Below are 56,835 nucleotides of genomic sequence, written 5' to 3'. Positions count from 1 at the left end.
ATATCATTGCTGCATATCGCCCACTGCTAGAAGCAATTGATCTCACTTACCCGCAGTATTTGGCATTGTTAGTGCTGTGGGAAAAGCAGGAGCAAAGTGTTTCGCAGTTGGGAGAACACTTGGATCTAGATAGTGGGACATTGACTCCACTACTCAAAAGATTAGAACAAAAAGGTCTGGTAAATAGAAAACGGAGCTTGGCGGACGAGCGTATCGTGTTGATTTCCCTGACAGAATCAGGGTCACTACTACGAACCAAGGCGGCAAACATTCCCCCCACATTATTAAAGTCGCTATCCGTGTCGGCCGAAGAATTGGAAAACCTTCAACGTATCATATGTAAAATTCGTAAAAACATTCATAAAATTTAAGACAATGAAAGAACTGTATCGCATTGGTGCGACCGTTACTGGAGGTAGAAACGGCCACGTAAAAAGTGAAAATGGTGTATTAGACATCGATGTACGAGTACCAAAAGCAATGGGCGGTGGCAGTGATGATTATGCCAACCCAGAAATGTTGTTTGCTGCAGGCTACGCTGCATGTTTTGATAGTGCCGTTAATTACCTAATTAAGCAGGACAAAATCTCAACGGGCGAAACTTCTGTAGAAGCAGTTGTAGGTATTGGACAAATAGAAGGTGGTGGCTTTGCATTAACTGCCGAACTGAAAGTCAACATTCCAGGCGTATCCATCGAAGAAGCGCAAGCAATCGTAGAAAAGGCACATGCAACCTGTCCATACTCCAATGCTACGCGAAATAATATCGATGTGAAACTCACCGTTACAAATAACGACTAGCTTACATGGACAGCATAGCAAGCATATTGACGGCCTTAGTAGCTATCGAACATATCTATATAATGTGGATGGAGATGTTTGCTTGGGAGACCGTCGGTAAGAAAACCTTTGGAAAATCACTGCCAGCAGAATTGTTTAAACCGACAAAGGGACTAGCAGCCAATCAAGGTTTATATAACGGATTCTTGGCAGCCGGTTTGGGTTGGAGTTTCTTCATCTCTGATCCAATTTGGTCATCCAACATACGGTTATTCTTTCTAGGCTGCGTGATCATAGCTGCCCTGTATGGTGCAGCTACAGCATCGAAAAGTATATTGATAAAACAAGGCATTCCAGCTATGCTAGCTATGGCTGCAGTACTTGCTAGCCGATTTCTATTGTCATAATACGACGCGAAAAAAATAGTGAGTGCAAATATTATAACGAATAAAATAAATAAACAATGTCATTAATAGAAGATTTGAACTGGCGACACGCCTGTAAAGCATATGATCCCACTAAAAAAGTAAGTCAAGAGGATCTAGAAAAAATACTAGAAGCAGCGAGACTAGCGCCGACCTCATCGGGTTTGCAGCCTTTTAAAGTGATTGTGCTAAAAGATTCGGAGCTTCGTGAGCAAATTGCGCCTACCGCGCTAAACGCAGATTGCGTACGAGAGTGCTCACACATCTTGGTATTCGCTGCATGGGACAGATATACGGCAGAGCGTATCGATACGGTGTATGACCTTACGACAGATGTACGCGATCTTCCAAGAGGCCGATTTGTAAATTATACGGATAAGCTAAAAGAGATGTATTTAGACGAAGCCGCTGATGCTAATTTCGCACACATTGCTAGACAAACGTATATTGCTTTGGGATTAGCTTTGGCACAAGCAGCCGAACTGAAGATTGATAGCACACCGGCAGAAGGTTTTGATAACGCAGCAGTAGATCGTGTATTAGGATTGCAGGAATTGGGTCTGAGAAGTGTGAGCTTGATGTACATTGGCTACGCCGACAAAGAACGCGATTGGCTAGCACCGATGAAGAAAGTGCGGCAGCCATTAGAAGAGTTTGTCGTTGAGATGTAAACACAAAAAAGGTCGTTACCCTATTCGGATAACGACCTTTTTGTAATGTCTTGATGACTACAACTTGATTTCTTCTTCTTTTGCGTTGAAGAAATGAAATTCAGTCAAATAATACGAAGCCACGGGTTTGACTTTAATCCATTTACCGTACTTCAGCAACCACTTTACACGCCTAGAGATCCATCCTTTTTTGATGTATGCATCAATGTAAGGATGCACAAAAAGGGAAATGCTTTTCTCATTTTGTTCTTGCAGGATGAAGCTCAAATTACTTTCGATATCATCTAACAGCACAATACTTGATCGGATCTCTCCCGTACCATCACACGCCGGACATTTCTCGCTGGTCACCACACTCATTTCTGGTCTAACCCGTTGACGAGTGATTTGTACCAAACCGAATTTGCTCGGTGGCAAGATGGTATGTCGGGCACGATCACCAGCCATACATTCCTTCAAGAATACATACAAATCCTTGCGATTAGTCGCTTTGTGCATGTCGATAAAATCGATGACTACAATACCGCCCATATCGCGCAAACGAAGCTGCCGCGCAATTTCTTTGGCCGCTTCCTTGTTTACTAGGAGTGCATTATCTTCTTGGTTCTCTTTGCTGGCAATGCGGTTTCCGCTGTTTACATCAATCACGTGCAACGCTTCGGTATGCTCGATTACGAGATAAGCGCCACCGTGTAGGTTTACCGTTCTACCAAAAGATGCTTTGATCTGCTTCTCTACACCATAGTGTTCGAAGATAGGCTCTTTACTTTTATAGAACTTCACGATTCGCTCCAGATCCGGCGAGATCTCCTGTACATAGGATTTTACCTCGTCATAGATTCCAGAGTCGCTCACGTAAATATGACTGAATTCGTCGGTCAATATATCACGGAGAATGGTGGAGGCACGATCCATTTCGCCCAACACTTTTTGTGCAGGCTCTACATCTTTCAGGCGCTTGGTAAACCGTTCCCATTTAGAAATCAAATCCTGCAGATCTTTCTGTAGCTCTTCTACACCTTTTCCTTCGGAAACGGTGCGGATGATAACCCCAAAATTTGGTGGTTTTATGCTTTCGACAATCTTCTTTAGGCGGTTACGCTCGGCGTTACCTTTGATTCGCTTGGAGATGGAAACAGAACTGGAGAAAGGGACAAGGACCGCAAAACGGCCTGCGATAGATAAATCCGAACTCAGGCGAGGGCCTTTGGTCGAAATAGGTTCTTTGGCTATCTGCACAGGAATGAGTGTATTCTTGGACAATATGTCCGAGATCTTCCCTGCCTTATCGATATCTTTCTCGAGTTTTAAACTACTGAGCAGTTTCTCTTGATAACTGCCGTTCTTTACTATTCGGGATAGCTTGAGTAGTGACTGAACTTGTGGCCCAAGGTCGAGGTAATGCAGGAATGCGTCTTTTTCGTATCCTACGTCTACGAATGCCGCATTGAGCCCTGGCATAATTTTTTTTATACGACCGAGGTAAATATCACCCACCGCATAGTGGTTATCCACTTTTTCGGTGTTCAGTTCTACCAACTGCTTGTCTTGTAGTAAAGCAATAGTCACCCCCTTTTCGGGAGTTGAATCGATGATTAATTCCTTTACCAACAGCTATTTCAATTATGGACAGACACAGACTCGCTCCGTATCCTTTCTTGGTCCAATAAAACAAAATTGTTTAATTAAAAACGGACAATTCTCTCACGCCATTTTGAAGTGAGAGAATTGTTCCACGATGACAATAAATGTCTCTCTCCCGTAAACAGAGAGATCAACTTATTTCTTCTTATGTCTGTTTTTTCTTAAACGTTTTTTGCGTTTGTGAGTAGCCATTTTGTGTCTTTTTCTTTTCTTTCCGCTTGGCATAGCTTTAATGTTTTTAAATGATTATAAAATAATATGTTAATTACTTGCTCAACTCCTCGATTCTACGTTCGATGAATTGGGAGAGGGTCGGATCTGCAGCCATTTCCTTGCTTTTTTGAAAAGCGGCAATAGCTTCATTTTTCAACCCAATATTTTCATAGCTTGTTGCTAGATAAAAATACGATTCTGCATCGGGTTTGATCTCGATGACGGTAAGAAAGCGTTCTACAGCGCGGTCAAATTGTCTTGACTGCATAGAAAACAAACCTAATGTTTTGTTGGCCTCTAGGTTTTTTGGATCGATCGCAACAACTTCTCGCAATATAGCAATTCCTGCCATAGGATTGTTGGTTCCTGTTACCATAGTAGCGCCTAGTCCGGTTTTTGCAGCTAAGCTACTCCCATCCAAATCTACAGCTTGTTGGTACGAATCCATGGCAAGACGGTTTAGCTCTCTCGCTAAGACGGTATCTTGCAAATTAGTATACGCTTTGCGATAAGCATCACCTGCCTGCAACCAGTATTCGAATTTCGGATTGGTTTTGGCCATCTCTTCATAAACGAATCCCTGCGGCGCAAATTTGGCTAGATCATCCCATTTTTGAGCAATCTGTTCCAAAATGGCAAGGCGATCTTCAGCTTCACTACCCGCTAATTGTCCTTCCAATTTGCTAATCTCATCGGCCAATGTGGGGTTCATGCCTTGCTTAGACATGGCAGATACATCTTCCATGGTAAACATACGCATGGCGCCACCGCTGCTTGCCGTTTCCTCGGCCTGAGGTTCTGTCACTAAACCTTTGATAGGCTGTGCCAATAGCAGTCCCATTATGAGAACTACTCCTAGCACAACCGCTATCTGTATTTGTTTAGTCTTTTTCAAGTTTGATTACTTCTTGTTGCCGCTTTTTACTTTCTCTACAAACACTTTGGCAGGCTTGAAGCTTGGAACAAAATGCTCGGGGATAATGATTGCAGTATTTTTAGAAATGTTACGCGCGGTTTTCTCAGCTCTTTTCTTCACTACGAAACTGCCAAAACCTCTTACGTACACGTTCTCGCCACCTACCATGGCTCCTTTTACTACCTTAAAGAATGCTTCTACTGTTTCCTGAACATCTACTTTCTCCAAACCTGTCTTGTTTGAGATTTCTGCGATGATTTCTGCTTTAGTCATATTGTGCTTATATACTGAATTTTCATTACAACCCCTAGGCGCACAGCACTTTGGGGACGCAAAGGTATCGCTTTATATTGATGTTTAAAAATAAATATCGATTTTTAGCCAATTGGGGCATATAATCCCGTCATCGTGATATTCATAACAAAACTTCAACTCCTTAAAAAAGGAATCGCAAAGATAAAATTTTATATCTGTAAATCAAACAGTTGTTTCACTTATCAGACGGTTTTATTTCCTCTAAAAACACGCGTGTGCTATCTTTGAGGACTCCGATTATTAATACAAAATAGTGAACTTAAAATCCAAGGGGTTGAAATACGTAACAAGCTCTTCGATAAGTTCATCACCATACTTCACATACAACGTGGCAAAATTCTCTGATCGTTCTTGCAATCCACCTCCTGGAAATAGACGATCCTTCACCCGCTCAATCTGAATTAGACCATCCTGATGATTTCTTTTGTCTGCTTTCAACAGCTTTTTCTCTAAGCTATTAATTGCCTTCTTCAGCCTAGCTTTTACAGCCTCGGTACTTGGTCCAAGACTGGGATCAATCTTATGCGTACGCAGCTTCATCTTGCCGAAAATCGCATTGAGCTCCATCCACTCATCTCGCAATGTCAGACGATGCTTGGTATAGCGCCGCACATAATCATTCTTCAACACATCTAAGGGTTTGAAGATACTCTTCAACGTCAGGTCTAGGCGAAAGATCTTGCCGACCACCGAATCATCAGTAATAATCGCTGAATTGCGCGGCACTAAGATGGGAAATGGGATTTGATACTGATCAAAATTGCCTTTTAGCTGTAACCAATATACGATCTCAGCACCACCGCCGATATACGCCAGATTTGGCAAGATAAGTTCCTGATAGAGCGGACGCATAACTACATTAGGACTAAATCGCTCCGGATGGGATGCGATTTCTTGCCGCAACTCTACCTCGCTGAAATAGCGCTGCTGATGCAAAACTTCAAACCGACCATCTGCCGTACGCACGATGCGTTCGCGGTATTCATCCGTTAAGTAAAAGAAATTGATCTCTCGTGCATTCACCTGCGTTGCAAAGCCTTCTTTATTAAGCTCAGCAGAAGTTGCTTCGATCGCTTGGAAACTATTCTCCGACAGGATATCTTGTTCGATAATCGGAGCAAACACCTGTTTCAATGCCGGCCTGTCGGCATCCACAATCAGCAAACCGTATTCTTTAAATAATTCGTGCACTAAAGTGCGCGTGGCATCGGCTAATGATCGGTTTTTCAGATAAGCATTCTCTACTAATTGCGCCAAATCTTGGGAATAACCGGATAGACCTAACATGCCGATATACTCTCGCACGGTAGCCGCTATATCTGCGGTAGACATTCGGCCAGTAGCCGAAATAGCTGGTGTATCCCAACTTACTTTTTTTCCGTGTACACGCGTATGGTTGATCTCCGCAAAATCATGATCTTCCGTCGCCATCCAATACACCGGTACAAAATGCTTATCAGGATACGCTTTTTTTAGATCTCTCGCCAACCTAATGGCTGATACGATCTTGAAAATAAAATAAAGCGGTCCGGTGAAGATATTGAGTTGATGACCGGTCACGACTGTGAATGTCTGTGCATCGCCTAAGGCAGCAATTTGCTGAGCAACCAAAGGAGCGGTTTCTAACAAACCTGCATATTGAAGCTGCAGTTGCTCTACTAACAGCTTGCGAGTAGCTTTGGGGAAAGAAGATTTTTCAGCAATCTGTTTATCGAAGTTTTCTATCGTTGGTCGATAACCATAAAATGGTGCCAATTTAGGGTCGCCATCGAGGTAAGCCAATAATGTTTGCGAAAAACTGTTGGTATCTTTATAATCGATGTATGTGGCTTTCATTCTCTTACCCTAAATTTAATCTGCACAAAAGTAGTGCTTTTAGCAGCTAATCGGCATGGCCAGACAAGATTTGACAAATAAATGAACCCCGCGAAAATATTCGACGGCCGAGAATTATTTAACGATAGTACCGTACAAATCGAAATCTTCGGCACGATCGATCTTCACCTGTACAAAGTCGCCGACACGAGCATAATCTGTCGTAGCATTTACGAGCACCTCATTATCTACCTCAGGCGAATCGTATTCGGTACGGCCTACAAAATAATCGCCGTCTTTCTTATCAATCAATACGCGGTATTCTTTGCCTACTTTTTCTTGATTTTTGTCGAATGAAATACCTTGCTGGATTTCCATAATCTGCTCCACGCGGTATTCCTTTACTTCTTCTGGCACATCGTCTACCAAGGTATGCGCATGTGTTTTTTCTTCGTGCGAATAGGTAAAACAACCTAAACGATCGAATTGTGTATCCTCTACCCAACGCGACATTTCTTCAAAATCTGCTTCGGTCTCGCCCGGATAGCCACAGATTAATGTCGTACGCAAAGCGATATCAGGCACTTTGTCCCGAATCTTGTTGACAAGATCGATGGTTTTCTGCTTGTCAATACCGCGGCGCATGGATTTCAACATATTATCCGTAATGTGTTGCAACGGCATATCTAGGTAATTACAGATATTGCTACGCTCATTCATCACATCCAGAATGTCCATCGGAAAACCAGACGGATACGCATATTGCATGCGAACCCAATCGATGCCTTCCACATCGGAAAGATGACGCATCAAATCCGACAAATTGCGTTTGCCATAAATATCTAGCCCATAATAGGTAAGATCTTGTGCGATCAATATCAATTCTTTCGTACCATTAGAAGCCAAGAATTTGGCTTCTTTTACTAAATCGTCAATGGATTTGGACACGTGCTTACCACGCATTAGTGGAATCGCACAGAATGAACATGGACGATTACAACCTTCGGCAATCTTGAAATAAGAGAAATGCGAAGGTGTCGTAAGCAAGCGTTCGCCGACCAATTCGTGTCTATAATCTGCTCCAATGCTCGATAACAAGTCTGGCAAATCGTTGGTACCGAAGTACGCATCAACATTGCTGATTTCGGCTTGCAGTTCTGGTTTATAGCGCTCCGAAAGACATCCGGTCACGATCACCTTATTGACTTTTCCTTGGTCTTTGAGTTCGGAGAACTGAAGAATGGTATCGATCGATTCTTGTTTCGCGTTATCAATAAATCCACAGGTATTGATCACCACGATATCATCCGCTTGAATGTTGGAAGATTCGTGTACCACATCAATGCGATTGCCTTTCAACTGTCCCATCAACACTTCACTGTCGTGGATGTTTTTTGAACAGCCCAGCGTTACAACGTTCACACGTGGCTTACGCACTGCTACGGCTACCTTTTTCTCTTTCGTTCTCATACTATCTCTTTCCGATGCTCAGCCAATGATCTTTTGGTAGATCTCGCGCCGGCATATGCTTATGTTGGGTAAAACTCTCTGCTATTTAAATAAAGAGTCTACAAAATCTTTTTTCTGAAATAATTGCAGGTCACCGATTTTTTCGCCTACTCCGATGTATTTTACCGGAATCTTGAACTGATCGGATATTCCAATAACGACACCACCTTTGGCGGTACCATCTAGCTTCGTCAATGCTAACGCATTCACATCTGTTGCTTCGGTAAATTGCTTACATTGCTCAATGGCATTCTGCCCTGTCGAGGCATCTAACACCAACAAGATCTCGTGTGGTGCATCGGGCACGACCTTTTGCATCACGTTTTTAATCTTGGTAAGCTCGTTCATCAAGCCAACTTTGTTGTGCAAACGACCTGCAGTATCTATTATCGCGACATCATCGCCATTGGCCACCGCAGATTTGACGGTATCAAAAGCAACCGATGCCGGATCGGAACCCATGGGCTGTGCCACGACACGCACACCGACACGTTCGCCCCAAAGCTTGATCTGATCCACAGCAGCAGCACGAAAAGTATCGGCTGCACCAAGCACGACTTTGTTGCCGGCTTCTTTTAGCTGATGCGCCAACTTACCGATCGTTGTTGTTTTACCAACACCGTTCACACCTACTACCATAATCACATATGGTTTATGATCGCCGTATTCTAATCGCTCGAAATCGTCGCTATTGTTTTCCGCAAGCAAAGATTGGATTTCATCGCGTAGCAACCCATGCAGATCATCCGTACTCACATATTTGTCTTTAGCTACACGCTTCTGAATACGATCTACAATCTTCAAGGTGGTCGTAACGCCGACATCAGAGGTAACTAGCACCTCCTCTAGATTATCCAGCACATCATCATCGATGGTCGATTTTCCAACAACAGCCTTGGTGATTTTGGAAAGGAAACCATCTTTGGTTTTCTCCAATCCTTTATCAAGCGCCTCGTGGGCTTCCGGCGTTTCTTGTTTTTTCTTAAAAAAATCGAATAATCCCATGCTAAAATCTATTTACTAAAGGTGCAATATCACTGTCATTCTGGATCTTCCGCTGCGCGAAAGAAAGCCAAATATACTAAAAAAGCCCTTTTGGCAATGACCAAAACGGCTTTGAATCTTTGATAAGGATGATCTTAAAAAAGAAAGATACAATGCTTATTTAGAAGATGCAGAGATAACCTCTTTCACTTTGTCATTGTGTACCATACTTTCTTTGAAAGTATAAGCGCCTGTTTTTGCAGACTTAGCGGTAAGGATTACTTTTGTAAACTCTTTACCACCACCTTTTTGTAATGATGCAACTGCCTTCTTTGCCATGGTATGTTATATTTTATGCGATGATCTCCGCGTGCCTAAGCCATTACGAAGAATATCACAGATTGCTTACTTAATTTCTTTGTGAACCGTTACTTTTCTCAATACTGGGTTGAATTTTTTCAATTCTAAACGCTCCGTAGTGTTTTTCTTGTTCTTTGTAGTGATATAACGAGACATTCCTGGAAGACCAGTTTCTTTGTGCTCTGTACACTCTAGAATAACTTGTACTCTATTTCCCTTTTTAGCCATTTTCTTATGCTTTATTTAGACCCTCACGGGCTTGTAATTTCTAATAAATATTGACTTCTGATACAACAGGCTGTATAGTAGTAACTACTAAACGTATCCTTTTTTGATGAATTTTTCGATAACGGCAGTGATACCGTTTTTGTTAATCGTTTTGATCGCAGCAGTAGATACTTTCAACGTAATCCAACGATCTTCTTCTGGAATGTAGAAGCGTTTAGTTTGTAAGTTCGGGTAGAATTTTCTTTTGGTCTTAACGTTTGAGTGAGAAACGTTATTCCCTTTCAATGCTGCTTTGCCTGTTAAATCACAAATTCTTGACATGATATCTGATTTTTAATGTTGTATTTTGTTCAATACTCTCTTTTCAAAGAGTTTGCAAATATCTAAATTTCTTTTGGGATATGCAATATGACTGCACAATATTTTTTTCAAAAATAGGGAACTTACCTGTCTTAGCACAGGTTTTGGCACACAATGTGTGTTATAACAGATGTCCTTGTATAGCACTTTCTCACAGGGAAAGACGATTGTGGTATACAGATTTCTCACAAAAGAACGTATTTTGCGGACAGATTGGATGAAATGGACTTTAAATAGTTTTCAACAATTCACAACATGAACAAGTATTTACTGCGCGGCTTTGGCTTATTGATCATCGGTGCCATCACCACAATCTATAGTTTAAATTTGATGCAAGCAGAAAGCAGCATCTATAAATTAATCATGCCGATAGGTGTATTGTGCTTTGGAGGAGGAGTTATCCTGACTATGTACAGCGTCTTCCGCAAGATTGACCGTAGCACATTGCAACGTTATCGCCGCGATCAGCAAAGTTTAAAATAATGAATAGTGCATGATTATTCGCACCCAAGGTATTGCTCTAAAACTAACAAACTATTCGGAAAACAGCATTGTAGCTCAAATCTTTACCAGAGATCACGGCCTGCAATCCTATTTGATCCAAGGAGCTAAAAAACCGAAGGCGAAAATCCCTTTAGCCATCTTGCAACCTTTCCACCTGTTGGATTTGCAGGTATATCACAAAGAGCACAACCAACTGCAACGGATAAAAGAGGCGCAGCAATATCCCGTTTTACGCGATATTCCGCTCAACATCGTCAAGAGCGCCATTGCGATGTTCCTCAACGAAGTACTTTACAAAGTACTTCGCCATCAAAACCCTGATCCTTTCGTCTTTCACTACATAGCCGATTCCATCCAGTGGCTAGATCAAGCGGCTACAAAACTGGGCAACTTCCATCTATTATTTCTGATCGGTTTGAGCAGACATTTAGGATTTTACCCTATACATTCATCAAAGCCTTATCTCGATCTCGCGGAAGGCGTGTTTACGAATAGTCTGCCAGCACACGCGCATTTCATTGCCGAGCCAAATACTTCTACTTTTCGATTGCTCATGCACAGCAGTTACGAATCGATGCATCAAGTGATCCTGTCTAAAGAAGATCGTCGGTATCTGCTGGAGAAGATACTAGATCTGTACCGACTACACACCGAAAACTTTGGCGAGGTACGATCCTTGATCGTATTGGAAGAAATATTCGCGTAATAGCACTCAATAGATAACATACAAAAAGCCCGATATCACGTGATATCGGGCTTTCTGACACAATAAATATATTTAATATCTAATCGTAGTCTTAAATAAGTTTTACATTTACCGCGTTAAGGCCTTTACGTCCTTGCTCTACTTCGTAAGATACGTGGTCGTTCTCACGAACTTTGTCTACCAAACCTGACACGTGAACGAAAATTTCGCTCTCGCCAGAATTTGGAATAATGAAACCGAAACCTTTAGTTTCATTGAAAAATTTTACTGTTCCTTCTTGCATTTTGTATTAAAATTATTGTTCCATAAAGATATTGAATATAATCAATAATTTGGAATTATTTTTAACCCACTTTAAACTAAAAGAAAAAACTTTGGTCTTTCTTGTAACAATTGAACAGTTTTTGACGTACATTATTTTAAAAGACAACAACATGAAAAAATTCATCTACCTTATGGCCATAATCGGCCTTGTATCGGCAAGTAATGCACAAACTATGACTGGAGACAATGCACGTAGAGTATCTACAAAAGGCTACGCCGAAAAAGAAGTAACACCAGATATTATTTATTTATCCGTATCGCTTCGCGAATATTTAGTAGACGGAAATGCACGTAAAAAAGTAACAATTGAAACGTTGGAGAAGCAATTGTTTGATGCTGCGCTAAAAAATGGCGTTAAACAAGAAGATCTGACGATCCAAAATATCTACAGCTACAACAACGAAACAAAAAAGAATAAAAACCCCGAATTATTGCAAGCACGTCAGTACCGCATCAAAGTAACGGACTTATCCAAATTGAACACACTATTTGATGAGGTAGATAGCCGCGGTATGCAGAGTACTTCCATCAGTGAGTACGATCATTCACAAAAACGTCAAATCGAGCGTGACCTCAAAACAGAAGCAGTAAAAGATGCTCGCACGAATGCCGAAGTACTAGCCTCTGCGGATGGCCAGGCGATTGGTAAAGCATTATTGATCAACGACAATAGCTCATTTAGCTGGAACGATATTATGCCAGTCGGTCGTGTGTATGCCATGAGTGCGAAATCTGCTGACATGATGGAAGGCGCCGAGGAAGCTAGCAACATAAATATCAGTATTCGCCCGATCAAGTTGATTGCGAATGTCGATGCTGTTTTTGAATTAAATGGCAAATAAATAAGATGAGTAAAACACGCATCTTTGCATTGGTCGGAATAGTCGTGCTTATCGCGGCTTTTCTGACCAATCCTAGTCAAGAAAGACACGAGGAAGTGTTGCGCGCCAAAGCAAAAGAACTCCTCACCTCACAACTCGATTATAAACATGAAGATGCGATGCAATTGGGCATGATGCTTTTTGGAGATCGGGTAATCGACGAATTTTTAGTCAATAATGTTCATATCAAGAACTATTATTTGTTTTCGTTAATCGAAATCAGTTGGCAAGCTGACGCTCAAGTAGTTGGCGGAGGCGCTTTTGGAATGGTCTGGCTGAGTCCGAAGATTGATGAAGAAGCCGACAAGATTATTCGCATACTCAAAGACTTATAATGCATTTAGATATTCTTTACGAGGATGAATACCTCATTGCGGTCAATAAACCACACGGATTATTAGTACATCGATCGCCCATCGCCAGCGATGCGAGTGAGTTCGCGCTACAAATATTGCGACAGCAGATCGGCAAAATGGTACATCCTGCACATCGTTTAGATCGGAAAACGAGCGGCGTGTTGCTCTTTAGCTTGAATCGGGAGATGGATGGCGTGATACAGCCCATGTTTGCCAATCGGCAAATAAGCAAAAAGTATGTAGCCGTGTTACGCGGTCATGCTCCTGCGGAAGGCACAATAGATTACGCCTTGAAAAAGGAAAACGGCATGATGCAAGAGGCCATAACACACTACAAAACATTAGCCCTAGCAGAAATAGATCTGCCTTTTGGCAAGCATCCTACTTCGCGCTATAGCTTGGTCGAAGCACAGCCAGAAACCGGCAGAATGCATCAGTTACGTCGTCATTTTGCCCATATTTTGCACCCGATCATTGGCGATCGCCCACACGGATGCAACAAGCAGAATAAATTGTGGAAAGAAACTTTTGAAATGGATACCATGATGTTGCATGCCTCTTCTCTCTCTTTCATACATCCCGTGCACAACACAAGAGTAAACATAGACGCTCCTATTCAACCCGAATTTGCACGTGTAATAGACATTTTAGGGATTCACTCTGATTTGGTACCTGTGCCTAGCTTAGCACCAGCGTTGGATGTGTAGTATTTTACCGCATCAATCTTTCTCGGCTTACACGTATTTTATGTATTTTTGGGCGACTTTGAACGAAGAACTTTTATGACTAAAAACACGGCATTAACCAATCATCATATTTCCTTAGGTGCCAAGATGGTACCTTTCGCTGGCTTCGATATGCCGGTGCAATATTCGGGCATCAACGACGAACACGAAACGGTGCGCACCAAAGTAGGTATGTTCGATGTGAGCCACATGGGCGAATTCATCTTAAAAGGTGATCACGCGCTAGAATTAATCCAAAAAATATCATCGAATGATGCTGCCAAGCTTTATGATGGCAAGGTGCAGTACGGCTATATCCCGAATGAAACAGGCGGTGTAGTCGATGATTTTTTGACCTACCGTATCGATGAGAAAACGTATTTGTTAGTGGTAAATGCTTCGAACATCGACAAAGATTGGGATTGGATCTCGCGCTATAATACCTATGATGTAGACATGAAAAACATCTCGGACGAGACTTCTCTATTTGCGGTACAAGGACCAAAAGCGACTGATGCGTTGCAATCCTTGACCGATATCGACTTGGCTCCGATGGAATATTACACGTTTGCAAAAGGCACTTTTGCTGGTGTGGATAATGTATTGGTTTCTGCGACGGGATATACAGGTGCTGGCGGTTTTGAAATCTATGTAGCGAATGAACATGCACAACAAGTGTGGGATGCGATCATGGAAGCAGGTGCAGCATATGGCATCAAGCCAATTGGATTAGGCGCGCGCGATACCTTGCGTTTGGAAATGGGTTTCTGCCTTTATGGCAATGATATTGACGACAATACATCTCCATTAGCCGCAGGCTTAGGTTGGGTAACGAAATTCACGAAAGACTTCGTCAATAGTGCAAACCTGAAAGCAGAAAAAGAAGCCGGCGTAAAGCAAAAATTAGTCGGTTTTGAAATGATTGATCGCGGTATTCCGCGTCATGATTATCCGATCGTGAATGCAGAAGGTGAAACCATTGGTCGCGTGACCTCAGGAACGCAATCGCCAAGCTTAAAGAAATCGGTTGGATTAGGTTATGTAGAGACTGCCTTTGCTAAAGAAGGTACGGAAATCTATATTCAGATTCGTAATCAGTCGGTCAAAGCGGTAGTGAAAAAACCACCTTTTGTAAAATAGAATTTTGCAAATAACACGATAACAGAAGAGGAATTCATTACGAATTCCTCTTTTTCTTTTTTGCTTTACGTTGCGGCTGCGATACAACCTGTTGCTCTTTCGATTGGCCGCGCACGGTTCGACTGACATATTTGAGCAATACGACTTTCAAATAGATAAACACCACGATCAGCGCAATAGATAATCCGAAGAAAAGCACGTGCCCCACACGATAAGCGGCTACTGTACTCATAATCATCAGAATGATTCCTAAGTTCAGTATTACATTAAAGATCATTTTCTTGGTCATAGCTATCGTATATTAGAGATGCCCGTTACTCTGCGACGGATGAGTGTACAGTAGATGATGCCTGCAAATATATTCATTACAATAATGAATAGGGCGAGTCCCATTCGCTCCAAATTATCAATGTTTGGCGACCGCATGATTTCGAGCATGACCAACACTACCCAGATCATGGATACCAACAAAGATACGCTCAGCATAACAGGTGCGATGGGTAGTTGAAATAGTAGTAAAATCAACGAAAGGCTATAAAAAACCAGACTAAACAAAAAGGCTTGTTTAGTCTGGCGATACATTTTTTGCATGAAGCAAATATAAACTTTTTTGAGTCGTAAGTGGTTATGGGAAAATGCCCAACTCCTCATAAGCGACGCCTACCTTATTTATGGCACAGACAAAAGCTGCTGTACGCAAATCTTCGACGCCATCTTGTCCTTTCCAGATATCCCAAACTTCACGATACGCGCCGATCATGGTATCTTCCAAACCAGAGTGTACCAAGTCGATCTCGTCTGGGCCACGCAGCAAAATCTTTTTTTCCATCTTCGAGACCTTTTTATCCGTCATCGACTCAATGATATTCAAAATCTCGGCATACATGTTTTCATCAAAGCGTTTCTCCAAACGACCGTAACGAACGTTACTCAAATTTTTCAACCATTCGAAGTAAGAAACCGTTACACCGCCCGCATTGAGGTAAATATCAGGAATAACCAACACGCCCTTTTTATTCAAGATTTCATCTGCTTCTGGTGTTAGCGGGCCATTCGCAGCCTCACCGATGATCTTTGCTTGGATCTTGTCGGCATTACTCTCATTAATCACGGCTTCCAGAGCCGCAGGAATTAGGATATCACACGGATATTCAAGCACTTCATTCGAAGTTTTGACACTTTTAGCCTTTTCAAAATCTAAGATAGAACCTGTTGACGCACGATGTGCTACCACCGCTTCTAAGTCCAGTCCGTCCTCGTCATAAATTGCACCTTCATATTCAATCAAGCCGACCAAAATCGCACCTGCCTCTTGAAAGTATTTAGCAGCATGGTAACCTACATTACCCAAACCTTGCACAATAATGCGTTTGCCTTCTATACCGACCGACAAACCTAGTCTTTTCATGTCTTCTTCAATATTGCACGCTTCGCGAACGCCATAGAAAACACCCAAACCTGTTGCTTCCACACGACCTCTAACACCGCCTTGTGTCACCGGTTTTCCGGTTACGCAAGCATTAGAATATACTTCGTTGGGATGCAATGAACGATACGTATCCACAATCCACGCCATTTCGCGCGCTCCTGTACCATAATCTGGCGCTGGCACATCTACGCCGGGACCAATAAAGTTCTTTTTCACGAGCTCGCTCGTGTATCGACGAGTAATTTTTTCTAATTCATATTCCGAATATTTGGTTGGGTCTATACGAATTCCTCCTTTGGCACCACCGAATGGCACATTGACAATCGCACATTTGTACGTCATCAATGCCGCTAGCGCCATTACCTCATCTTGATTCACGGCCATGCTGTAACGAATACCGCCTTTACAGGGTGTACGGTGATGCGAATGTTGAATACGATAGGCCTCAATCACTTCTACGTTGTCGCCAATTTTTACCGGAAACTTCACTTGTAAAACGGAGTTGCAGGCTTTGATCTGCTCTAAGATTCCTTTGGAGAATCGGGTGTACTTAGCGGCCTTGTCGAAGTTCTTTTCTACGCCTTTAAAAAAGCCGAAATTACTTGGTATTGAATTGCCCATAAAAAGATTTTTAATTTACACTTATGTTTATGTTGGTTGAATGGTAATAAAGTTACTGCATTATCCATGAATACTACCTTTAGCACGTAGTGCTTATCGTCATGTAAAACACATAAATCATGCCGCGTACCAGTCCAACTTTTCCACAACAAAAAACGCCAGCTAAAAAGCTGGCGTTTTACTCTATCGTAGGATGTGTTTAATACACATCTAGTTCTGGGTCAATTTCTTCTTTCCAAGCCAAGATACCTCCTTTAAGGTTGGACAAGTTGGTAAATCCCTCATTTTCCAATAGCATAATCGCCTGTGCACTTCTTTTACCCGAACGGCATTGTACAATCACGGGGATATCTTTTGAGATTTTGTCGGCTTCAATCACTACGCCTGATAAAGGAATGTTGATACCATTTAGATTCGAAGTTTCATATTCAAATGGCTCTCTTACATCAATCAATTGAAACTCTTCGTTGTTATCTATTTTGTTTTTTAGCTCTTGTACGGTTACTTCTCTCATACCTATCAATATTTAATACTGTTTGTGTTCTTCGGGTCACCAACTGTCTGATCTACTCTTCTTCATTTGTCAATGACACTTGGCATTAATCAAATATAGAATTTGTGCACTAAAAGAACAAGAGTCAACGGCAAACGGTTTTTACCGATATACATTAATCTGATTAATATATGCGACCGCTATAATTCGCGGAAGAAACCATCACACGATACTTCAGAAAAAACACTTATTTTTACGGTATGATCTATCCTTACTTCTCCATAAAAAAGCTCGGCCTCGGCTTAAGTTTAGTACTTTCCAGTTTCACAGCATCTGCACAAGTGGCAGAAACGCCTTATTTGGAACGCATACTCAACACCTTAGCCTCCGACGAGATGCGTGGTCGCCATGCACTAACTCCGGATATCGAACGCGCAGCAGATTTTATTGCTCAAGAATTTAAGGAGATCGGCCTTAAGCCGTACGCGGAGGAGAATTATCGCCAGACATTTCACCTCAATCGAATCTCGGCAGCAGGACAAAATGTGACGGTCAACGGCACAGCATTAAGCCCAGATCAGTTCTTGATATTTGGCCGACCTGCGGAATTGAATTGGGATCAAGACCAAACGATCAAAACGAGTGTCATTGGAGAAGATGCGGATTTCTCTCAAGCGTTTAGAGCACATGCTTTACAAGGGAAAGAGGATGAAATAATCTGGGTACATCCAGCCCATCAAGGTCTCTTGAACCGCTTCAAAAAGATGATTGGTGAAGAAAGTTTAGTACCTGTATCTGCCAATGCACCCCAAACGCCAACTAAATTTTTCATAATTCAGGATCAGGCACCACAGAATTTCCAATTTACGGCCAAGAGCAATCAACAAGAAATTCCACTATTCAATGTGGTAGGCATGCTTCCAGGAAAGTCAAAGCCCGAAGAATACGTGATTCTTTCCGCGCATTACGACCATATCGGCATTATCGAAACGGTTGATCAGGATTCTATTGCCAATGGCGCGGATGATGACGCATCGGGAACGACGGCTGTCATTGCGTTAGCAAAATACTTCAAAGCCTTAGACAACAACGAGCGCACCTTACTTTTTGTCGCATTCACGGGTGAGGAAATCGGCATGTATGGTTCGAAGCATTTCGGCAGTAATATTGACCCAGATAAGGTGGTCGCGATGATCAATATTGAAATGATTGGCAAAGATTCAAAGTTTGGTCCAAATACCTTATATATTACTGGATTTGAAGCTTCCAACTTAGGGCAATTAGTACAAGAGCAGGTCGAAGGATCAGCATTTACGTTCCATCCAGATCCTTACCCTCAACAAAATCTATTTTATCGTAGTGACAACGCCACTTTAGCGGCATTGGGTGTGCCGGCGCATACGTTTTCTACTTCTCAAATTGATAAAGATGAATATTATCACACGGTGAAAGACGAAGTTGCAACCTTGGACATTGAAAACATCCGTGCAAGTATTGAAGCGATAGCACATGGTATTGTCGGTATCGTTAGTGGTGAACAAACGCCTACACGTGTAGAAAAGTTGAGGGAATAAACGAGATTTAAGACTTAGATGGATTTCTGCATCACGTAATCAGCGATTACATAGCCATGATACGGAATATCGATCCGTTATTGTCTCCAACAGACAAGGTTACGTCAACTATACCATATTGACCGTAATTATTATGAGGCGAGTAATCTTATTCTACCAACTTGTTATGCATGTAGCCAACTAGCTATCCTAGCTATAAATTCATCTGGACTTTTCAACCAATTGAAATGATTCAGATCCGGTTTATCAAGACAATGCTTTGTTAGTGAAGCTTTTTTCATTTTATCACACAGATGATTTACAGCTTCTGGTGGTGCGAGGAAGTCCTTTTTTAAAGAGATCGCCAAAATGGAAATTTGGGTTTGAGACATCATTAACTCCCACTGACGGTCACTACCCTCAATGACATACCTCCCACTAAGTGCCTGTCTTCCCCAATCATTAATGAGGCGCTGAAAAGTTCTATCACCAAATTTAAAGAGCCTGCCCGGAAAATAACCTTTCAGTTTTGCATAAACCCTAAAAAATTGCGATCCTAGAAGTACTTTGAATCTTTCAGTTCCTTTCCAGCATTTGAAATAGACGGATCCGCTAGCACATAATATCAAACCTTTGACTCTGGGGTCATCTGTAGCTGAATATAGGCAACTCAACTGCCCACCTAGACTATGGCCAAGCAAATAAACAGGCAGATTAAATACTTCTTGTGCAGCAGCAATTAAAGCAGGAATATCCTGTTTTAGCAATTCATTATATCCGTAGTTATTCTTTCTGGTTGCTTTAACGGAACTCGCCCCCTGTCCTCTTAAATCTGCGACTGCTGCAGACCCCACCTTTGTCGCTAGCGATTTGATAAGACGGTCATAGCTTTTCGCAGGAACACCATGCGCCGGTAATACCTGAATACAAGAGCTACTAATAACGCCCTTTACATACCGCAATTTCGTGAGCATACCTGGCGCCACTTCTACCTGTTTTACAAGAACCTCGAAAATCATGATTTAAGAAATAAGTTAGCGACATCTTGTGCCGCGTTGAGGCTAGGTGTTGATAATTGTGAATTGATTGTCTGATTATGCATGATAAAAATTCATTTTATCGCGTAATTGTCTTGTTAATTAATTAAATAAAATTAAAAAAAATAATTAAACTTTATAAGTCAAATATTTCGCATAGCCAACTAACAGATTCAAAGTGCAAACTTGGTTTATACTGATGTTATTAGAGAAATAGTATTTTAATTGAGCTAGAAGAAGATATGGTATGCTATACCCTTTTAAACACTTTTAATATCATGGAGACAAATGACAAACACTATTGTCAAAACACAAAAGATTGGATCAACCTCTTGATACAGAAATCGATTTGCTTTAGCGGTCAAAGTGAGAAATACAGAAATCAGTACCTTAATACAAGTCTTAAGCTGTGTGACGAACTAGTCAGTTATTTGCAATAGGTAATTAAACTTGATTTTAGCAGCTAGATTTTAACCATCTGGAATGCACTTTATTCATCTTTTATTATGCATGTATATAATAATCAAAAGTGACTTTAGGATGCATAATTGTTTTTTCGCAACGCTGTTTTCATTGGGGCTAAGATTTAAATGGCTAACTTCAATCTACAGCTTCCAAACTGGGCTATTACAGAATCTTCTGCATCACGTAGTCGTTGAGCACATAGCCATGATACGGAATATCGATCTCATAAGCGACCTCAAAACCCACCTTCAGGTAAAAGTGGTACGCCTTGTTCTGACGGTTGACATTGAGTTCTAATGTGGGAAAAGATTGCGCTTTGGCTAATTCTGCGGCAAAGTTAATCAGCAGCTGCCCATATCCTTTCCCTTGTGTGGAAGTAAGCAAGTACAAACTCTCAATACGAAACACTTGCTTTTCTGTTATGGGCCGCACCGCGATAAAGCCGACCGCAGTTTCCTCCTCACATAGCAAATAGAATACTTTGCCCTGCTCCACCGCTTTGGATAATCCTTCGATGGAATACAGCTGATCCAGCATAAACGTGATCTGAGCCGCAGAAAGTATCGGACTATAGGTTGGATACCAAATCTCTTGCGCGAGCTGTGAGATGAGCTCAAAATCTGCTGTGGTAGCTATTCTGATAGTCGGATTCATAACGCTTCTCCTATGATCAAACTATTTTCGCTTTGCGAATGTATACTCACAAAACCATCTTCCACCGTTTCGTAAGTTGCATCACCAATCCACTTTAGATTTTCAACACGATATGCTGCCCCGCTGCTCAAGACTTTCATGACATTGCCTTGCGGCATCCATTTGTGAAAAGACGATCGAAGAATGTATTTGAACTGCTTGCTATATACTGCAAATGTAAACTGTTGGCTATGCTCGATTAAGGCATCTACCGAAAAATCATTCCATAGGATATGCAACGCAAACTGATTTTTACTTTCCAAATAATGCAAAGCATCCAACAAGATATGCTGCAATGGTAAAATGGAGATTCCGTCTTGATCAACTTCAAACTCCGCATTAGCCGTAAATACCACATCCATCTTAATTCCTCTGGAAAGCAGATAATCGACGTGAGCATCCGTCGTCAATACGATCGGACTCCACTCGAGTAATTGACCTAGAGATTCTTCCGATAGCGCTTCGACATCGATGATGAGTAGCGCAGGCTCTTGATTCTCTCGAATGATGTGGTGGGATGACATGTGATGCTATCCTTCTAGCGACTTCAACGCAATATAAGACATCAAGCCGATGCTTGTTTCCAATGCGGTCTCATCAATATCAAACGTAGGTGTATGTACTGCTGAGGTAATTCCTCGCGCTTTATTGCCCGTACCCAAGCGATAGAAACACGCGTTCGTTTCTTGAGAATAATAGGCAAAATCTTCGGCCGCAGGCCATAGATCCAATTCTACTACATTGTCCTTACCTAAATAAGCTTCTGCATGAGTCCGAGCGGCATTCGTGGTCTGTGGTTCATTCACCAAAAAAGGATAACCTTTGTCAATTTTAAAATCGCAGGTTGCGCCCATTCCTTCCACGATACCAACCACCATTTTAGTCATCTTCTCATGTGCTTCTGCGCGCCAAGCTTCGTCGAACGTACGGAAAGTACCATCTAGTTTGACTTCATCGGGAATCACGTTAGTAGCTCCATTGCCAATGATCTTGCCCCAAGAAAGTACGCTCGGAATACGTGGATCCGCATAGCGACTCACGATTTGCTGCATGGCGGTAATAACTTGTGCGGTGATCGCAATCGGATCTATATTTTGATGTGGCTGTGCACCGTGTCCGCCTTTTCCACGAACAGTGAGAAATAACTCATCGCAAGATGCCATGTATTTCCCAGCACGGAAGCCCACCTTTCCACTTTCGATGAGCGGCATCACATGTTGACCAATGATCGCATCTGGTGCAGGATTTTGCAATACGCCTTCTTTAATCATGAGCGAAGCTCCGCCCGGAAGTCGCTCTTCGCCAGGTTGAAAAATCAACTTTACCGTACCACCAAATTGTGATTTAAGATGTTGCAAGATTTTGGCTACGCCTAATAACGAAGAGGTATGCACATCATGTCCACAAGCGTGCATTACACCGGGATTTTGCGATCCATAACTGCGACCTTCTACTTCCATAATAGGCAAAGCATCCATATCTGCGCGCAGCGCAATGACTTTATCGGATGGCAAATCGCCTTGAATCAATGCGACAACACCCGTATCGGCCATCGCTGTATACGGAATAAGTAGCTCGTCCAATCGCTCTTTGACAAAAGCGGATGTATTGTACTCTTGAAAAGAAAGTTCTGGATTTTGGTGCAAATGCCTTCTTATGCCTACCGTTTCTTCCGCGAAGGAGGAGGCTAGGCTTTTAATCTGCTCTATCATCATCATGGAGTTAAAGGTGATTTATTGCCAGACCCAAATGTCTTCGACAAAGACAAATACATTGCTGTATTGCCCTCGGATCTTACGCATAAACGTATTGGCCTCGCTTCGCGTTCGAAAATCTCCTACTTTCACGCGGAAATTAGGTTCTTCGTAATTAATGTACGCGGCCATATCGCTGTATTGGCGCAAGAAACCATTCTGTACGGATACCGCATCGCTACGATTAGCACCAGAAAAGATCTGTACCCGAAAACCTTTAGTGCGCACACGTCGCATATTGCGCTTGTCGACAACCTTTTTGTCGGCCAAGCTGACGGTAGGACGGGCAGCAGGATTGATTTCATGCTCTGCTCTGAACGCCTGCAATGCAGCGATCAAAGGATCTACCACTACATCGACGTGTTGCTCCTGAGCCTGTACTCCGGCAGATAATCCACCAAGCAGTGCGCATAAAATCAATCCTTTTCTAACCATCGTTATTGTTTGTTATTTGCTGCCGTGGCAGTTTTTATATTTCTTGCCAGAACCACAAGGACATTCGTCATTGCGACCTACCGTTTGCTCTTTGCGAATAGGCGCAGTAACTTGTGCTGTACGCGTGTCTAGATCTTCTTCGCTTACACCTGTAGGTGAAGAAAGCTCTTGTTTCGAAGCGGTCACCTGTGCCGGTTGTGCTGGTACAGGACGTGCTTCTTTGACTTGTTCTGCTTGCTGACCCTGTTGTCCAGGGATTTCGCCTTTGAACAAGAAGCTGACAATTTCTTTGTTCATGGAAGCCAACATCTCTTTAAACAGGTTGTATGCTTCCATTTTATAGATTACAATCGGATCTTTCTGCTCGTAAACCGCATTTTGTACCGACTGCTTCAAGTCATCCATTTCACGCAAATGTTCTTTCCAAGCTTCATCTATCAGAGCAAGAACTATACCTTTTTCAAAAGATCTAAATACTTCCTTGCCTTTAGATTCCACTGCTTTTTTCAAGTTGGTAGACACCTGTATGCCACGTGTACCATCAGAGAATGGCACTACCACGTTCTCGATCATATCGCCACGCTCTGCCATCACATTGGTCATTACGGGCAAAGTTTGCGCCGCTACATGGGCTGCTTTCTCTTGGTAATGTGCGATAACCTGACCGAACAACTTGTCAATTAAGGTTTCTGTACTGCTCGATTTGAACTCTTCTTCTGTGATGGATGGATCTACCGCGAAAAGACGGATCACTTCGATTTGGAACTCTTCGAATGAACCTCCTTCTTTGGAAGAAAGTACCACATCTTCTACTACGTCGAAGATCGTGTTGTTTAAATCTACATCCAGACGTTGTCCGAATAAAGCGTTTTTACGCTTCGTATAGATTACGGTACGTTGTGAGTTCATCACATCATCGTACTCCAACAGACGTTTACGAATACCGAAGTTGTTTTCCTCTACTTTACGTTGTGCACGCTCGATCGATTTGGTCAACATACCGTGTTGCATTACTTCGCCATCTTCTACGCCCATACGTACCATCAAATTAGAGATACGCTCAGAAGCGAATAAACGCATCAATGGATCTTCCAAAGAAACGAAGAACTGCGAAGAACCCGGATCTCCTTGACGACCGGCACGACCACGTAACTGACGATCCACACGACGTGATTCGTGACGCTCGGTACCGATAATCGCTAAACCGCCCGCATTGATGACTTCACTAGCTAGTTTAATATCCGTACCACGACCCGCCATGTTGGTTGCGATCGTCACCTGACCTGGTTTACCCGCTTCAGCTACGATATCCGCTTCTTTTTGGTGCAATTTCGCGTTCAAGACATTGTGCTTGATACCGCGCATTTTCAACATTCGGCTCAACAATTCCGAAATCTCTACCGAAGTCGTACCAACCAATACCGGTCTTTGTGCATCGGTCAATGTCTGAATTTCTTGTGCTACGGCATTGTATTTCTCTCTTGCAGTACGGTAGATGTAATCTTGTCGGTCGTCACGCTGTATTCCTTTGTTAGTTGGGATCTCGACCACATCCAATTTGTAGATTTCCCACAACTCGCCCGCTTCGGTAGAAGCAGTACCCGTCATACCCGCTAATTTGTGGTACATACGGAAATAGTTTTGTAGCGTAATCGTCGCATACGTCTGCGTCGCATCTTCTACTTTCACATTTTCTTTTGCCTCGATCGCTTGGTGCAAACCATCCGAGTAACGACGACCATCCATGATACGACCCGTTTGCTCATCGACGATTTTCACTTTGCCTTCGTCTACGATATATTGATCATCAATCTCAAACAACGTATACGCTTTCAACAATTGGTTGATCGAGTGAATACGCTCTGCTTTGATCGAATAATCACGTAATAATTCTTCTTTTTGACGCGCTTTTTCTTCCAATGGATCGCTAGAATTCTCAATCGCAGCAATCTCGGTACCTACATCCGGAAGTATGAAGAAAGTAGGATCTTCACCAGAAGCCGTAATTAACTCAATACCTTTTTCGGTAAGCTCTACTTGATTGTTCTTTTCATCGATCACGAAGAACAATTCTTCATCTGCCTTCGGCATATGACGATTTTGCTCTGCCATGTAGAAGTTTTCTACTTTTTGTAGGACTTGGCGGTGATTACTTTCACTTAAGAACTTGATTAAGGCTTTATTTTTTGGCAAACCGCGGTAAGCGCGGAACAAAGCCAAACCGCCTGCTTCAGGATCTACATCACCTGCCGCAACCGCTTTCTTCGCTTGATTCAAGGCGCCATTAACATAGGCTTTTTGAGCATTGACCAAACGCTCGATACGTGGTTTTAACTGATAAAATTCGTGCTGATCGCCTTTTGGAATAGGACCAGAAATGATCAATGGTGTACGCGCATCGTCAATTAATACCGAATCCACCTCATCAATCATCGCAAAGTGCAGCTTGCGCTGTACCATTGCTTCTGGATTTTGCGTCATGTTGTCGCGCAGGTAATCAAAACCAAATTCGTTATTGGTACCATACACGATGTCGGCAGCATAAGCCTTGCGACGTTGTGGTGAGTTGGGCTGATGCTTATCGATACAATCTACACTTAAACCATGGAATTCGAACAATGGCCCATTCCACTCCGAGTCACGACGGGCTAAGTAATCATTCACCGTGATGATGTGAATACCTTGACCAGATAAGGCATTTAGGTAAGTTGGCAAGGTTCCTACCAAAGTCTTTCCTTCACCAGTAGACATTTCGGAGATTTTACCTTGATGCAACACAATACCACCGATCAACTGCACATCGTAGTGCACCATATTCCAAGTAACTTCAGTACCGGCTGCGGACCAGCTATTTTTCCAAATTGCTTGATCGCCTTGGATCGTCACATTCGGCTTCAAAGCCGCCATGTCACGGTCAAATTGGCTTGCCGTTACGGAGATTTCTTTATTCTCTGTGAAACGTCTGGCTGTATCTTTCACCACAGCAAATGCTTCTGGCAAGATCTCCAAAAGCACTTCTTCTAATTTCTTATCTCTATCTTTTGTGAGTTTATCTACCTTTTCATAGTAAGCCGTTTTCGACTCCATATCTTCAGTAGCTTCGGCCTGTTCTTTCAGGCTCGTAATCTCTTCGTCGATCTCTTTTAGGTATTCCGCAATGCGGCTTTTAAAGCTAGCAGTTTTGGCTCTCAAATCATCATTTGACAAGCTGGCAAGCTTTTCGTACTCTTCTTTGATCTTATCTACTATAGGTTGTATTCCTTTGATATCCCGCTCAGACTTGCTACCAAATAATTTACTTAAGAATTTTAACATAATCTTTTTAATCTGTACTCAGCTAGTGCACAATAATAAATCCAAAGTTCCTAAACAGACATTTTGACACTAATCGGGCAAATTTAATTATTCACAATGATAAGTAACAGCATATCACTGTTTTTTTACCGTTTTTTTTAATTGACTTAATATTGTCTGAAACTTAGCTTACTAACCGCATTTCACATAGAGAATTTTACCTTTCCGAGAAATTATCGATACCTTTAGCCTATAACCTACTGACATGATGAGAAACGTATTCTTAATAGCCCTATTGCTTGCTTGTACTACGCTACACGGTATAGCACAAGATCTTCCACAGGTATTGGTTTTTTCGAAAACGAAGGGATTTCGACATGACAGCATTGAGAAAGGTGCAGAAGCTATTCAGGAACTCGGACATGAGCATGGATTTGGCGTGTATCATACAGAAGATGCAGGCGTTTTCACAGACGATCAGCTCCAGAAATATAAAGCCATTGTATTTCTAAGCACCACAGGTGACATTTTAGACCCAGAACAACAAGCTTCCTTCGAACGATTTATACAAGCTGGAAATGGTTTTGTCGGTATTCATGCCGCTAGCGATACGGAATACGATTGGCCGTGGTATGGCAAGATGGTAGGCGGCTATTTCGCCAGTCATCCAGAGGTACAAACTGCGGATATTCACGTGCATGATCACAGCCATCTAGCCACACATCATTTGCCAGAAATCTGGAAGCATAAAGACGAATGGTATGATTTCAAGGAATTAAATCCTGACGTCAACCTGTTGATGACGATCGATGAAGAAAGTTACCAAGGCGGCAAGATGGGAGACTACCATCCCGTCTCTTGGCATCATACCTACGACGGTGGTCGCGCTTTCTATACAGCTTTGGGGCATACTAAAGAAGCCTACGATGACGCTGACTTTCTGCAGCATATCGCTGGCGGTATCGCGTATGCGCTTGGCAAAACGAGGAACAATTAATCGTCCATACGGTGTTTACCACATTGATTGGCCTTTTATTTTTCTCTATTTTTGCTGTCAATGAAATATTGCTCGATCGCTTCTGGAAGTAATGGTAACTGTTATTATGTCGCTAAAGATGATACCGCGGTACTTATCGATATCGGAATTAATAACAAACACATGCACCTACGCATGGGCCAATTGGGCATTTTGCCGACGCAGGTTAAAGCTATTTTCATCACACATGAGCATACCGATCATATTTGCGGATTGTCGGTATTTGCCAAAAAATACGATTTACCGATTTATATTACACAAGGCACTTTAGACGGCAGCAAATTACGCTTACCAGCGCATCTGTTGCGTATTATCAAAACCAATGAACGCGTGCGTATCGGTGGCTTAGAGATCATTGGTATTCCCAAATATCACGACGCAAAAGAGCCGTGCAGTTTTGTCGTGTCTGATGGCAAAAGTAATATCGGAATATTGACCGACCTTGGCCATGCCTGTGATAACGTGAAGCACGTGGTGCAACATGTGGATGTATTGCTACTAGAAAGCAATTACGATGAGGAAATGTTGCAAAAAGGGCGTTATAGCTACTATCTGAAAAATAGGATTCGCGGTGGCATGGGACACATTTCCAACACCATGGCGCTGGCTTTATTTTTGGAAAAACGTACTGATCGACTCAAACATTTGATTTTGGGTCACCTTTCTGGGCAGAATAATACGGTCGAAAAAGTATTGGAGACATTTGCTCCGCATTGTGCAGATATTAGCTTATCTATCGCAACTAGATATGAATCTTCGGCTATCTTCGATCTGGCAGATTTGCCATCGACAGCACCAGCCATCGTGGCAGAGATGTCAGCCCCGATCATGCGCGAAGTGGTATAAAAAAAGCGCCTGATGAAACATCAGACGCTTTTGGCTTTATATTAATTATTATATTATACTAGTTTTGGCGTGGCTCCAAACCTTTGGCCACTAAAGCTTCCACATATTCACGAACGGATTCGTTAGAGAAACGCGAAGTCACATCGAATGCGAATGCATGTACCAATAAGGTACGTGCTGATTCTTCACCGATTCCTCTGGCACGCAGATAGAACAAAGCTTGATCGTCAAACTGACCCATTGTACAACCGTGTGAACACTTTACATCATCAGCGAAGATTTCTAACTGCGGTTTGGTGTACACCGTAGATTTATCGCCGACCAACATATTGTTATTCTGCTGGAAAGCATTCGTTTTCTGCGCATCTTCCCGCACGAAAATCTTTCCATTAAACACTGCTGTAGAGTTGTCTTGAGGTATGTTTTTATACCATTCATACGACTCACAGTGTGGCTTCATGTGATCTACAATGGTATGATTGTCTACCAATTGCTTGTCGGCCAATAGATTGATACCATACAAATGAGATTCAACTTGCTCATCATCCAAGCGTACATTGATATTATTACGTACGAAAGTAGCTCCTGGGAAATTACAGTTGTAGTTATTGTACAAGCTGTGCTTATTCTGGTATACTTCTGTATGGTTGATGTAGTTGCTCGATGTATCAGCGATCTGCAAGTAATAATGCTGCATTTTCGCATTCTCTTCCAATACGATCTCCGTCACCTTGTTGTGTAGGTTTTTTGCAGTACCTGCCAACGTAATGAACGACTCGATGATTTCTACTTCTGCGTTTGCACCTGCTACAATTAGATTTCTCGTTTGCGCAAAAAATGCTTCTGTACCTGTTGCTACATGCACCAAATGAATTGGTTTGTTCACCACAGCATTACGCTTCACTTCGATGAACACACCTGCGGTGTACAAGGCGGTGTTCAGATATACTAAAGCATTGTCCGTTTTGTCAGCATGTTGCGCAAAATGACGGGTAAACTGCGGATCGCTCGCCGCATCTTCAATTGGTTTTACCACCAAGCCTTCTTCGTCTTCTAAACTCGAAAAAGCGACTGTATACTGGCCATTGACCAATACCAAACGGTGTGCATCTAATGCTGGAATATCTGCTTGGCTCAAATCAAGATTGGCCACATCCACATCGCTGTTTAGCACATAAGGTGCTTGTACCAGACTGTGAATATTGGTATACTTCCAATCTTCATTTTTGACCGTAGGAAACCCTGCCTGCTCAAACTTTGCAAACGCTTCCTGACGAATAGCCGCTAATGCCGCCGGTTCATCGATCTTCTCCAGATCATGGTAAGTCGTTGTCAATTGTTGAAACAGAGATTCTGCTGTTATTGTACTCATATTTTTTGTTGTCAATACACTCATAACCTTCCCTCTCTTTTCCTTATTAGGCGGTCTGCGTATCTAATTCTTTTAACCAATCGTATCCTTTTTCTTCCAATTCCAACGCCAATTCTTTCGGCCCTGTTTTTACAATGCGACCATTGTACAATACGTGTACGAAATCTGGCACGATGTAATCCAACAAACGTTGGTAGTGTGTAATCACGACGAATGCATTGTTTTCCGAACGCAATTGGTTCACGCCATTCGCTACAATACGCAATGCATCGATATCCAAGCCTGAATCCGTTTCGTCCAAAATAGACAATTTAGGATTTAGCATCGCCAACTGGAAGATCTCATTGCGTTTCTTCTCACCACCAGAGAAGCCTTCGTTCAATGATCTATTGGTCAATTTTGCGGAGAACTCTACTAATTTTTGTTTATCCTTTACCAACTGTAAAAATTCTTTCGCTTCCAAAGGCGGCAAGCCTTTGTATTCACGAATATCGTTTAAAGCTGTTTTCAAGAAGTTGATGTTGGAAACACCTGGAATCTCCACTGGGTACTGAAACGCTAAGAACAAACCTTCGCGAGCACGATCTTCTGGCGAAAGATCCAATAAATCGACGCCATCTAGCAAAGCTGTACCGTCCGTTACGTCGTATGATTCACGACCAGCCAATACATTTCCTAACGTACTTTTACCCGCGCCGTTTGGCCCCATGATCGCGTGTACTTCACCCGCTTTCACTTCTAGATTTAATCCCTTTAATATGTTTTTATCCTCTACTGAGGCGTGCAAATTCTCAATCTTTAACATGCTATTTATTATTTGTTCTTCCAGCATACGCGCGTAGCGCTATCGCTGGAATAGTGTATTACTTTTTGTGCTTATCCTACTGATCCTTCTAGCGATATCGCCAGCAATTTCTGCGCTTCTACCGCAAACTCCATCGGAAGTTGGTTTAATACTTCCTTGGCATATCCGTTCACGATTAGCCCTACTGCTTTCTCTGGATCAATGCCGCGCTGATTCAAGTAAAACACTTGATCTTCTCCAATTTTGGAAGTAGTCGCTTCGTGCTCCAACTTGGCCGATTTATTTTTACTCTCGATGTATGGGAACGTATGCGCTCCACAGCGATCTCCGATAAGCAAAGAATCACATTGAGTGAAGTTACGTGCTTGATCCGCATTCGGCCCGATCTTCACCAAACCTCTATAACTATTATGGCTCAAGCCAGCAGAGATACCTTTAGAGATGATTTTCGACTTGGTATTTTTACCCAAGTGAATCATTTTGGTTCCTGTATCTGCCACCTGACGGTTACGTGTCATCGCCACAGAGTAGAATTCGCCGACGCTATTGTCACCCTTCAAAATCACACCTGGATATTTCCACGTGATCGCTGATCCCGTTTCTACTTGCGTCCAAGAGATTTTGGAGTTATCACCTTTACAAATACCACGCTTGGTCACGAAGTTCAAGATACCACCTTTACCATCTTTATCACCAGGATACCAGTTTTGTACGGTCGAATATTTGATCTCCGCATCTTTCATGGCGATCAATTCTACGACAGCCGCGTGCAATTGATTTTCATCACGCATTGGCGCAGTACAACCTTCTAAATATGATACATAAGATCCTTCATCGGCTACGATCAACGTACGCTCAAACTGACCTGTATTCTGCGCATTGATACGGAAGTAGGTAGAAAGCTCCATTGGGCAACGTACACCTTTGGGAATGTATACGAAAGAACCGTCTGAAAACACCGCCGAGTTCAAAGCCGCATAAATATTATCGGTTTGTGGCACTACCGTACCCAAATATTGCTTAACTAATTCTGGATATTCTTGCACGGCTTCGCCGAATGAACAAAAGATGACGCCTTTTTCTTTCAGTTTCTCACGAAAAGTCGTTTTTACGGACACGGAGTCAAAAACCGCATCTACTGCCACGACACCTGCCAATACTTTCTGCTCATCCAACGGGATACCCAATTTAGCGAAAGTGGATAATAATTCTGGATCTACTTCATCCAGACTATTCAACTGCTTCTTAGGCTTCGGTGCCGCATAGTATGAAAGATCTTGAAGGTCCACATCGGGATTATCAAAATTTTGCCAGGTCGGCATTTCCAATGTTTGAAAATGGCGAAATGCTTTCAAACGCCATTCCAATAGCCATTCTGGCTCATTTTTCTTCGCAGAAATTAAGCGTACAGTATCTTCGTTAAGACCTTTTGGCGCGATCTCCATATCAATATCGGTCGTAAACCCATATTTATACTCCTCGTGCTCAAGCTCTTTCAGTAATTCGTCGTCTTTGGTACTCATATCTCTTTCACCTTTTGAAGCAACGCCAAGTTGCCCTATTTTCAATTTGCAAATTTAGCATTTTAATAGGAATAACACACTATCCGCGCGACGCAATTGTGGAGATATTATCAAAAAGTAACTGATTCATTATGTTGCGAAATTTCCATAAAACGACAAGATAAAGCCTTATAGATCAATTAGGTTGACGAATGAGGTATAATCACTAGTCACAGGAGCGGATAAGCGACAAATCAAAATATTGCACTACGTTTACTTAGTGTGAAAGTGCGGCGGCAAATAAAATATTGTATATTTACATTTCACAAAATTTTATTGCAATGCCTTACCAGCCTGATAAGACGGATCTTAAAATATTAAAATTGTTGCAAGAGAATGGGCGCATTACCAATTTACAGCTCGCAACGAGTATTGGTCTTTCTCCTGCACCTACGCTAGAGCGTGTCCGTAAGTTGGAAAATTCTGGTTTTATTAAGAGCTATCATGCTTTTGTAGATGAAGAAAAGTTGGGTTTGGGCATCAAATCATTTATTCAAATTTCACTCGATTTTCACACGCAGGATGCTATCCCAAAATTTGTAGACGCCGTATTACAAATACCAGAGGTTACGGAGTGCCATCATGTAACGGGCAATTGCGACTTCATATTGAAAGTATATGTACGCGATATCAAGGCCTATGAGGGTGTCATCATGGAGAAAATCACCAAGATCCCATACGTGAAAACATTTCAGACTATGGTAATCATGTCTACCAGTAAAAAGCAACCCATCGTTCCCTTACAATATTAAGCCGAAGAACTGTATGCATACATTTGACGATCTTGCCATCATACTCACCTGGCCCGATGCTACGATTCGTGGCGACGAAAAGTGGATGATGTTTTTTAAGAAAATTGGATTAGTCAAAAACTTAAACTTTAAGGTAGGTCATACCGGAATAGTCTTGGTAGAAAGAGCTACGGGCAATATGCGTTTTTACGATTTTGGCCGCTACATATCTCCCCGCGGATACGGTCGTGCACGCTCTCAAGAATCTGATCCTAGATTGGCGATTGACCTCAAGGCGCAGATAGACAACGGTCAGATCAGTAATCTCGAAGAAATCGTACATCACTTCGAAACCTTGAAAAGCGCCATGTATGGTGAAGGACATCTGTATTTTTCAATTGCTGAGCATATTAATTATACTTCCGCGAAGCTTTTTGGTGATTCTTGGGTAGAAAAAGGAACTTATCCATATGGTGCAGTAGCTCGCCACAACAATAACTGCTCTCGATTCATCACCCGAATGTTGATGAAATCATCCGAAAAATATCATTATTGGCATGGCATCAATCTGCCGGAAACTATCAAAGCAAGTCCGATTAGCAATGTGGTGAATGCGGTCAACAATCGGATGATATACTCGTTTTGCCCGACTGACGGCCTACAATATTTCCACATGAATCGCTGGAAATCGTTTTGGTTTTTGATGAAGCAACTAGGAGACAATGTTTCTCAAAAGAAATCGGATCTATTGCCCAACGATCAGATTATTGGTGCGGTAGATTTTAGATCCAAACCGATCACGATTCCCAAAGACGCTACGTACCTTGGTGGTGTGGGTGATGGTGCGTGGTACTCAGTAACGCGATTAGAACATGATCGACAATTTATCATCAAGCGGTTTACAACTCAGGGCGAGTTAGAATATGTGGTACAAGGTGAATCCAGCTTAGCGATCCAAGCAGATGAGCCTTGGCGCGTGGTTTACGACAGCCATTTGCTGTTTACGCATATTGAGCAGAATGATGTCAAAATACGCATCAACCATATCAAGCAGCTAGAAATAGAAGATTTCAAGTTCGAAATCGTCAAAGAGTTGTACGCTTAACTTATTCTTTATTATACCTGCCAATCAATAGGCTGCTTCCCCTGCCGCGCAAGATAGGCATTGGTCTTTGAGAATGGTTTAGAACCAAAAAAACCACGATAGACGGATAATGGCGAAGGATGTACCGATGTCAATATCAGATGCTTTGTTTGATCAATAAGCGCCGACTTCTTGATCGCATAACTACCCCACAAAATAAAAACCACCCCAGTACGTTGCTGAGAAATGGATTGGATAACCGAATCAGTAAACTGCTCCCAACCTTTCTTTTGATGCGAGGCAGCTTCGTGTGCACGTACCGTCAATGTGGCATTAAGTAACAAAACACCTTGTGCAGCCCATTTGGTCAAATCTCCGCTTTGCGGATATTTAAAACCTGGAATATCATCTACCAACTCTGTGTAAATATTCTTTAATGAAGGCGGAATGGCAACGCCAACAGGCACCGAAAAAGACAAACCATGTGCTTGCCCGATATTATGGTAAGGATCTTGCCCTAGGATGACGACTTTGACTTCGGGCAATGGCGTCAACCGAAAAGCATTGAACACCAAGCTTTCTGGAGGAAAAACACTAGCTTTTTGTCTCTCTTGCTGTACAAATTGCGACAAGGTGCGCATCATTGGCTGCTCAAACAAGGGTTGAAATACGGAATCCCAACTTTCATGGTATCTTTTGGACATATTCAAATGTACAATTTTCGTTTAATTGTGGCATACAATTGGATACCTCTATTAATTATCGGATATTTGCATAAAAAAGAAATTAAGAAATTATATGTCGAATTTAATACGCATTATCATAGCCAGTCTATTTGTCATTGGCACCGCTACCTTGTTCTGGTTTGGGATGTGGGGCTGGGGAATATTAGCTGTTTTAGTAACGATTTTGACTTGGGTAACCGTATTTTTCAACGAAAAAATGTTGCTTGCGCAATGGCATCTCCGCAAAGAAAACATGCCTAAAGCAGAGCTTTGGCTTAAAAAAATCAAAAACTTCGAGAAAGAATTAGTACCCGCTCAACATGGTTATTACCACATGTTATTGGGATTGATCGAATCGCAGAAAGCACCATTACAAGCAGAAAAGTTCTTTAAGAAAGCGCTTTCTTTGGGATTACATATGGATCACAACGTAGCGCTTGCTAAGTTGAGTTTGGCCGGCATAGCGATGGCTAAACGCGATAAGCGTGGGGCTGAGAAATTGCTTTCGGAAGCAAAAAGAGCCGACAAAAACAAATTGCTCGATGAGCAGATAAAAATGATGAAATCGCAGATGACGATGATGGACAAACAACAATTCCGCTACTCCAGATAATCCCGATTTCAGCAATTACTATAGTCGAACTGTGATTTGCCTAAAGCGACCAGATTCTCTACTATCTTCAAAAACAATCTTAACGGCCTGTGGAAGGCCGTTTTCTTTTTTCCACCCCGCCACTTTGAATTGCAAAGAAACAGGCACATCCATTGATAAGATATGGTTCAGGTAATTTTGCCGATCATTGATATGAATGCGTACTCTCCCCATCTGTATCTGCGTATACAGGATATCGTTATCTTTTTGATCTAATAGTGTAGAAGCATAGGTATTCATTTTGAATTCTCGCTGCTGACGTAGTGAAGAGATCACAAACAGATCGACAATGGCGGTATCTTTTTTCACCTTCACAGATTGGACATCAAACTGCAAATCGTCTAATAACAATACCGTAGTATCTTCCTGAGCTGCCAGCAAAAATGGCAAGCTAAAAACTAGGAAAAGGACTAATTTTTTGAGCATAAATAAAAGGTAGTAAATGTCTTTGATAAGGTTAACGAAGACGGTCGGCCGACTTAATTAGTTTTTCATCGCCGCGAATAGCTCCCAAAGCCATGGATAAAAAAATAATGGATACAGGCAACAAAAAGAAGCCTATTCCAATGTTGCTAGCGCTGAGATATTGATTATTGCCCGAAAGCACATTATTAGCGCTGGCATACATCCACACCGCAAATAACGCAACAAGTACTAGTTGCAGATAGATGAATTTGACTTGACGCTTCCGATCTTTATATAGAAAAATGAGTACAACAGGCATTATAATGATAAATACCGCCGCAATACTTTGTAGGATAAAACTCTCTTGTTTTACACTCTCGTTGTTAATTGATGTGTATATTCCAGAAACATAAATTTGCTTTCCCAAACCCACCAAGTCAATATAACTGACATAAGGAAATAGAAATAAGGTAGCCAAAACTAGACTTGAAAGCAAGAGCCAAACAGATTGTATACGTTGTATCATAATAGTGCGAATATGTTATTTCTGTGGTCACAAATATACTATTAAACACATGGAATGTCGCTTGGTTTGATAAACTATTACTTGCTAGAAATATTCTTAGCCTCTATCCAGCGTGACATATATTTCTTGGCTGCATACTGCTCTTGGGCCAAGATGCGACCGATAATATTTTGATTTCGATGAAGAGCAATATTTTCAGACAGGTTTCCAATTCGTTGTACGAAAAGCATTTGCGTCTCATTGTCGGCCATCACATTACTTAAAGCCATTGGGATCAGCGCTTGCTTCTCCAACCAATACCCCTCATTCGTATACAATTTCATCGTTTCGGAAACAAAGTTTTCCGATGAATCCGTTACTGCTCCGGGCCAGATTTCTGGATTCATACCTTCTGCACCAACTTTAGAAGTGATAGATGGCGTGCCGGTGATCATGGCATCGACAAACTTGCCTTTCTGTCCGGCACCAAATGGAATCGGCGCCAACAACAGACGATACGATTGCATCGTCAGCCGTGCATTTTCCGCACGACCTTTAATCAAAAAACCTTCTGGTGGCCGATGCAGTTGTTCGACTTTTTGCGAAGCATACGCTCCGTAAATATGTAATTCGGCCTCCGGCAATGTTTGACGGATTTTTGGCCAATAGGTCTTTTTGAGCACTTCTACCGTCTTCCAATTGGGTTCGTGCAAAAAGTTTCCTATAAAAATGAGGTGTTTGCGTTCTTCGAAAGTTGGCAGCAAAGCGCTATCTGCTTCGCTCTTTTTTTCTGCAAAGAAAGGGAGATAATACAATAAGGATTCGTGGACTCGGAATTGGTCGACCAACAACTCGTATTCGCTACGCGAAATAATCAGAGATAGATCACAGCGATAAATGGCCGCTAATTCTCTCATCGCCGTAGGCGAATACAACAACTCATCAGACCAGGAGATCTGCTGGCGATAGGCTTCCTGGCGTGCCAAACGCAGGAAATGCAAATCTTCAGTATCTAAGATGCGAACTGCCTGCGGACAATTCTCGGCCACGCGCCAACCATATTGCTCTTCGATCATAAATCGGTCAAATAGGACAACATCGGGATTCAACTCCCGCAGCAAAGCATCGAACGAGCTATCATTAAGCAAAACGGAATGACATGCGATTCCCATTTCCTCCAAAGGATGACTATGCGGAGATAATGCGGCAGCAGAAGCAAAGTGCACTTCATCGTACTGCTTTAGAAATAAACCCAATAGTTGCAACATCCGCCATCCGGCGGCAGAAGAGGTCGGTTCTGGCCATACTTGGCCAATCACAAATAGCTTGGTACGCTGCATCGCGCAAGTTAGGATATTTAAACGGCGTGTTTTTAATTTTCGTAATTTTGTACAAACGAACAGAGCAATGTTAGGATTAAAATTACTGACAGATCCACGCTGGGCCAACGTGGCGGAGTCTAATCTCGAAGAAATATTGACAGATCACGCGTGGTGTGAGCAAAAAGCAGCTTCAAATGCTATCTCACTTATCACGCAAAACTGCGAATACGAGGATCTCGTACACGAGCTTACCGCAATCGCAATCGAAGAGATGGAACACTTTCAGATGGTGATCGACATCATCAAAGAACGTGGCTACACACTAGGCCGCGAACGGAAAGATGATTACGTGGGTCGTTTGATGAAGTTTTCTAAAAAGGATGGATCCAGAAATCAAGCCTTTATTGATCGCTTGCTTTTTGCGGCCATGATCGAAGCCCGCAGCTGCGAACGTTTCCGTGTCTTGTCTAAGAATCTACAAGACGAGAAATTGGCCAAATTTTATCATGACCTGATGGTTTCCGAAGCCAATCATTATACCACGTTCCTCAACTTCGCACGGAAATACACCGAAGGCACGGATGTCGATAAACGTTGGCAAGAATGGCTCGCATTCGAAGGGGAGTTAATTCAGAGCTACGGCACAAAAGAACAAATACACGGTTAGTAGGCATTTATAAATAAGACGACGCATGGAATTAGGCATTGGCATGTTTGGCGATCTTCAAATAGATCAAAATACGGGGGCAATACAGGCACCGCAACAACGATTACACGAAATTATCGAAGAGATCAAATTGATGGACGAAGTCGGATTGGATTTCTTCGGTATGGGCGAGCACCATCGCCCGGACTACGCAGTAGCTTCGCCCGAAATCATTTTGGCGGCGGCATCTACCGTCACCAAACGGATCAAGTTAGGTAGTGCCGTTTCGGTCATCAGTTCTAGTGATCCAGTCAAATTATATCAGGATTTTGCGACAGTCGATTTATTGTCCAACGGACGTGCCGAACTGATGGCCGGACGCGGATCATTTATCGAATCCTTCCCATTATACGGTTACGACTTGAAAGATTACAGCTCGCTATTCACAGAGAAGCTCAACCTGCTCTTACAGATTAATAACAATGAGACGGTAAACTGGACGGGTAAGCATCGTGCTTCGTTGATCAATCAAGAGATTTACCCTCGTGCAGTCAAAAAGCTGCCTATTTGGGTGGCTGTCGGTGGCACGACAGAATCTGTCATTCGCGCAGGCAAATTGGGTTTACCGGTGATGTTTGCGATTATTGGCGGCACGTATGCGAGTTTTCAATCCTTGTTTGAAGTATATCAACAAGCGTATACTGACAGTGGCCACGATATGGCCAATTTTCAAGTCGGCGTGCACATGCATGCTTTCTTCGGCGAAAATTCCAAGGCGATTGCAGAATGGTATTATCCATTTTATGCAGCACAGATGAATCGCGTAGGCGCATCGCGCGGTTGGCCGCCGTACCAACGCTCGCAATATGATTTTGGCCGCGCCAAACATGGTCATCTTCTGGTGGGCGAAGCCAATGAGATGATTGACAAAATATTAGAAATTCAAGAATCTTTTGGCCTTACCCGCTTTGCTGCGCACATGGATGTCGGAAGCCCGGATCACGCACAGATGATGAAGTCTATTGAAATCTATGGTACGCAGATTATACCGAAAGTAAAAGCAGCTTTAGCGAAATAAAATTCTAGCAAAAATCAGCGTAGCATAATACTATAGTCAACTTAGTATTCCGCGCTGATTTTGCGTTTTCATTCCCATAACATCGCATCAGAACCTTATCACAACATTTTATTAGCATTGCGCCATGGCCATTACGATGCGTATCCCTTCCTTTCGGAATATCGATTTTAAAAATGAAACCTTAGCTGGCCTCACGGTGGCCATGACGATGATCCCTGAATCGCTCTCTTTCGCGATTTTGGCCGGGCTTTCGCCATTGACTGGTTTGTACGCCGCATTCCTGATGGGATTGGTCACCGCTGTCTTAGGCGGCAGGCCAGCCATGGTTTCCGGCGGAGCCGGAGCTACCGTTGTCACCTTAATTGCATTGGCTTCTACCCACGGCGTGGAATATCTTTTTGCCGCCGTTGTTTTGGCGGGATTATTACAATTCGCAGTCGGACTTTTTAAATTAGGGAAATTCGTACGGTTGATTCCACAACCCGTGATGTATGGCTTTCTCAACGGATTAGCCATTATTATCTTTTTATCACAGGTGGAGCAATTCAAAATCTCCGGCAATTCTGGCGAATGGATGAGCGGCACACCCTTGTATACCATGCTTGGATTGACATTGTTGACCATCGCCATTGTGATTGGATTGCCAAAACTGACGAAAGCTGTTCCGGCATCGCTTGTCGCAATATTAGTAGTTTTTGGTTTAGTTACCTATTTCGGAATAGACACCAAAAAAGTGATTGATATTGCTTCGGTCAGCGGCTCTCTGCCAAGCTTTCATATTCCACAAATTCCATTTACGTTGGATACGCTACAGCTCATCTTTCCTTATGCACTGGTAATGGCCGGCGTCGGATTGATTGAGTCGCTCCTAACCCTGAATATGGTTGACGAAATTACCGGTACCAAGGGAAAAGCAAATCGGGAATCCATGGCTCAGGGAACGGCCAATGTGGTCAATGGATTTTTTGGTGGAATGGGCGGTTGCGCCATGGTCGCACAAACTTTGGTCAATCTCAATGCAGGAGCAAAAACCTATATTTCTTCCTTCATCGCAGCAATTACTATTTTGTTCGTTATCCTAGTGGGTAGCCCGGTGATCGAAATGATTCCGATGGCGGCACTGGTTGGTGTGATGATGATGGTGGCGATTTCGACCTTCGAATGGCTTAGCTTTCGCATTATCAATAAATTCCCAAAATCCGACATCTTCGTCGGTATTCTCGTAGCTATCATTACAGTTTTATTGCATAACCTGGCTTTGGCCGTACTCATTGGTGTGGTCATCTCCGCGCTAGTTTTCGCTTGGGACAATGCCAAACGCATCCGCGCACGAAAATATATGGATGATGCCGGAATCAAACATTATGACATTTACGGGCCGCTATTCTTCGGTTCTACGACTGCTTTTTTAGAAAAGTTTGATGTCCACGAAGATCCGGATCGTATCGTCATCGACTTTAAGGAAAGCCGCGTGGTGGATATGTCCGCCATAGACGCGCTGCACAAAATCACCGCACGATACGCCAAGCTCGGCAAGAAAGTTCATCTACGGTCGCTTAGCGCAGATAGCGTTCATTTGCTTTCTAATGCAGCGGGCATCGTGGAAGTCAACATCATGGAAGACCCGACCTACAAGGTGATGCCGAAGAATTAGGGAAATAAGGTCAAGGTTGTGCCTTTACATACTCACTTTTACGAAGTTCATACAGATAATTGAAGCGCGAAGGTTCGCCATAATACGACATTTCCAGTTCGGCTACTTTTGTGGCGCCGAGCCTCGTCACGGCGATTTGAGAACGTAGATTATCGGCACCCACATGAAATCGTACGGTATCTACAAATGGAAATATATAATCCAGCATCATCCTTTTTACGATAGGATTTATTCCCTTTCCCCAATAAGCTGTCGCATAAAAAGTATATCCGACGAATATGCTTTTATTTTCGGCATCATAATCGTAATAGCGCGTGCTCCCGATAATCTTACCGGTCTGCTTTTCTATGATTAGAAATGCACTACCACTCTTCATCGCTCCTTCAAAGAAATTCAGAAAAACCTCTCTCTGCCATCGGTTCTTGTTGGGATGGCCTGCCCAGATCGCCGGATCGCTCGCCGTAGCGTATAAATCCTCGAAATCTCTTTCTGCCAGTGGTCGCAATAGGACCAAATCATTTTCTAATGTTGGTTGTAAATCTAAAGACATCGTTTTCATAGATTTTATTCTTTCCACTTCAATTTCTTCTGTTTCATAGCGTCTTGCCAACCGTATGGGAAAATCGCTAAGTTATTTTCCTCCATCAGCACGATCTTCTCTCTGACAGCATCTTGTATAGTCATCGGCAATTGATAAAATGCGCGATCGAGCGTCGTCACTCTTTCGAAATCTAGGGTTCCATTTTGGTGTCGTATCACTACTTTTTGTCCTTTACAGTAGATCAGAATCTTGATTCGGCCATCTTCGTAACCATTTAGTGCCGATGTACCATAAACCAAGATAGGTTCTACCAGACCATCTACATCACGATCGACAAAATCAACAAACTTGGTCCAAAGTCGAATAGAAGACTCTTCCCCTTGGATTTGATCGTTCACCTCCCATAGCTTTCGCAGCTGACCAGCTTCTTCCAAAAGATGTAGCACTTTAATCTGTGTGTTCAATGTGTCGCCATCCGTAATGATCCGATCATTGCTTTCGGTCATGACCGAATAATTCGCCCCCGTTACATCAGTATATTTATACACCCGAAGAATAGGATAGGTAATACCCAACGATCGGCAGATGGAATCATTCAATAGCGATTTCGTTTCTTCCGCTCTCATGATAGTTGCGGGCATATTGTTTTCCTGTGAAAATAATTGACCAAAACACAACAGAAAAACAAAACCAATCAATAACAGACGCATAAACTATAAATTCTTCAAAGCGAGTAATATCATTAAATATAACTAATTTACCGTATGCAAATACTGTCCGCTTTATTATATTTTCTCGCCCAACATTCTGTGATCGCTATTCTAGTGATCAATCTTATTGGTTTTCTGCTCGTGATCTGGAGATTCAAGATCAGCATTATGGTATTCACCTTTATCCTATCGATGGTCAACTTTTTTGCAGGAAATATCTTGAATGCGTGGTTTCTAGCGAAGTTTGGCACTGATGCGACCGCCATTATTACCTCGGCAGAACAAACCAGTTCGATGATGAATGAGCAGTACATCTGGGAATACGGCGTCGTGATGAAAACGGCCGAAGGCAAAGCGGTAGAAAGTCAGTTTACGACCAGTAATGTGTCCATTTACCCGATCCGTAACAGCATCCTGATCCCAGTGCAGAATCAGGAATTTGTCGTTCGGTATATTCCAGGCTACGAAAAAAATATTGTGATCATGTCAGACGAATCGGAGTACGGCAAGCGTCGTATTAGTAACGACAACTTGAAGGCCGTGGAGAAGGAGAAAACAAAGTATGATTTCAGCCCAGAAACAGATGAGTTTCGTAAAAGCTACATCGAAGCTATGAAGCAGTATATCGAAAATCCAGAGAATGACCTAGATTCGGTAAACATTATGAAGTTCAAAGCTATAATAAGGCATTTGCGGCCGTAAAACTTTTGCGCTCGTAAGACCTGTCTACTTCTAAAATCTACTTAACCGTTAGAAAAGCATTTTCAAAAACACTTTTTTTCGATTATATTGTTTTTTATTTCTTAATATTTAATCATAAGTGTTGAGATATTTCTTAATCCAGTTCAATTTCCGAAAGGGATGAATCACATAACTTTGTATAAACAACAAAGGAAAAGACATGGAAAATAAGATATTAGGACTGCATCATATTACGGCAATAGCTAATCAAGCGAAAAGAAACTTGGACTTTTACACCCGTGTACTGGGCGTTCGTTTGGTCAAAAAAACAGTAAATTTTGATGATCCAGGTACCTATCACTTCTATTTTGGGAATGAAACAGGAGCGCCGGGCACCATACTCACATTCTTCCCTTGGGAAGGCATTGGAAAAGGTATAAACGGAGCAGGACAAGCCACACATATTGGCTATGCGATTAATCCCGAAGCTTATAATTTTTGGAAAAATAGATTAACAGCGAACGATGTATCATTCGAGGAAACAGAAATATTCGGTGAAAAAACACTGGCCTTCCAAGACCCAGACGGTTTGCAATTGCAATTCATTGCACCAAAAACTATAGACAATCGTACCACATGGATAACGGATGAAATTTCCTCTGAAAACGGTTTGAAAGGTTTTCACAACGTTACCTTGACGCTAAAAAATGCCGATCCAACGATCAAAGTCCTCACAGACATTTTAGGATATCGCACCGAAACGCAAGACGGAAATCGCTTTCGATTATCTACCGATGCCATAGAAACAGCTAATATCGTGGATATCATTGCCGACGAAACGATTCCTTACGGACGAGGTGCAGCTGGAACGAATCATCATATTGCGTTTCGTGTAAAAGACGATAATATTTTGATGGACTTTCGTGAAAAAGTACTATTTGCAGGTTTACAAATAACACCGAAAATCGACCGCGATTATTTTTATTCCCTATATTTCCGTGAACCAGGAGGTGTGCTTTTTGAATTGGCGACCGACAATCCTGGATTCACCAAAGATGAAGCATTAGCTGAATTAGGTCTTGATCTCAAATTACCGAAACAGTACGAAGGAATCAGAAGCGATATTGAGGAAAATTTACCAAAATTATAAACATCATTATGGAAAGAACTGAAGTAGTATTAGACGAAAAAAACGGCGGAGAAATACAGTTATTCTCCAACGACAAAAAAGCAGGTAAGATGGACATCGCTATATCCAGAGATTTGTTACGCATTTTTCATACCGAGGTGCGCGATGAGTACGCTGGCAAAGGTTTTGCTAAATTGCTGCTCGAGAAACTGGTATCCTTTGCTCGAGAAAACAGTTTAAAGATCATTCCGATCTGCCCTTTTGTAAATGGACAATTTAAAAAACGTCCCGAAGAATTTGCCGATGTTTGGTATAAACGATAAGATTTAAATGACACATAATTTAGAGATCACGACTGCCGGCGTGCCATTGGGAAATGCGGAGAAAGCGTTGATCATGCTGCACGGTCGGGGCGGCTCAGCACAAGATGTATTGAATCTGTCACAGCATTTGAATGTGGCGGACTTTGCTTTATTGGCACCAAAGGCTACGAATCACACTTGGTATCCGTACTCGTTTATTGCTCCTGTCGATCAAAACGAACCATGGTTGAGCTCGGCACTGGAGATTGTGGCTCACACAGTACAAACAGCTTTGGATAATGGAATAAATGGGGAAAACATTTATTTTTTCGGCTTTTCGCAGGGCGCTTGTTTGACCTTGGAATTTCTGGCCAGAAATGGGCACCGATATGGTGGAGCTGTAGCGATTATTGGTGGTGTGATCGGCGATAAGATAGATCGCAGTAATTACAAAGGTGACTTTGCACAAACACCGATATTCATCGGAACAAGTAACCCAGATATGCACGTTCCTGTAGAGCGAGTGCATGCTTCCGCTAGCATTTTAACAGAAATGAATGCTGATGTAACGGTTAAAGTTTACGATAATTTCGGACATTCGATCAACGAAGAAGAGATTGCATGGGCCAACAAATTAGTTTTCACATAAGATTAATTCGCCCGATTGTTCTGGGCACTTAGATATTTTGCTGTTTTCAAAAACTTTTCCGCAGTATTCGCTGTGGGTAATCTGATGCGGTTTATCCGTTTTCTAGCTATATTTACCTCGTATTGTACCGCAAATTAGCCATTATTGGCTTTTGCCTCATAAATGCGATAACGGATGTTCGTAAAATCAGATTAGATGTTTGAAAATATTGTCCAGAACGTCAGTAAATGGATCACGCTGACCGACGAGGAGATGGCCTCCTTTACCCAACTTTTGGAATGCAAAACTGTTGCCGGTAAAACGATCCTGCTGCGAGCCGGAGAAATCTGTCAATTTGAAGGATATATCCGCAAAGGGTGTGTCCGAATATATTACCTAGATGAGAAAGGCGCCGAGGTTATCTTATCTTTTGCTGCAGAAGACTGGTGGGTGAGTGACATTGCTTCTTTTCACGAACAGAAACCATCCAATTTCTATATCGAAGCGATGGAAGAAACAGAAATGCTCGTCCTGACACCCAAAACAAAAGAAGAGCTGCTTTCCATTTTACCAAAATTCGAACGTGTTTTTCGGATGTTGGTACAACGAAATCTTTCTACGGTGCAAAACAGATTGATAAACACCATTTCCAAAACGGCGACTGAACGCTATCTCGATTTTATTAAATTATACCCAACCGTGCCATTACGCGTGCCGCAGTATTACATTGCTTCTTATTTGGGTATTTCTCCCGAGTTTGTCAGTACGATTAGAAAACGATTGACTGCGAAATAGTCAATCGCTTTCTGTAGCTACATATTCTGTGGAAAGTCATCCTTCCATGGGGTAGCTCTCCAGTCATTTTCCTCCTCTGTAGTTAATAGACAAGCCTCGAGCTGAGCCAAACATTCTACTTTATCCAAATTCTGACCTATAAATACCAATTCGTTTTTGCGATCTTCCCATGCTAAATGCCATCGTGCCAGCAAATCATTTCTTATATCTGCGTAATCTGGATATTGATAACGCACTTCTTCGGGCATGCTGCTCCACCAAGATCCCGCATTTTCTAATCTTAGGCTTCCGCCGGCTTGACTAAAACTAATGGCCGCATCAGGTCTCGAAGCCAACCAGAAAAGTCCTTTCGCGCGGATCACGTTGTTCGGATAATTTTCATTCAGGTAGGTGTACCAACGTTCAGGATGAAATGGTTTTTGCGCGCGAAATACAAAAGAAGAAATGCCATATTCCTCCGTTTCAGGTGTATGCTCATTCTCCAATTCTTTGATCCAACCAGCGGAAGAAGAAGCCGCTTCAAAATTGAAAGCGCCTGTACCGATGATTTCCTGCGGCTTTACTTGTCCAAATTGTGTACGGATAGTTTTGGCTTCAGGATTCAACTTTTTAATCGCCGCTTCTAACACGCCGATTGTTTCGTCAGAAACTAGATCCGATTTGTTGAGTACAATCACATTGGCGAATTCGATCTGGTCGGTGAGCAGATTCACGATGGTTCGATTATCAAAATCATCATCCGTCAGATCGCGATCCACCAATGTTTCGGCGCTGCCAAAATCATTAAAAAAGTTATAACAGTCCACCACCGTTACCATGGTATCGATATAACTAAAGGAAGAAAGATCAATGCCGTTATTCGGATCTACATAGCTAAATGTCTGCGCCACCGGCACCGGCTCTGAAATTCCTGTACTTTCGATGAGCAGATAATCAAAGCGATCTTCTTTCGCCAACCGCTCTACTTCTACCATCAAATCCTCTCGTAGTGTGCAACATATACAACCATTGCTCATCTCTACCAATTTCTCTTCGGTTCGTGAAAGTAAATTCTCTCGTTCTACCGTTTGTGCGTCTACATTTATTTCGCTCATATCGTTGACGATCACGGCCACTTTTAGATTGTCCTTGTTGTGCAAGATGTGATTTAGCAACGTGGTCTTACCTGCTCCCAAAAATCCGCTTAGTACCGTTACCGGCAGTTTCTTATTCATATTACCTATCTATTTATTTCACTTTTTTCTCCTCGACAATACGGGCAAACCATTCTTTGATATGTCGGAGATGATCTTGGCCATATCGGTGGATGAATCGTTGTGTTTCTGGTAGCAATTCATTGTTATAGATAGCCAAGAGTTGCTGGGCAAATACTACGGTCAGTAGGATTCCACATTGTTCTTCGATGCAGAATTTCCAGTCTTCAAAATTTTGTGGAATGACGGCCATATCTCCTTCTTTTGATCAAAGGTAAAACAAAATTTATAAAACGCAACATAGTTGCAATAAAATATTTATTGCATTTTATCCTTATGAAATCACGGTAGGTATAGGTTTTTAATTGGTAATTGGGATACTCAATATCTCGGTAATAGTATATTCGTGTAAGCAGATCAATAGCTTGGCATATAAAACAGCAGACCACTTACCTTACAACAGATAAGTGGTCTACAATGCACTGAACAAGATCGCTTAAAGAGACTTTCGATCTGGAAGATCTAGGAAGTTTTCCCTTTGAGGGAAGCGTAGATCGCTGTCGCGTGTCCATGTCCCAATTCAAACTCTGCTTTTAGCCAATTGGTGACTTCTGTCGCTTTGACTGTTAACACACCATTTTGCAGAAAACCTTTCTCTTCCGCCATTCTTTTAAAGTCCTCCGGTGATTTTCCAGTTTTCTTTTGGACATGATCTAGATACGCTTGAAATGACATAATTAGTGATATTTAAGTGTTAAATCTGCTTCGCAATGTATTGATCTAGGTTTTCGAGCCCCGCCGTGAAACCTTCTTTGAAGCCCATCGCAATTATCTGCTCTAAATCTTTTAAGGATTCGAAGCTCAAGACGCAATTGACAACCGTATGATCTTCTTTTGCTTCAAAACTATTTTCCCATTTGTTGCGCGGTAAGCTCGTGTTTATTTCGCCATGTTCATCACAAAAGCCGTCTAATGCCGAGAAAAATTGTTCTGGTTTTATGGTGATGTAATCCGCTCTCGCCCAATGTTTTTCACTCTCCGGGCCAACCATAGCATACAACCAATAGCCGCCTTCAGTGAAATCCATGGATTTAGTTTGAGCTGTCCACGGTTTTGGCGCCCACCATTGATCCAAAATGTCTGCTTCTGTCCAAGCGGCCCACACCAAATCCACGGGTGCATTAAATGAACGTTCTACTTTGATTTGGTTAAGGTCTTTGTCAACTTCGAAGTTGAATAAAATTGCTTTTTTCATTATCTATTAGATTTAAGTTGTTCCAATACGTTGTCTAACTGATGAAATCGCTGGGTCAATAATTGCTTGAACTGATCCAACCATTTCTCGATATCCTTCACCTTCTCGGCATTCAAATGATAATTTATTTCTCGGCCCTGCTGTTCTTGGCGCACAATATCGCATTCATTCAATATCTGCAGATGTTTAGAAACTGCCTGTCTACTGGAGTTAAAATGTTCTGCAATGGCATTGGGAGTCAGTGCGCCTGCCGTCAATAGCAAAATAATTGCCCGTCTGGTCGGGTCTGCAATCGCTTGAAATACATCTCTTCTACTTTTCATCTTATTTATACACTACCAAGTAATTACAAATATATATGCAATTATTCGGTTGCGTAATTTTTTTTGTACATTTAAGTAATTCTTGCTGTTTAGCAGCAGCAGGCTACTCTACCTGCAAAATTGGTAACATAGATTATAAAGAATACGACGAAAAGTGAAGCGAAAAGTTGACTACCGAGAGGCAGTCTGTTTGAGACCTTCCCAACCTACGCTAGAAAGAATTGGCTGATAGTCTTTTCCTTTGCCGCGACTATATTCTAGAATATAGTCGGCTCCTTTTCTAGAATTGGGATAGGTACTGAGCCAAGAAATGAATAGAAATTTACTTACTCATAGATAAGTGTCGTACCTGATGTAAAGATAGATAGCCACTAACGGACGACAGTATAACCACCATCTGCTATATAATAAGCGCCAGTGACAAACGAAGAATCATCAGAACTTAAGAATAATACCAACTTAGCAATATCCTCAGCCGAACCTAATCTTTTTATGGGGGCTTGTGCAGCAAAATGTTCGAGTAGATCTGGTGTTAAATTTTTCTCTAGCATTGGAGTGAAAATATAACCTGGCCCTACTGCATTACACCGTATATTATCAGCGCCATACTCGACAGCGATGCTTTTGGTTAAACCAACCACTGCATGCTTTGTTGTGACATAAGCAACATTCATTGGCGCAGCCACCATACCATATATTGATGACATATTCACAATGTTTCCACCACCATTTTTGACCATTTGCTCTAACTGGAATCGACAACCAAAAAATACTCCATTCAAATTTACGTCAATGACTTTCTTCCAGCTATCAATATCATGCTCGCCTGTACGTTGACCTACGCCGGCTATTCCGGCATTGTTTATCGCGATATCTAATCTACCAAAATGCGCAACTGCTACCTCAACAAGCTTTTTATTATCTTCTACTTGAGATGTATCTGCTTTTTCGAAAAGAGCCTCGCCACCAGCGGCTTTAATATCATTTACAACAGAACGACCGGCTTCTTCATCGATATCTGCTACGATAACTTTTGCTCCATTGGAACCGAATAATTTTGCTATTGCCTGCCCTATACCCGAGCCTCCACCTGTTACAATTGCTACTTTACCTTCTAATTTTCTCATAAAACTTTATTATAAAATATCCCTATTTAATTAGTAAACTATCATTAATGGAAAATTAAATTATACCCAAAACAATAATATTAATAAATATAACAAAAATTTCTCAATAAGAACTTGAAATCCTATTTAAGAGGAATAAAATAAATCAAAGGATAATAAATAAGGAATCCAACCTCAACACTTGTGCAGATCAACAAACATATGTTCTAATAATATTCAGAAATCAGAAACAGCCTGTTTGAGACCTTCCCAACTTACACTAGAAAGAATTGGCTGATAGTCTTTTCCGTTGCCGCGACTATATTCTATAATATAGTCGGCTCTTTTTCTAGAATCAGGATGCGCCCTCAGCCAACTAAGGTATTCGAGCGCTTTATCAGACAGTTTGTAGAGAAAATCGGCAAATACATGAGGATCCACCTTTGCTTTTAAGAGATAATCGACAGCTTGGATATCGGCTTGCTTTTCTAAATTCCGATCGTAAGCGGACGATGAAAGTAACTTAGCCGACTCTTTCATAATCTCGCCACCAGCATTGCCCGCGGTCACAGAAACCAGTACCGAGAGACCGATTTCTTTCACCAGATTTTTCATGACATGATTTAATTCGATATGCGCTATTTCGTGACAAATTACCCCGATGAGTTCCTCTTGATTACCGACGCAGTCCATAGCGTGAAAAGATTAGTCACGAAGAATTCTACATATTACTAACCCCAGCAAATCCTTCGCAATACAAAACCTCCCTGAGCAATTTAATGCTATTAATACCAAAGTTTATATCTAAATTTCGTTTCAACGAAAAATCACAACCAGAAGAAATATTTGTAAATTACACGCGCATATTTTAATAAAAATAAATCAATTAAGTATTTTAAATACGCATTTTGCATCAGATTTGTAAATAATTTTTAAATTTATCAAATCAACATATTTAGTACCGAAACAGTTTTGAATAATAGATGGGTGGATTTGGATGATTTTGCACTGGTGACTTTAGTCAACGGTGGCGACCAACGCGCCTTCGACGAATTGTTTCTTCGGCATAAAACCGCCCTGTATCGTCATGCCTATCGCATGACAGGTGATACCGAACTGTGTAACGATATTATCCAAGATGTATTCCTGAACATTTGGACCAGACACGCACAATGGAACGTGCACAGCACACCGCTTGCCTATCTTTATCAAGCTGTCCGCCACAGGATATTAGACCATATTAGCCACGAGAAAGTAGTGGCAAAATATATGGACGAACTATTACATTTCCAAAACGAAGGCAACTGTTTCGCGGACGAACAGCTTTTAGAGAAAGATCTTTTTGCACTTATTGAAGAAAAGAAACAGCAGCTACCGCATAGAACCAAAGAAATCTTTGAACTCAACCGCGAACAACACCTTTCTTACAAAGAAATCGCAGAAAAATTACATATCTCAGAGAAAACGGCAAAAAAACAGGTACATAATGCTTTGCGCTACCTGCGTACCAAGCTAGCATTACTGCTTATTCCGATTATTTTAACATTATTTTAATATTACAGTACTCCCTTTCCTTTAGTTCCCCGTCATATGTATAACTAACCGACAGCAATGCCGGGAAAAAACAACCTATGAACATGGATAAAAAGGATATCGAGCAGTTATTAAAACGGTATCGCAACGGAGGGCCTATTACACCAGCGGAAAAGCGCTGGCTAGACAGTTTTTACTTGCATTATGCTCAACGATCTAAGCATCATATTAGTGATGCAGAGTTAGCGGAAAATCTAGCCACTGTGGAAGCCAACATGAAAAAATCGGTTTCTCCCTATCGTGCACCCAATAATAGAGTTCGCTTTGCCGCAGCAGCCACATTACTGTTCGGACTACTTTTGCTTGGCTACTATCTACAAACAAACTATTTCCAAAAAACGGAGATGATACAAATCGCCGGTGGTGAAATGCGAGAAATCATGTTGGAAGATGGCTCGAAAATCACCTTAAATGGATCAAGCAAGCTGATCTACCCAAAATCATTTGAAGATGCTGCAACGCGGGAAGTAACACTGATTGGAGAAGCTTATTTTGATGTGGCAAAAGACGCAGAGAAACCCTTTTTGATTCACACGCCTCGCATGGAAATCCGCGTATTAGGAACCGCTTTCAATGTACGAGATTATCAAGAGGATCAACAGGCCGAAACGTCGCTTATTCGTGGTCAGGTGGAAGTATGGAAAACAGGACAGGAAAAGGAAAAATTCATCTTAAAACCAAAAGAGAAATTCGTACTAGAAAATCCACCTGTTGAAGCAATGAAAGCCATTCGGGAAAAGAATGAACCACACACACTCCCTAACGTCGCGACTAATATTAGACCGATCGCTATTTCTGAAAAAGATGGTCAGTCTACCGAGACAGAATGGATGATCAAACGGGTGACGATTATGGACGAATCGCTCGCCCAGATAGCTCGTAGACTAGAACGCATCTACGGCGTAAAAATCACGATAAAAAATCAAGCAGTTGCAAATCAGGTGTATTCCGCCACCTTCGATAACGAACCGGTGGACGATATACTGCAAGGCTTGCAGGCCGTAGCAGCATTTCGTTATCAAAAAGACACCGCCGGAAACATCAGCATCACGACGCCATAATACAAGAATAATAGCATCTACACAAACTTATGAATACTAAACTACCTAACCTAACTAGGACTGCGAGGCTCGCCATCCTATTATCCTGCTTAACACATCTCCATGTGCCGGGATACGCTTATTCTCAAACTCAAAAGATGGACATCTCTATTCGAGATGGACAGCTGGAGGATGTGTTTACATCTATCAATGAGCAGAGTAAGTACAAAATGTTTTACAGTAAAAATAGCCTCCCCAACAAGACGATTAACTTAGTTGGAAAGCAATTGACGGTCAAAGAGATTCTGAGTAAATCTCTGGAAGGAAGCAACCTGACCTGGCAAGTGATGAATAATGATATCATCTCCATCCGCGAAAATGCCCAACCTAAAACGCGAGTTGCCGGACAAGTGGTCAACGAGGTCGGCGAACCATTAGCAGGCGTTAGCATTGTGGTCAAAAATTACCAGAAATTAGATTACCGCAACATGCAAACCAGTACCGCGACAGATGCCAACGGACATTGGGGGATGTTGCTCGAAGGAGACAACCTTACCCTGATATTCTCCTTTATCGGTTATCAAAAATTGGAAATCCCTGCGAAAGATCTGCCGAAAACAAATACTCCTATAAAATTGGTACCCGAAAAAGGAAGTTTGGAGGAAGTCGTCGTTATCGGATATGGTACGACAACGCGTCGTCTCAACACCGGTTCAGTCGCGTCTATTACGGCCAAAGATATCGAAGCACAACCGGTAGGCAATCCGCTTGCTGCGCTTTCCGGCAGAATGCCGGGCGTGCTGATTGCACAAAATAACGGTGTGCCGGGCAGTGCTGTTCAAGTGCAAATCAGAAATCAGGCATCGCTAAGCGGTACGACTTCTGGATCTATTCCACTTTATGTAGTGGATGGCGTACCTTTCACCAACTTCAACGGTGGCGCACCAGCAACGGATAATCTAAATGCCTTTGGTATATCAGGTGCGTCTGGCGGACTGAGCCCATTCAACATGATTAATCCATCCGATATTGAACGGATTGATATCTTGAAAGATGCCGATGCTACCGCTATTTATGGTAGTCGTGGAGCCAACGGTGTCGTCTTGATTACCACGAAGAAAGGAGTTTCAGGCCGTACACGAGTTGGTGTCAATTTTAACACCGGTATTACGGAGGTAAATCGCTTTATTCCGATGCTGAACTTGCCGGATTACTTGGCTTTACGGAGAGAGGCTTTTGCGAATGATGGTGTAACACCTACGACAGCTAATGCACCGGATCTGACGGTATGGGATCAAAATGCCGCAACGGATTGGCAGAAATTGCTGATAGGAAATACCGGACATATTACCGATGCGCAGGCCAATCTATCTGGCGGAAATGAATACACGCGTTTCTTCTTTAACTCGGGTTACAGAAGGGAAAGCACGGTATTCTACGGCGATAGTGAGAACAGCCGTTTTACCTCTCGTCTAAATCTAGATCATAAATCTAGCGATGGTAGATTCAATGCGGCTTTCTCGGTAAGTTATGCCAACGACATGACGGATATGCCGAGCTCAGATGTATCTTCTTTTTACAACTTGCCACCAAATTATCCGATTTACAATGAAAATGGCACCTACTATTGGTTGCCTTCCTCATTTGGGATCAGCAATCCCATTGCCATGCTCGATCGAAAATACATTGGCAAGACCAACAACTTGATTTCAAATGCCAACCTGAGCTATAATATCGCTCCCGGATTCGTAGCCAAAGCAAATTTTGGTTATACCATCACGCAATTGCAGCAAAATAATCAAACGCCTTCCACGAGTTTAAATAATACCGTAGCGACGACATTGGGTACTTCGTCTTTTTCAAATACCAAAGCGCAGAACTGGATCATCGAACCAACGTTGAATTACAGCAAAGTGATTGGAGACGGAAATTTGACTGCCTTATTGGGAACGAGTTTTCAACAAAACTCTTCGGCTACACAAACTACCAATGGATCGAACTATAGCAATGATGCCCTTTTGGGCTCACTGAGTGCTGCTGGCCTATTTACAGCGAACAACAACTTAGTGATGTACAAGTACAATGCGGTATTTGGTAAGCTAAACTACGACTGGAAAGAGAAATACCTCTTTAACGGTACTTTCCGTCGAGATGGATCGTCGCGCTTTGGCCCGAAGAATCGCTTCGGAAATTTTGGTGCCGTTGGTATGGGCTGGATATTCTCGAAAGAAGATTTTGTAGCCGATAATGTTGATTTTCTGAGTTTCGGTAAGCTCCGTGGAAGTTTTGGAACGACGGGTAATGATCAAATATCAAATTACATCTACCTGCAATTATATTCTTCCTCGCAAGCTTATCTGGGCAATGCAACGATGAACTTGGTGACTTTACCGAATGAGTTTATCCAATGGGAAACCACAAAGAAACTGGAGTTTGCATTAGACTTGGGTTTCCTGAAAGATCGCATTTTATTCACAGCAAATTACTTTAGAAATAGATCTGGCGATCAGATCACTTCTGCAGGTTTGCCTACACAAGTGGGTTATAACAGCTACACCTCCAACCTGCCAGCAGTAATACAAAACACGGGATTGGAGCTGGAACTGAACACCACGAACATCGAAAGTCAGGATTTCTCTTGGAAGACATCGACCAACTTCACCTTCTTCCGGAACAAGTTGCTCGAATTTCCAAATATCGAACAATCCTTCTTCGCCAGTAGCTTCATCGTTGACGAACCCATTAACTTAGTGCGCTTGTACAATTACCAAGGTGTGAATCCTACTACCGGCGCTGCGATGTATGAAGATCGTAATGGAGACGGTGTGATTAATTTAGATGATCGTTATATTGCTGATTTAGGAACACCATTCTATGGTGGTTTTAACAACACGTTTACTTACAGAGGATTTGAACTCGGTGTATTTTTCCAGTTTAATCACCGTTTTGGCGTGACCAAAATCTTAAATACCAGACCTGGAGCTATGGTAAATCAGAACGAGTACTGGTTAGGCCGCTGGACACCAGAAAATAGTAGTTCAGATATTCCAGCTGCCACGACTACGGCTGGCAATCCCGTATATACCTCGTACAACCAATTTACGAATTCGAATGCGGTATATGGCGATGCCTCTTACATCAAACTTCGCTCTGTAAACTTATCCTATCGCTTGCCAGCCAGTTGGCTATCCAGCACGAAGATGTCGAATGTCAACATCTTCGCACAAGGACAAAATCTGTTTACTTGGGCAAAAAACAAGTATGTGCTCGATACCGAAACCACCGTACAGGGTGGCCCATCAGGATTGGGCACCGGAACCATCGGGCAGGTGTTGCCACCGCTTAGAACTATTGTTTTTGGATTTAACTGTCAATTTTAATTACCACCATGAAAACCATTTTAAATAAACATATATTTTCTGCTGCGATCCTAGCCGGATCGCTGCTCTCTACATCTTGCGAGAAATTTGTGGAGCTGGGCGCACCGCCTACACAAGTGTTGTTAGATGATGCCTTTCGCACCGATGCTTCCGCTCGCAGCGTGGTTCTCGGGCTATATGTTTCCGGCATAGGTAACTTAGGCACTACCACCTTTTACTCAGGAATGGCCGCCGATGATTTGCAATATAATGCTGCCGATGCTGGTTTACTGGAGTTTGCCAACAATGGTTTGTTGAATACCAATAGTTATGTCAACAACTTGTGGGGAAGTCTGTACCAGCTGGTTAAAAACACCAACAATGCGATCTTTGGCTTAGAACGATCTACTACATTAACACCGGCCGTGAAAGACCAACTCTTGGGAGAGGCCAAATTTATGCGCGCATATACCTACCTCTATCTGGTCAATTTATATGGCGATGTGCCTTTGCATGTGCTAAGCGATTTGGAAGTGTTTGATCAAGCTTCTTTAGCAAGAACGTCTGCCGATCAAGTATATACACAGATTATTGCCGATCTTACTGATGCCGAAAGTAAACTGCCTACAGCCTATGAAGGCACATTCCGCGCACGCGTTAATAAACATGCGGCCAGTGCTTTATTGGCTCGCGTGTATCTCTACCGAAATGATTGGGAAAAAGCCGAATCTCAAGCTACAAAAGTGTTGCAGGCTACGGAGTATGGCCTTCCAGCAACAACCAGTAACTTCACCAACACAAGTAACGAGGTGATTTTCCAGATTGCCAACCTAAATGGTGTCACCACGTTCGGAGCGAACTACATTACCGTGGCCAATGTAATCCCAGCCTACACGCTACCAGATGCGGCATACAATAGCTTTGAAACGACTCCTACAGTAGATTTACGGAAAAGCAACTGGGCTACGCCAAAAACAGTGTCGGGCAAAGCGTATTATGCTATTACAAAGTATAAAGTTTCGTCCGGAACCGGCAATGAATACCATATTGTACTGCGCTTGGCAGAACAGTACCTGATCCGTGCCGAAGCTCGCGCTAACCGCAACAATCTTTCTGGAGCGAAAGAA

General features: G+C 42.2%; 63 protein-coding genes and 1 pseudogene (2 of these 64 running past the window's edge). 28 read left to right on the top strand and 36 right to left on the bottom strand.

Annotation, left to right across the window (positions count from 1 at the left end; all coding sequences use genetic code 11):
- The 4 genes in view from GKO22_RS04770 to GKO22_RS04755 are tightly spaced (at most 56 nt apart) and all read left to right on the top strand, a layout consistent with a single transcriptional unit that may run on beyond the window.
- Positions 1 to 371: the 3' portion of a MarR family winged helix-turn-helix transcriptional regulator gene (locus tag GKO22_RS04770; RefSeq protein ID WP_317165696.1), read on the top strand. 76 nt of this gene lie to the left of the window's left edge; the window shows 371 of its 447 coding nt (coding positions 77–447); its start codon lies off the left edge, out of view; it ends in the stop codon at positions 369 to 371.
- Positions 372 to 375: 4 nt separating this feature from the next.
- The gene (locus tag GKO22_RS04765; protein ID WP_166332905.1) at positions 376 to 801 is read left to right on the top strand and encodes an organic hydroperoxide resistance protein; all 426 of its coding nucleotides are present in this window, start codon (positions 376 to 378) and stop codon (positions 799 to 801) included.
- A 5-nt stretch (positions 802 to 806) separates the two neighbouring features.
- Positions 807 to 1,187, top strand: coding sequence for a DUF1304 domain-containing protein (locus GKO22_RS04760; RefSeq protein WP_166332904.1), 381 nt, complete (start codon positions 807 to 809; stop codon positions 1,185 to 1,187).
- Positions 1,188 to 1,243: 56 nt separating this feature from the next.
- Entirely contained in the window at positions 1,244 to 1,876 is a 633-nt protein-coding gene (locus GKO22_RS04755) for a nitroreductase family protein (RefSeq protein ID WP_166332903.1), read from the top strand.
- A gap of 57 nt (positions 1,877 to 1,933) precedes the next feature.
- Here the strand turns inward: GKO22_RS04755 and GKO22_RS04750 are convergent, their stop codons facing one another.
- From GKO22_RS04750 to rpmB, 9 genes and pseudogenes are all read right to left on the bottom strand, one after another.
- Positions 1,934 to 3,487, bottom strand: a complete 1,554-nt coding sequence (locus GKO22_RS04750; protein ID WP_166332902.1) for an Rne/Rng family ribonuclease — start codon at positions 3,485 to 3,487, stop codon at positions 1,934 to 1,936.
- A gap of 298 nt (positions 3,488 to 3,785) precedes the next feature.
- Positions 3,786 to 4,628 (bottom strand): tetratricopeptide repeat protein, encoded by an 843-nt coding sequence (locus tag GKO22_RS04745; RefSeq protein WP_166332901.1) that lies wholly within the window; start codon positions 4,626 to 4,628, stop codon positions 3,786 to 3,788.
- A gap of 6 nt (positions 4,629 to 4,634) precedes the next feature.
- A pseudogene (locus GKO22_RS04740) lies at positions 4,635 to 4,928 on the bottom strand (HU family DNA-binding protein); the annotation flags it as partial.
- A 276-nt stretch (positions 4,929 to 5,204) separates the two neighbouring features.
- The gene (gene bshC, locus GKO22_RS04735) at positions 5,205 to 6,800 is read right to left on the bottom strand and encodes a bacillithiol biosynthesis cysteine-adding enzyme BshC (RefSeq protein WP_166332900.1); all 1,596 of its coding nucleotides are present in this window, start codon (positions 6,798 to 6,800) and stop codon (positions 5,205 to 5,207) included.
- Positions 6,801 to 6,914: 114 nt separating this feature from the next.
- Positions 6,915 to 8,249: a 30S ribosomal protein S12 methylthiotransferase RimO gene (gene rimO / locus GKO22_RS04730; protein WP_166332899.1), complete on the bottom strand. Its 1,335-nt coding sequence runs from the start codon at positions 8,247 to 8,249 to the stop codon at positions 6,915 to 6,917.
- 81 nt (positions 8,250 to 8,330) lie between these two features.
- Positions 8,331 to 9,293: a signal recognition particle-docking protein FtsY gene (gene ftsY, locus GKO22_RS04725; protein ID WP_116775553.1), complete on the bottom strand. Its 963-nt coding sequence runs from the start codon at positions 9,291 to 9,293 to the stop codon at positions 8,331 to 8,333.
- A gap of 156 nt (positions 9,294 to 9,449) precedes the next feature.
- The gene (locus GKO22_RS04720; RefSeq protein WP_082785011.1) at positions 9,450 to 9,611 is read right to left on the bottom strand and encodes a DUF4295 domain-containing protein; all 162 of its coding nucleotides are present in this window, start codon (positions 9,609 to 9,611) and stop codon (positions 9,450 to 9,452) included.
- A 66-nt stretch (positions 9,612 to 9,677) separates the two neighbouring features.
- Positions 9,678 to 9,860 carry a 50S ribosomal protein L33 gene (gene rpmG / locus GKO22_RS04715; protein WP_066755820.1) on the bottom strand — a complete coding sequence of 61 codons (183 nt, stop codon included), beginning with the start codon at positions 9,858 to 9,860 and terminating at the stop codon, positions 9,678 to 9,680.
- Positions 9,861 to 9,947: 87 nt separating this feature from the next.
- The gene (gene rpmB / locus GKO22_RS04710; RefSeq protein ID WP_116775552.1) at positions 9,948 to 10,181 is read right to left on the bottom strand and encodes a 50S ribosomal protein L28; all 234 of its coding nucleotides are present in this window, start codon (positions 10,179 to 10,181) and stop codon (positions 9,948 to 9,950) included.
- Between the two features lie 294 nt (positions 10,182 to 10,475).
- Between rpmB and GKO22_RS04705 the strand changes: the two genes are divergently transcribed.
- Together GKO22_RS04705 and recO are read left to right on the top strand one after the other, a co-directional pair.
- The gene (locus tag GKO22_RS04705; protein ID WP_166332898.1) at positions 10,476 to 10,703 is read left to right on the top strand and encodes a hypothetical protein; all 228 of its coding nucleotides are present in this window, start codon (positions 10,476 to 10,478) and stop codon (positions 10,701 to 10,703) included.
- Between the two features lie 10 nt (positions 10,704 to 10,713).
- Entirely contained in the window at positions 10,714 to 11,430 is a 717-nt protein-coding gene (gene recO / locus GKO22_RS04700; protein ID WP_166332897.1) for a DNA repair protein RecO, read from the top strand.
- A gap of 91 nt (positions 11,431 to 11,521) precedes the next feature.
- Here the strand turns inward: recO and GKO22_RS04695 are convergent, their stop codons facing one another.
- A complete protein-coding gene (locus GKO22_RS04695; protein ID WP_066755833.1) occupies positions 11,522 to 11,713 on the bottom strand; it encodes a cold-shock protein in 192 nt (63 codons plus the stop codon).
- 151 nt (positions 11,714 to 11,864) lie between these two features.
- Between GKO22_RS04695 and GKO22_RS04690 the strand changes: the two genes are divergently transcribed.
- From GKO22_RS04690 to gcvT, 4 genes are all read left to right on the top strand, one after another.
- Positions 11,865 to 12,596 carry an SIMPL domain-containing protein gene (locus tag GKO22_RS04690; RefSeq protein ID WP_206367800.1) on the top strand — a complete coding sequence of 244 codons (732 nt, stop codon included), beginning with the start codon at positions 11,865 to 11,867 and terminating at the stop codon, positions 12,594 to 12,596.
- Between the two features lie 5 nt (positions 12,597 to 12,601).
- Positions 12,602 to 12,970, top strand: coding sequence for a DUF4359 domain-containing protein (locus GKO22_RS04685; RefSeq protein ID WP_166332896.1), 369 nt, complete (start codon positions 12,602 to 12,604; stop codon positions 12,968 to 12,970).
- The gene (locus tag GKO22_RS04680) at positions 12,970 to 13,698 is read left to right on the top strand and encodes a pseudouridine synthase (protein WP_166332895.1); all 729 of its coding nucleotides are present in this window, start codon (positions 12,970 to 12,972) and stop codon (positions 13,696 to 13,698) included. The genes GKO22_RS04685 and GKO22_RS04680 overlap by 1 nt, the downstream gene beginning before the upstream one ends.
- Before the next feature lie 75 nt (positions 13,699 to 13,773).
- Positions 13,774 to 14,856 (top strand): glycine cleavage system aminomethyltransferase GcvT, encoded by a 1,083-nt coding sequence (gcvT, locus tag GKO22_RS04675; protein ID WP_166332894.1) that lies wholly within the window; start codon positions 13,774 to 13,776, stop codon positions 14,854 to 14,856.
- A gap of 37 nt (positions 14,857 to 14,893) precedes the next feature.
- On the opposite strand, the gene GKO22_RS04670 is transcribed toward gcvT, so the two are convergent.
- From GKO22_RS04670 to GKO22_RS04655, 4 genes are all read right to left on the bottom strand, one after another.
- Complete coding sequence (locus GKO22_RS04670) at positions 14,894 to 15,145, bottom strand: DUF6358 family protein (protein ID WP_166332893.1); 252 nt, start codon at positions 15,143 to 15,145, stop codon at positions 14,894 to 14,896.
- Positions 15,146 to 15,147: 2 nt separating this feature from the next.
- Positions 15,148 to 15,447, bottom strand: coding sequence for a hypothetical protein (locus tag GKO22_RS04665; RefSeq protein ID WP_166332892.1), 300 nt, complete (start codon positions 15,445 to 15,447; stop codon positions 15,148 to 15,150).
- Positions 15,448 to 15,481: 34 nt separating this feature from the next.
- Complete coding sequence (locus tag GKO22_RS04660; protein ID WP_166332891.1) at positions 15,482 to 16,906, bottom strand: Glu/Leu/Phe/Val family dehydrogenase; 1,425 nt, start codon at positions 16,904 to 16,906, stop codon at positions 15,482 to 15,484.
- Between the two features lie 199 nt (positions 16,907 to 17,105).
- Positions 17,106 to 17,420 (bottom strand): rhodanese-like domain-containing protein, encoded by a 315-nt coding sequence (locus GKO22_RS04655; RefSeq protein ID WP_166332890.1) that lies wholly within the window; start codon positions 17,418 to 17,420, stop codon positions 17,106 to 17,108.
- Between the two features lie 239 nt (positions 17,421 to 17,659).
- Between GKO22_RS04655 and GKO22_RS04650 the strand changes: the two genes are divergently transcribed.
- Complete coding sequence (locus GKO22_RS04650; RefSeq protein WP_166332889.1) at positions 17,660 to 18,973, top strand: M20/M25/M40 family metallo-hydrolase; 1,314 nt, start codon at positions 17,660 to 17,662, stop codon at positions 18,971 to 18,973.
- A gap of 164 nt (positions 18,974 to 19,137) precedes the next feature.
- On the opposite strand, the gene GKO22_RS04645 is transcribed toward GKO22_RS04650, so the two are convergent.
- The 6 genes from GKO22_RS04645 to secA form a co-directional block, all read right to left on the bottom strand.
- On the bottom strand, positions 19,138 to 19,971 hold the full coding sequence (locus tag GKO22_RS04645) for an alpha/beta hydrolase family protein (protein WP_166332888.1): 834 nt from the start codon (positions 19,969 to 19,971) through the stop codon (positions 19,138 to 19,140).
- A gap of 645 nt (positions 19,972 to 20,616) precedes the next feature.
- Complete coding sequence (locus tag GKO22_RS04640) at positions 20,617 to 21,108, bottom strand: GNAT family N-acetyltransferase (RefSeq protein ID WP_166332887.1); 492 nt, start codon at positions 21,106 to 21,108, stop codon at positions 20,617 to 20,619.
- Positions 21,105 to 21,671, bottom strand: coding sequence for a thiamine diphosphokinase (locus tag GKO22_RS04635; protein ID WP_166332886.1), 567 nt, complete (start codon positions 21,669 to 21,671; stop codon positions 21,105 to 21,107). The genes GKO22_RS04640 and GKO22_RS04635 overlap by 4 nt, the downstream gene beginning before the upstream one ends.
- Before the next feature lie 6 nt (positions 21,672 to 21,677).
- A complete protein-coding gene (locus tag GKO22_RS04630; protein WP_166332959.1) occupies positions 21,678 to 22,862 on the bottom strand; it encodes a M20 metallopeptidase family protein in 1,185 nt (394 codons plus the stop codon).
- An 18-nt stretch (positions 22,863 to 22,880) separates the two neighbouring features.
- Entirely contained in the window at positions 22,881 to 23,336 is a 456-nt protein-coding gene (locus tag GKO22_RS04625) for an SPOR domain-containing protein (protein WP_116775538.1), read from the bottom strand.
- Positions 23,337 to 23,348: 12 nt separating this feature from the next.
- Positions 23,349 to 26,651, bottom strand: a complete 3,303-nt coding sequence (secA, locus tag GKO22_RS04620; RefSeq protein ID WP_166332885.1) for a preprotein translocase subunit SecA — start codon at positions 26,649 to 26,651, stop codon at positions 23,349 to 23,351.
- 244 nt (positions 26,652 to 26,895) lie between these two features.
- Here secA and GKO22_RS04615 point away from each other — a divergent pair, with 244 nt between their 5' ends.
- Both GKO22_RS04615 and GKO22_RS04610 read left to right on the top strand, forming a co-directional pair.
- Entirely contained in the window at positions 26,896 to 27,627 is a 732-nt protein-coding gene (locus GKO22_RS04615) for a ThuA domain-containing protein (protein ID WP_166332884.1), read from the top strand.
- A 60-nt stretch (positions 27,628 to 27,687) separates the two neighbouring features.
- Positions 27,688 to 28,512: an MBL fold metallo-hydrolase gene (locus tag GKO22_RS04610; protein WP_166332883.1), complete on the top strand. Its 825-nt coding sequence runs from the start codon at positions 27,688 to 27,690 to the stop codon at positions 28,510 to 28,512.
- Between the two features lie 58 nt (positions 28,513 to 28,570).
- Here the strand turns inward: GKO22_RS04610 and sufD are convergent, their stop codons facing one another.
- From sufD to sufB, 3 genes are all read right to left on the bottom strand, one after another.
- Positions 28,571 to 29,884 carry a Fe-S cluster assembly protein SufD gene (gene sufD, locus GKO22_RS04605; protein ID WP_166332882.1) on the bottom strand — a complete coding sequence of 438 codons (1,314 nt, stop codon included), beginning with the start codon at positions 29,882 to 29,884 and terminating at the stop codon, positions 28,571 to 28,573.
- Positions 29,885 to 29,930: 46 nt separating this feature from the next.
- Positions 29,931 to 30,689 carry a Fe-S cluster assembly ATPase SufC gene (gene sufC / locus GKO22_RS04600; RefSeq protein ID WP_166332881.1) on the bottom strand — a complete coding sequence of 253 codons (759 nt, stop codon included), beginning with the start codon at positions 30,687 to 30,689 and terminating at the stop codon, positions 29,931 to 29,933.
- A gap of 71 nt (positions 30,690 to 30,760) precedes the next feature.
- Positions 30,761 to 32,212 (bottom strand): Fe-S cluster assembly protein SufB, encoded by a 1,452-nt coding sequence (gene sufB / locus GKO22_RS04595; protein ID WP_166332958.1) that lies wholly within the window; start codon positions 32,210 to 32,212, stop codon positions 30,761 to 30,763.
- Between the two features lie 320 nt (positions 32,213 to 32,532).
- Between sufB and GKO22_RS04590 the strand changes: the two genes are divergently transcribed.
- Together GKO22_RS04590 and GKO22_RS04585 are read left to right on the top strand one after the other, a co-directional pair.
- Positions 32,533 to 33,003, top strand: a complete 471-nt coding sequence (locus GKO22_RS04590; protein ID WP_116775608.1) for an Lrp/AsnC family transcriptional regulator — start codon at positions 32,533 to 32,535, stop codon at positions 33,001 to 33,003.
- Positions 33,004 to 33,016: 13 nt separating this feature from the next.
- A complete protein-coding gene (locus tag GKO22_RS04585; RefSeq protein WP_166332880.1) occupies positions 33,017 to 34,087 on the top strand; it encodes a DUF6695 family protein in 1,071 nt (356 codons plus the stop codon).
- Positions 34,088 to 34,098: 11 nt separating this feature from the next.
- Here GKO22_RS04585 and ung read toward each other — a convergent pair whose 3' ends face one another.
- A complete protein-coding gene (gene ung / locus GKO22_RS04580; RefSeq protein ID WP_166332879.1) occupies positions 34,099 to 34,770 on the bottom strand; it encodes a uracil-DNA glycosylase in 672 nt (223 codons plus the stop codon).
- A gap of 94 nt (positions 34,771 to 34,864) precedes the next feature.
- Between ung and GKO22_RS04575 the strand changes: the two genes are divergently transcribed.
- Complete coding sequence (locus GKO22_RS04575; RefSeq protein WP_116775531.1) at positions 34,865 to 35,404, top strand: tetratricopeptide repeat protein; 540 nt, start codon at positions 34,865 to 34,867, stop codon at positions 35,402 to 35,404.
- An 18-nt stretch (positions 35,405 to 35,422) separates the two neighbouring features.
- On the opposite strand, the gene GKO22_RS04570 is transcribed toward GKO22_RS04575, so the two are convergent.
- The 3 genes from GKO22_RS04570 to GKO22_RS04560 all read right to left on the bottom strand — a co-directional run bounded on the left by GKO22_RS04570 (position 35,423) and on the right by GKO22_RS04560 (position 37,693).
- Positions 35,423 to 35,869, bottom strand: coding sequence for a hypothetical protein (locus GKO22_RS04570; protein WP_166332878.1), 447 nt, complete (start codon positions 35,867 to 35,869; stop codon positions 35,423 to 35,425).
- 31 nt (positions 35,870 to 35,900) lie between these two features.
- Entirely contained in the window at positions 35,901 to 36,374 is a 474-nt protein-coding gene (locus GKO22_RS04565; protein WP_166332877.1) for a DUF4293 domain-containing protein, read from the bottom strand.
- Positions 36,375 to 36,451: 77 nt separating this feature from the next.
- Complete coding sequence (locus tag GKO22_RS04560) at positions 36,452 to 37,693, bottom strand: glycosyltransferase (RefSeq protein ID WP_166332876.1); 1,242 nt, start codon at positions 37,691 to 37,693, stop codon at positions 36,452 to 36,454.
- Between the two features lie 67 nt (positions 37,694 to 37,760).
- Here GKO22_RS04560 and miaE point away from each other — a divergent pair, with 67 nt between their 5' ends.
- The 3 genes from miaE to GKO22_RS04545 all read left to right on the top strand — a co-directional run bounded on the left by miaE (position 37,761) and on the right by GKO22_RS04545 (position 41,053).
- Positions 37,761 to 38,342, top strand: coding sequence for a tRNA-(ms[2]io[6]A)-hydroxylase (miaE, locus tag GKO22_RS04555; RefSeq protein WP_166332875.1), 582 nt, complete (start codon positions 37,761 to 37,763; stop codon positions 38,340 to 38,342).
- A 25-nt stretch (positions 38,343 to 38,367) separates the two neighbouring features.
- Positions 38,368 to 39,399, top strand: a complete 1,032-nt coding sequence (locus GKO22_RS04550) for an Atu2307/SP_0267 family LLM class monooxygenase (protein WP_166332874.1) — start codon at positions 38,368 to 38,370, stop codon at positions 39,397 to 39,399.
- Between the two features lie 124 nt (positions 39,400 to 39,523).
- Positions 39,524 to 41,053, top strand: coding sequence for a SulP family inorganic anion transporter (locus GKO22_RS04545; protein ID WP_166332873.1), 1,530 nt, complete (start codon positions 39,524 to 39,526; stop codon positions 41,051 to 41,053).
- A gap of 10 nt (positions 41,054 to 41,063) precedes the next feature.
- On the opposite strand, the gene GKO22_RS04540 is transcribed toward GKO22_RS04545, so the two are convergent.
- Entirely contained in the window at positions 41,064 to 41,612 is a 549-nt protein-coding gene (locus GKO22_RS04540; RefSeq protein WP_240920104.1) for a GNAT family N-acetyltransferase, read from the bottom strand.
- A gap of 5 nt (positions 41,613 to 41,617) precedes the next feature.
- Entirely contained in the window at positions 41,618 to 42,304 is a 687-nt protein-coding gene (locus GKO22_RS04535) for a M949_RS01915 family surface polysaccharide biosynthesis protein (protein ID WP_166332872.1), read from the bottom strand.
- A 54-nt stretch (positions 42,305 to 42,358) separates the two neighbouring features.
- On the opposite strand from GKO22_RS04535, the gene GKO22_RS04530 reads away from it, so the two are divergent.
- The 5 genes from GKO22_RS04530 to GKO22_RS04510 all read left to right on the top strand — a co-directional run bounded on the left by GKO22_RS04530 (position 42,359) and on the right by GKO22_RS04510 (position 45,839).
- Positions 42,359 to 43,006: a hypothetical protein gene (locus GKO22_RS04530; RefSeq protein WP_166332871.1), complete on the top strand. Its 648-nt coding sequence runs from the start codon at positions 42,359 to 42,361 to the stop codon at positions 43,004 to 43,006.
- A gap of 199 nt (positions 43,007 to 43,205) precedes the next feature.
- Positions 43,206 to 44,135 (top strand): ring-cleaving dioxygenase, encoded by a 930-nt coding sequence (locus GKO22_RS04525; protein WP_166332870.1) that lies wholly within the window; start codon positions 43,206 to 43,208, stop codon positions 44,133 to 44,135.
- Positions 44,136 to 44,143: 8 nt separating this feature from the next.
- On the top strand, positions 44,144 to 44,437 hold the full coding sequence (locus GKO22_RS04520) for a GNAT family N-acetyltransferase (protein ID WP_166332869.1): 294 nt from the start codon (positions 44,144 to 44,146) through the stop codon (positions 44,435 to 44,437).
- A gap of 7 nt (positions 44,438 to 44,444) precedes the next feature.
- Positions 44,445 to 45,065 (top strand): alpha/beta hydrolase, encoded by a 621-nt coding sequence (locus GKO22_RS04515; RefSeq protein WP_166332868.1) that lies wholly within the window; start codon positions 44,445 to 44,447, stop codon positions 45,063 to 45,065.
- A gap of 195 nt (positions 45,066 to 45,260) precedes the next feature.
- Positions 45,261 to 45,839, top strand: a complete 579-nt coding sequence (locus GKO22_RS04510) for a Crp/Fnr family transcriptional regulator (RefSeq protein ID WP_166332867.1) — start codon at positions 45,261 to 45,263, stop codon at positions 45,837 to 45,839.
- Between the two features lie 17 nt (positions 45,840 to 45,856).
- On the opposite strand, the gene GKO22_RS04505 is transcribed toward GKO22_RS04510, so the two are convergent.
- From GKO22_RS04505 to GKO22_RS04475, 7 genes are all read right to left on the bottom strand, one after another.
- Positions 45,857 to 47,053, bottom strand: coding sequence for a GTP-binding protein (locus GKO22_RS04505; RefSeq protein ID WP_166332866.1), 1,197 nt, complete (start codon positions 47,051 to 47,053; stop codon positions 45,857 to 45,859).
- A gap of 13 nt (positions 47,054 to 47,066) precedes the next feature.
- Entirely contained in the window at positions 47,067 to 47,285 is a 219-nt protein-coding gene (locus GKO22_RS04500; protein WP_166332865.1) for a hypothetical protein, read from the bottom strand.
- Between the two features lie 269 nt (positions 47,286 to 47,554).
- Positions 47,555 to 47,767 carry a DUF4287 domain-containing protein gene (locus GKO22_RS04495; RefSeq protein ID WP_166332864.1) on the bottom strand — a complete coding sequence of 71 codons (213 nt, stop codon included), beginning with the start codon at positions 47,765 to 47,767 and terminating at the stop codon, positions 47,555 to 47,557.
- 19 nt (positions 47,768 to 47,786) lie between these two features.
- The gene (locus GKO22_RS04490) at positions 47,787 to 48,287 is read right to left on the bottom strand and encodes an SRPBCC family protein (RefSeq protein ID WP_166332863.1); all 501 of its coding nucleotides are present in this window, start codon (positions 48,285 to 48,287) and stop codon (positions 47,787 to 47,789) included.
- Positions 48,287 to 48,610: an ArsR/SmtB family transcription factor gene (locus GKO22_RS04485; RefSeq protein WP_166332862.1), complete on the bottom strand. Its 324-nt coding sequence runs from the start codon at positions 48,608 to 48,610 to the stop codon at positions 48,287 to 48,289. The genes GKO22_RS04490 and GKO22_RS04485 overlap by 1 nt, the downstream gene beginning before the upstream one ends.
- A gap of 371 nt (positions 48,611 to 48,981) precedes the next feature.
- Complete coding sequence (locus GKO22_RS04480; RefSeq protein ID WP_166332861.1) at positions 48,982 to 49,737, bottom strand: SDR family NAD(P)-dependent oxidoreductase; 756 nt, start codon at positions 49,735 to 49,737, stop codon at positions 48,982 to 48,984.
- Between the two features lie 216 nt (positions 49,738 to 49,953).
- Positions 49,954 to 50,409: a M48 family metallopeptidase gene (locus tag GKO22_RS04475; protein WP_166332860.1), complete on the bottom strand. Its 456-nt coding sequence runs from the start codon at positions 50,407 to 50,409 to the stop codon at positions 49,954 to 49,956.
- Positions 50,410 to 50,688: 279 nt separating this feature from the next.
- On the opposite strand from GKO22_RS04475, the gene GKO22_RS04470 reads away from it, so the two are divergent.
- The 4 genes from GKO22_RS04470 to GKO22_RS04455 form a co-directional block, all read left to right on the top strand.
- A complete protein-coding gene (locus GKO22_RS04470) occupies positions 50,689 to 51,270 on the top strand; it encodes an RNA polymerase sigma factor (RefSeq protein WP_166332859.1) in 582 nt (193 codons plus the stop codon).
- Between the two features lie 83 nt (positions 51,271 to 51,353).
- Entirely contained in the window at positions 51,354 to 52,370 is a 1,017-nt protein-coding gene (locus GKO22_RS04465; RefSeq protein ID WP_166332858.1) for a FecR family protein, read from the top strand.
- Between the two features lie 29 nt (positions 52,371 to 52,399).
- Entirely contained in the window at positions 52,400 to 55,729 is a 3,330-nt protein-coding gene (locus GKO22_RS04460) for a SusC/RagA family TonB-linked outer membrane protein (RefSeq protein WP_166332857.1), read from the top strand.
- Between the two features lie 8 nt (positions 55,730 to 55,737).
- Positions 55,738 to 56,835, top strand: partial view of a RagB/SusD family nutrient uptake outer membrane protein gene (locus GKO22_RS04455; protein ID WP_166332856.1) — the 5' portion only. 276 nt of this gene lie beyond the right edge of the window; 1,098 of the gene's 1,374 nt are visible here — the first part of the coding sequence; the start codon lies at positions 55,738 to 55,740; its stop codon lies beyond the right edge, outside the window.

It is taken from the genome of Sphingobacterium chungjuense (assembly GCF_011316935.1).
GTDB classification, from domain to species: Bacteria; Bacteroidota; Bacteroidia; order Sphingobacteriales; family Sphingobacteriaceae; genus Sphingobacterium; species Sphingobacterium chungjuense.
The sequence above is the reverse complement of the archived record's forward strand: the minus strand, read 5'-3'. Positions and strand labels throughout refer to the sequence as shown.

Bases quoted from the DNA above. Each gene is read 5' to 3' on its own strand.
- GKO22_RS04765 (WP_166332905.1), top strand. From the start codon at position 376: ATGAAAGAACTGTATCGCATTGGTGCGACCGTTACTGGAGGTAGAAAC.
- GKO22_RS04760 (WP_166332904.1), top strand. From the start codon at position 807: ATGGACAGCATAGCAAGCATATTGACGGCCTTAGTAGCTATCGAACAT.
- GKO22_RS04755 (WP_166332903.1), top strand. From the start codon at position 1,244: ATGTCATTAATAGAAGATTTGAACTGGCGACACGCCTGTAAAGCATAT.
- bshC (WP_166332900.1), bottom strand. From the start codon at position 6,800: ATGAAAGCCACATACATCGATTATAAAGATACCAACAGTTTTTCGCAA.
- rimO (WP_166332899.1), bottom strand. From the start codon at position 8,249: ATGAGAACGAAAGAGAAAAAGGTAGCCGTAGCAGTGCGTAAGCCACGT.
- ftsY (WP_116775553.1), bottom strand. From the start codon at position 9,293: ATGGGATTATTCGATTTTTTTAAGAAAAAACAAGAAACGCCGGAAGCC.
- GKO22_RS04720 (WP_082785011.1), bottom strand. From the start codon at position 9,611: ATGGCAAAGAAGGCAGTTGCATCATTACAAAAAGGTGGTGGTAAAGAG.
- rpmG (WP_066755820.1), bottom strand. From the start codon at position 9,860: ATGGCTAAAAAGGGAAATAGAGTACAAGTTATTCTAGAGTGTACAGAG.
- rpmB (WP_116775552.1), bottom strand. From the start codon at position 10,181: ATGTCAAGAATTTGTGATTTAACAGGCAAAGCAGCATTGAAAGGGAAT.
- GKO22_RS04705 (WP_166332898.1), top strand. From the start codon at position 10,476: ATGAACAAGTATTTACTGCGCGGCTTTGGCTTATTGATCATCGGTGCC.
- recO (WP_166332897.1), top strand. From the start codon at position 10,714: ATGATTATTCGCACCCAAGGTATTGCTCTAAAACTAACAAACTATTCG.
- GKO22_RS04695 (WP_066755833.1), bottom strand. From the start codon at position 11,713: ATGCAAGAAGGAACAGTAAAATTTTTCAATGAAACTAAAGGTTTCGGT.
- GKO22_RS04690 (WP_206367800.1), top strand. From the start codon at position 11,865: ATGAAAAAATTCATCTACCTTATGGCCATAATCGGCCTTGTATCGGCA.
- GKO22_RS04685 (WP_166332896.1), top strand. From the start codon at position 12,602: ATGAGTAAAACACGCATCTTTGCATTGGTCGGAATAGTCGTGCTTATC.
- GKO22_RS04680 (WP_166332895.1), top strand. From the start codon at position 12,970: ATGCATTTAGATATTCTTTACGAGGATGAATACCTCATTGCGGTCAAT.
- gcvT (WP_166332894.1), top strand. From the start codon at position 13,774: ATGACTAAAAACACGGCATTAACCAATCATCATATTTCCTTAGGTGCC.
- GKO22_RS04670 (WP_166332893.1), bottom strand. From the start codon at position 15,145: ATGACCAAGAAAATGATCTTTAATGTAATACTGAACTTAGGAATCATT.
- GKO22_RS04665 (WP_166332892.1), bottom strand. From the start codon at position 15,447: ATGCAAAAAATGTATCGCCAGACTAAACAAGCCTTTTTGTTTAGTCTG.
- GKO22_RS04660 (WP_166332891.1), bottom strand. From the start codon at position 16,906: ATGGGCAATTCAATACCAAGTAATTTCGGCTTTTTTAAAGGCGTAGAA.
- GKO22_RS04655 (WP_166332890.1), bottom strand. From the start codon at position 17,420: ATGAGAGAAGTAACCGTACAAGAGCTAAAAAACAAAATAGATAACAAC.
- GKO22_RS04650 (WP_166332889.1), top strand. From the start codon at position 17,660: ATGATCTATCCTTACTTCTCCATAAAAAAGCTCGGCCTCGGCTTAAGT.
- GKO22_RS04645 (WP_166332888.1), bottom strand. From the start codon at position 19,971: ATGATTTTCGAGGTTCTTGTAAAACAGGTAGAAGTGGCGCCAGGTATG.
- GKO22_RS04640 (WP_166332887.1), bottom strand. From the start codon at position 21,108: ATGAATCCGACTATCAGAATAGCTACCACAGCAGATTTTGAGCTCATC.
- GKO22_RS04635 (WP_166332886.1), bottom strand. From the start codon at position 21,671: ATGTCATCCCACCACATCATTCGAGAGAATCAAGAGCCTGCGCTACTC.
- GKO22_RS04630 (WP_166332959.1), bottom strand. From the start codon at position 22,862: ATGATGATAGAGCAGATTAAAAGCCTAGCCTCCTCCTTCGCGGAAGAA.
- GKO22_RS04625 (WP_116775538.1), bottom strand. From the start codon at position 23,336: ATGGTTAGAAAAGGATTGATTTTATGCGCACTGCTTGGTGGATTATCT.
- secA (WP_166332885.1), bottom strand. From the start codon at position 26,651: ATGTTAAAATTCTTAAGTAAATTATTTGGTAGCAAGTCTGAGCGGGAT.
- GKO22_RS04615 (WP_166332884.1), top strand. From the start codon at position 26,896: ATGATGAGAAACGTATTCTTAATAGCCCTATTGCTTGCTTGTACTACG.
- GKO22_RS04610 (WP_166332883.1), top strand. From the start codon at position 27,688: ATGAAATATTGCTCGATCGCTTCTGGAAGTAATGGTAACTGTTATTAT.
- sufD (WP_166332882.1), bottom strand. From the start codon at position 29,884: ATGAGTACAATAACAGCAGAATCTCTGTTTCAACAATTGACAACGACT.
- sufC (WP_166332881.1), bottom strand. From the start codon at position 30,689: ATGTTAAAGATTGAGAATTTGCACGCCTCAGTAGAGGATAAAAACATA.
- sufB (WP_166332958.1), bottom strand. From the start codon at position 32,212: ATGAGTACCAAAGACGACGAATTACTGAAAGAGCTTGAGCACGAGGAG.
- GKO22_RS04590 (WP_116775608.1), top strand. From the start codon at position 32,533: ATGCCTTACCAGCCTGATAAGACGGATCTTAAAATATTAAAATTGTTG.
- GKO22_RS04585 (WP_166332880.1), top strand. From the start codon at position 33,017: ATGCATACATTTGACGATCTTGCCATCATACTCACCTGGCCCGATGCT.
- ung (WP_166332879.1), bottom strand. From the start codon at position 34,770: ATGTCCAAAAGATACCATGAAAGTTGGGATTCCGTATTTCAACCCTTG.
- GKO22_RS04575 (WP_116775531.1), top strand. From the start codon at position 34,865: ATGTCGAATTTAATACGCATTATCATAGCCAGTCTATTTGTCATTGGC.
- GKO22_RS04570 (WP_166332878.1), bottom strand. From the start codon at position 35,869: ATGCTCAAAAAATTAGTCCTTTTCCTAGTTTTTAGCTTGCCATTTTTG.
- GKO22_RS04565 (WP_166332877.1), bottom strand. From the start codon at position 36,374: ATGATACAACGTATACAATCTGTTTGGCTCTTGCTTTCAAGTCTAGTT.
- GKO22_RS04560 (WP_166332876.1), bottom strand. From the start codon at position 37,693: ATGCAGCGTACCAAGCTATTTGTGATTGGCCAAGTATGGCCAGAACCG.
- miaE (WP_166332875.1), top strand. From the start codon at position 37,761: ATGTTAGGATTAAAATTACTGACAGATCCACGCTGGGCCAACGTGGCG.
- GKO22_RS04550 (WP_166332874.1), top strand. From the start codon at position 38,368: ATGGAATTAGGCATTGGCATGTTTGGCGATCTTCAAATAGATCAAAAT.
- GKO22_RS04545 (WP_166332873.1), top strand. From the start codon at position 39,524: ATGGCCATTACGATGCGTATCCCTTCCTTTCGGAATATCGATTTTAAA.
- GKO22_RS04540 (WP_240920104.1), bottom strand. From the start codon at position 41,612: ATGAAAACGATGTCTTTAGATTTACAACCAACATTAGAAAATGATTTG.
- GKO22_RS04535 (WP_166332872.1), bottom strand. From the start codon at position 42,304: ATGCGTCTGTTATTGATTGGTTTTGTTTTTCTGTTGTGTTTTGGTCAA.
- GKO22_RS04530 (WP_166332871.1), top strand. From the start codon at position 42,359: ATGCAAATACTGTCCGCTTTATTATATTTTCTCGCCCAACATTCTGTG.
- GKO22_RS04525 (WP_166332870.1), top strand. From the start codon at position 43,206: ATGGAAAATAAGATATTAGGACTGCATCATATTACGGCAATAGCTAAT.
- GKO22_RS04520 (WP_166332869.1), top strand. From the start codon at position 44,144: ATGGAAAGAACTGAAGTAGTATTAGACGAAAAAAACGGCGGAGAAATA.
- GKO22_RS04515 (WP_166332868.1), top strand. From the start codon at position 44,445: ATGACACATAATTTAGAGATCACGACTGCCGGCGTGCCATTGGGAAAT.
- GKO22_RS04510 (WP_166332867.1), top strand. From the start codon at position 45,261: ATGTTTGAAAATATTGTCCAGAACGTCAGTAAATGGATCACGCTGACC.
- GKO22_RS04505 (WP_166332866.1), bottom strand. From the start codon at position 47,053: ATGAATAAGAAACTGCCGGTAACGGTACTAAGCGGATTTTTGGGAGCA.
- GKO22_RS04500 (WP_166332865.1), bottom strand. From the start codon at position 47,285: ATGGCCGTCATTCCACAAAATTTTGAAGACTGGAAATTCTGCATCGAA.
- GKO22_RS04495 (WP_166332864.1), bottom strand. From the start codon at position 47,767: ATGTCATTTCAAGCGTATCTAGATCATGTCCAAAAGAAAACTGGAAAA.
- GKO22_RS04490 (WP_166332863.1), bottom strand. From the start codon at position 48,287: ATGAAAAAAGCAATTTTATTCAACTTCGAAGTTGACAAAGACCTTAAC.
- GKO22_RS04485 (WP_166332862.1), bottom strand. From the start codon at position 48,610: ATGAAAAGTAGAAGAGATGTATTTCAAGCGATTGCAGACCCGACCAGA.
- GKO22_RS04480 (WP_166332861.1), bottom strand. From the start codon at position 49,737: ATGAGAAAATTAGAAGGTAAAGTAGCAATTGTAACAGGTGGAGGCTCG.
- GKO22_RS04475 (WP_166332860.1), bottom strand. From the start codon at position 50,409: ATGGACTGCGTCGGTAATCAAGAGGAACTCATCGGGGTAATTTGTCAC.
- GKO22_RS04465 (WP_166332858.1), top strand. From the start codon at position 51,354: ATGGATAAAAAGGATATCGAGCAGTTATTAAAACGGTATCGCAACGGA.
- GKO22_RS04460 (WP_166332857.1), top strand. From the start codon at position 52,400: ATGAATACTAAACTACCTAACCTAACTAGGACTGCGAGGCTCGCCATC.